Consider the following 56,111-nt stretch of genomic DNA (forward strand, 5'->3'; position numbering starts at 1 on the left):
CCATCCAAGCCATCGGTCGCAAGCCCCAGCGCGCCCTACCGCTGATTACATAGCGTTACAATCCACAATTAGCAGCTGACTTTGAAATCGCCCTGCGTCCGTACGGAGCTTTCATCGACAATCCGGAAGTTTCGCCCATTCTCGGAGCCCTCCCGCGAAGTTCGGGCCATCTTGCTCCGTGGCGATATTCTCTGGCCTCCCCGTGACTCCACGCTTCGCCCGTGCTTCCCGACTAATTCCAGTTATCCTCCTTCTTATAGAGAGCTCTTCCCGATGTCTCCCCGATCCCGGGAGCCCGGGAGCCGGCGGGAGGTGCAGCAGGCAGTGGCGAGGGCGCACCGGGAGCCGAGACCTTCCACCGTGGAGTTCATCGTCCTGCTCCGGGCACTCGGGATGGCGGTCGAGTCCCACGGGGTGTCCCACGCGCAGGTGGAGCGACTGCTCTGCCAGCGCATCACCGCAGGCCGCGACGCCGAGAGAGCACTCCACGAGCAGCCGCCCGCCGGGGTGGCCGAGCGCCTGCGGCAACAGGTGGCGCGCAAGAGGGCAGTGGAGGAGAGCAGGCTGGCCCGCCTCGACGCCCGCCGGGACAGAGCGGGAGGGCAGCGCATCGGCGAACTGCTCTCCGGGAAGTCCCCGCGAGGCGCGATGCCTCCCAAGCCGCGCGTCGAAGTATGCGTGGACGTGTTCCTGGAGGTCTTGGAGGAGAAGGATCCTTCCGGCCACGCCGCGGGCCGCTACGGCACCCTGGACATGTGGCTGGAGCTATGGCGTGACGCCGACCAGGGGAACATGCCGAGCCTCGGCCGGCGGGCCAGGACGGTGAGCGGCTACGTGGACATGGCCCGGCAGCAGCTGACGGCCTCGGCCCACGCGGGGACGGACCCCGCGCCCGCGGACCAGGAGACCGCGCCCCATCCCCTGCCCGTGTCCGTCGCCGGAACCGGGACCGGGACCGGGACCGTCGCAGGGACCGGGGCCGCCGCCGGGACCGGGGCCGCCGAGCCACTCGGGAACGCCGACGTGCGGCTCGGGCTCGCGCAGGAGCACGGGGACGAGCTCGCCCGGGCCAGGGCCGAACTCGCCCAGACCAAGTCCGACCTGGCCCGGACGCTGGCCGAGCAGGACCTCGCCACCAGACGCGCGAACGGCGCCGGAAACCCGGCCGGGGCGGAGCCGGCGCGGGATGGCGAACGCCACCGGGCCACCGCCGCGCGGTTCAAGGCAGTCACCCTGCCGCTCGCCATCGTCACCACAGCGCTGATCACCTGTCTCGCGACAGCCTTCGTCATGCAGGCGACCCCCGCCGGCGGGGCGCACACCCCGGACGTGGTCCTGCGGTTCAAGGATCCGTATGAGCTCACCCCCGGCCGCGAAGGCGTGCGGATCCCCCTCGGCCTGGTCTCTCCCGCGACGTCCCCGGACACCGCGGACGCGGGCGAATGGACGATCACCCTGCACCTCAGCCTGGCCTCGGAGTCCCTGGCGGACGCCTGCGTCCACGACTCCCGGCTCACGTACACGCTGATCGGCGACGGCAACCAGATCTCCTCCGGCCCGCTGTCCGCCGGGCAATCGAAGATCATCACTGCGCCCATCCCCGTCGGCGACCTCGGCACGGTATCCGACCTGCGACTCCACGTCATCGTTGCGGCAGGAGAGTTCGGCAAAAGCTGCAAGTTCGCCCTCGACCCATCGGACACCACGGCGCACCGGGTGCGCTGAGCCCAGCAAGGAGACCCATCGTGCGCCCATGGTGGTGGATCGTCGTTTCCAGCACGTTAGCGATTGTCTTGATCTCCTGCGGGCAGGCGCCCACCGCCGGCTCCAAGCCGCCCGCGCACAGCCGCTTCTACCAGAACTCCAACCTGCGCATCGGCTCACACGGCGACCAGCCCGGCATCGGCCTCTACGACTTCAAGACCAACGACTGGTCGGGCCTCGACGTCGATGTCGCCTACTACGTGATGGGCAAGCTGCGCATCACGTTCACCCGCGACAACAATCACCTCCACCCCGTGCAGACGGCGGACCGGGACGACCACCTGCTCAAGAGCATCGACAATCTGATCATCGCCAGCTACTCCATCACCGACGGCCGGATCAACAAGGGGATCACCTTCTCGATCCCGTACCTGCTCAGCTTCCAGGACATCCTGATCCGGGAAAGCGACAAGAACAAGATCAAGTCCGTCGAGGATCTGCGCGCCCGCGACGTCTGCACCACGTCCCCGGCCAGCACGCCCTACCAGCATCTTGATGCGCTCAACAAGAAGTTCAGCCCCAAGATGATCCTCGACCCCCAGGCCAGCATCGCGCTGTGCGTCGACAGGCTGCTCGCCGGCGCCACCGACGCCGTCGTCACCGACAACGCGATCCTCTACGGCCACGAGGCCGCCAATTCCGGCTTGTACCTGGTGAACACCAAGGTCTGGGACAGGCCCGAGCAATACGGCATCGGCATGATCGCCAAGACCCCCACTGACGCCACGGAGATCAACAACGCGATCAGAGACATGATCAAAGACGGCACCTGGGCCAAGTCGATCGTCGCCAACTTCTGCCCCAAGAACACTCCGCCCGACCACCCCTGCGACCTGGCGCAGACCTTTCTCCGCAACCCTCCCACCGGCTGAATCGGCTAGCTGTCCCCTGACCCGTTCAGAGCCTCCTGGAGCTTCGCGGCGGCCTTCACGGCGGCGGTCCTGGTGAGCCCGGGCTCGAACCGGCCGTAGAAGCCGCTGTGCTCCAGGAGGACCATGGTGTTCTCGTCCCTGATGATCACTATGTCGACCGCCATCGTCGGCCCGATGCTCTCGGACGGGTTCATTGAGCGGAACTTGATCCCGTATGTCCCAGAGCCGAGCTTGCCAACCGACAGCCTGCCAATCGTGTCCGTGACTCCCTTTCTACGGGCCTTGACGTGGCCGCAGTCACGGACCATGACCTTGGCCGCCCGCTCCAGCCCGGAGACCCGGGCGGCGGACCCGCTGACGACGAACTGGCTGACCCCTTCCGTCACACCGTCCCGCATCAGCCAGGTCGCGGTCTTGCTCCGGTAGAGCGGGACCAGCCCCTTGATCGCCTTGGCGCACGCCTTCGTGTGGGCGGCCTGGGGGTCCAGCGGGTCCCTGTTCCGGGTCGATCTCGGCAGCGAATATCACCAGCCCCCGAGTTCGTCCGCCGGCTCTCATTGGGGTGGCCGGTGGGCTCAATCCAGCTCCGCCAGGAACGCCTCGACTGCGCCGGCGTCGGGCACCCCCAGGTCGGCGTACAGGTCCCGCGCCTGTTTGGCGTGATCGCGAGCCGCATCGACGCCGCCACGATCGCGATGGACGTGTGCCAGCCCCTCGTGGGCGCGCGCCTCCTCGGGCCGATTGCCCAGCTCGCACGCGATGACGAGGGCGTCGCGGTGATGCGCCAGGGCCTGGCCGGGATCACCGAGAGATCGGGCGGCCTCCCCCAGTCCGTTGAGCGGCGCGGCTTCGTCGCTCCGGCTGCCCAGCTCGCGATAGAGCTCCAGCGCGCGACGGTGATGGTCGCGGGCTTGCTCGTGCTGCCCCTGCCGTTGGTAGACCTGGCCGAGGAGGTCCAGCCCGCGGGCCTCACCGTTCCGGCTGCCCAGTTGACGATGCAGCTCCAGGGCTCGGCGATGATGGTCGAGGGCTTCCGCGTATCGTCCCTGCCGATCGTGGCTGATGCCGAGATTGCTCAGCGCGTACGCTTCCCCGACGCGGTTGCCGATCTCCCGGCTCAGACCGAGCGTGTGCTCCAGATGGTGGTCCGCCCGCTCGTACTCGTGCTGCCGCAAATACACATTGCCGAGGGTGTTGTGTGCCCGTGACTCGCCGAGCCGGTCGCCGACCTCGCGGCACAGGTCCAAGGCCCGGCCGCAGATCTCGTACGACGCCTCGTACCGGCCTTGCCGCCAGTGAACCCAGGCCAGATCGAGCAGCGCCGCCGCTTCGGCGGCCTTGTCACCCCGGCGGCGGGCGGCCTCCAGCGCCTTCGTGTGCAGAGTGATCGCGTCGGCGTGACGGGCATGACCGTCAAGGTAGGGATGCAAGATGGTGGCCAGTTGGCCGGCGTGGACCGGCCAGTCGCCGTCGGCCGCATGGCCGCCCGCGGCGACGAGGTTGGCGCGCTCGGCCTCCAGCCAGGCGGCCGCTTCGACGGCATCCCGGAACGGCACGGTCTCCGTACCGGGGATGGAGGACCTGCGGAGCTTGCCGAACGGATAGAGAAGCTGGATCGCCGCGACCGTCGTGCCCCGGTAATGGTCGAGCAGGCGGGTCAGGGCGTCGTGCCGGGCCTCGGCGGTCTCTTCGGCGGACGCGGTGGCGCGCGCGTGTTCGCGAAGCAGGTCATGGAAGGTATAGCGACCAGGCTCATGCTGCGCCAGGACATGGGCGTCCAGCAGATCCTCCAGCAGCATCTCGGCGTCGGCGGCGGGGACGCCGGCCAGCGCGGCGGCGGCATGGGCATCGGTATCGCGCCCGGGGTGCATGCCCAGCAACCGGAACATGCGTTGCCGCTCGGCCTCCAACTGCTGGTACGACAGCGTGAACGCGGCCGCGACGCCCCTGTCCGAGGTGGACAGTTCGGCCAGCCGGCGACGCTCGTCGCGCAACCGGCCAGCCAGATACTCGACGGTCCAACGCGGGCGATGATGCAGCCTCGCGGCGGCGATCCGGACGGCAAGCGGCAGAAACCCGCACAGTTGCAGCACGTCGAGGACGGCGCCCGGTTCGGCCTTCGCCCGTTCTCCCACGATCGAGGCGAACAGCCGCTCCCCGTCCCTGGCCTGCAGTACGTCCATGGACAACGCGCGGGCGCCGTCGAGGTCGACCAGCCGGTGGCGGCTGGTGATCAGGATGAGGCTGTCGGAGGCGCCGGGCAGCAGGGGTTTGACGTGGTCGGTGTCAGCGGCGTTGTCCAGCACGATCACCACCCGGCGCTCGGCGAGCTCGGCCCGCCACAGGGCGGCGCGTGCGGTGACCGAGGCCGGGATGCGTTCGGCCGGCACCCCGAGCTGGCGCGTCAGGGTTTCCAGCGCGGCGCCGGGCTCGATCGGCTCGTGGCCCGCGGTGTGCGCCTGCAGGTCGACGAACAGCTGTCCATCGGGGTACCGGTCGGCGAGCCGATGCGCGGCGTGGATCGCCAGCGCGGTCTTCCCGATGCCCGCCATCCCGTCGATGGTCAAGATCGTCAACCCGGCCCCGAGTCCGGCGATCTGGTCGAGCTCGATGGCCCGCCCGGCGAAGTCCGGGATGTCGTACGGCACGAAGTTCGCCCGCCGCTCGGGTTCGCGTACCGCGGCTTCCGGCGGCTGGACCTGCAGGTCCGGATCGTCACGGAGGATGGCCTGCTCGATCGCCACGAACGCCCGGCCGGGATCCAGCCCCTGCTGCTCCACCAGCGACTCGCGGAACGCCCTGGCCACCGACAACGCGTCGGCCTGCCGTCCCGCGCGATGCAGGGCGAGCATCAGCTGACCCGACAGGCGTTCCCGCAGAGGATGCGCCGCCACGTGCGCGGACAGCTCGTCGATCAGGTCCTCGTGCCGGCCCAGCGTCAGCTCGGCATCGGCCAGGCGCTCGATCGCGGCCAACCGCCGCTGTTCGAGCCGGCTCCGGGCACTCTCGACGTAGTCGGCGTGCACGTCCGCCAACGGCTGACCCCGCCACAGTGCCAGTGCCTCGCGTACCTGACGGGTGACGGCACCCGGATCGGTCTCCCTTTGGACAGCCGCCAGCCGGCCGGTGAACTCATCCAGATCAAGCCATTCAGGGTCGATCGTGTATCCACCCGACCGGGTCACGAGCGACTGCGCCGCCTTCGCTTCGCGGAGCACCCGGCGGATGGCGGTCACGGCGGCCTGGATCTGCGCGCGGGCGGTGTCCGGCGGCGTCACACCCCACACCGCGTCGCTCAGCTGATCGGCACTGAGGACCGTGCGGGCGTGCAGCAGCAGGTACGCCAGCACCGCACGGTGACGTGGCGCCAAACCGGTCAGCTCCCGGCCATCGGCCATGACCTGTACGGGGCCCAAGACAGCGAACCGTACGCCCAACCTCGCCTCCCTCAGGCGCGCATTAAACGCCCATAGCGGACGCATCGCGAATGTATCAACCCGGCTTCCCATGATGGGTTCACCGCACAGCAAGCCGAGAAAGGAACTCTCGATCATGGAAGCCCGCATGAAGAACCCGGCGTTCGTCCTCCCCGAGACCATGAAGGGGATCCAGGGCATCTACAAGGGCATCTACCAAGGCGGCGCGCCCCAGGAACTCCTGGAGATCGTCGCCCTGCGCGCCAGCCAGATCAACGGCTGCAGCGCCTGTGTCCACGCGCACATCCAGAACCTCAAGAAGTCCGGCGAGTCCGACGAACGCGTGGGCAGTGTAGCCGCCTGGCGCGAGGCGCCGTTCTACAGCGACATCGAACGAGCCGCGCTGGAGCTCACCGAGGCCGTCACCCGGATCGCCGACAGGTCCGCGGACGCCGTGGCGGACGACCTCTGGGACCAGGTCGCCGATCACTTCGACGAGAACCAGCTCTCCGCGATCATCCTGACGATCTCCATCACCAACTTCTTCAACCGCATCAACGCCACCATCAAGGAACCCGCCGGCGCGTCCTGGGCCTGACCAAACGTCCAGCCCCTTATTTACGGCATGTCCGTAGATAAGGGGCTGACCGCGTCCTTACGGCGCGACGAACGCCCGTGCATTGCCTGGCGCCAAATCCTTAGTTAACTTTCCTATATGAAGTCGCGTATGCTCGCCGCGCTCACGTTGACCGCGGCCACCCTCGTCGCCGCGGTCAGTCTCAGTTCGCCCGCACAAGCCGAAATACCCGGCTATGTCAAACAGGGCACCTACGGCTGGCCCGACCAATGCAACGGGATCGGCTACTCCGGCCAGACCAATCAGACCTGGCGCTTCTACTACTGCGAGACCGTCATCCCGACCAACTGGAACGCCCCCGGCCTTTACTACCTGTGGGTTCAGTACTGATCCGCGACCTGGACGAGCATCTTGCCGGTGTTCCGTCCGTGCAGCAGGCCGAGAAAGGCCTCGACCACCTGGTCGAAACCGGTGACCACCATCTGGTCCGCGACGAGGTGCCCTGACTGGATGTGCGGCACGAGCAGCGCCTCCAGCTCTCCCTGCAGGTGACCGTGATCGCGCACGGCGCCGATCGCCGCCTCGAGGTGTTCGCCGCCGACGTTCTCGACGCAGACGTCGACTCCGTCGGGAGCCACCTGGGCGAGCAGTTCGGCAACCGGCCGCTGGTGATGGTCGAAGGCGGCGTCGAATCCGAGTTCCTCGGTGAGGTGCTTCGCCTTGGCCGCCGAGCCGGTGCTGCCGATGATCCGCTTGGCGCCCAGGATGCGGGCGATCTGCCCTGCCGCGGTCCCGACACCGCCCGCGGCGCCGGAAATGAACACCGACTCCCCCCAAGTACACGAACTCGTCGCCCGTCGGCATGCCCAGGGGGCGGGCCACCAGATGGACGGCTACGGACGTGTCAGCCATGACAACCTCCTTCATGGACCGAGCGGGTCATCGCCTCGGCGAAAGTCAGGCGCGCGCGGCCTGTGGCACCGTCAACCGGCCCGTGCGCAGCAAACCGGTCGCTATCGATGCGGCTTCGCGTACTTCCGTGGTCAACCACAGCCGCCGATCACGGAACCGGTCCGCGGGCACGGACACGGTGAACGCGCCGAACGGTGAGCCGGAAGCGTCGAAGAACGGTGCGGCCACGCAGGACACACCTTCACAGAATTCCTCCAGGTCCAGCGCGTATCCCTGCTTGCGTACGCGCGCCAGCTCGGCGACGAACCTGTCGTAGTCGGTGATCGTGTGCGAGGTGACCGGCGCGAGTTCCACCCCTTCGAACATCGCGGCCACCTGCTCGTGGGGCAGGAAGGCGAGCACGGCTTTGCAGGAGGCGCGCGCGTGCATGTGGCCGGTGTAACCGACGTCGAGATTGCCCACGCTCACCGCATGCAGGCCGGACAGGTAGTGCTGCAGAGTGAGCGTGCCGTGATACCAGCCGGACAGGTAGGACGTCTCCTGGGTCTTGTTGTGCAGTCTGGTGAGGATCGCGGCCAGCTCGGGCGACGGCCCTGACCGCTGCTGGAGGTGCCGGCTCAACGAGGCCGCACGCGGGCCCACGTCATAGCGTCCGCCGGGCAGCCGGACCACATGTCCGGTGGCCAGCAGTGTGCGGAGCAGGTGGTAGCACGTGCCGATCTTGATGTCGAGCCTGCGGCTCAGTACCTTCGCCGTCGCCGTGCCGTCGGCCGTGGCCACGGCTTCGAGCAGCGTCAAACCGCGCTCCAACGTGTGCAGTACGGTCTGCGTGTTCGTATCGGGCATCAGCCACCTTCTTCCGGCTTCCGGCGACCGCCACTGTGCGGCTTGAGCTCAGCTTTGTGCACAAGAATGAAGTGATTTTTCGATTATCTGAAATCCCGCCGACGGACGGCTGAAGACATCGACCGCGGTCTCCTAACGTGTGCCTGCGATCCGTACGAAGGAGTAACCGATGATCCGCCGCTGGAACCCGGTCAATCTCGCACCGCCGATCGGCCAGTACAGCCATCTGGCCGCCGTACCGGCCGACCATGAGCTGGTGTTCATCTCCGGCCAGGTCGGTGTGCTGGAAGACGGCGCTCTGTCCGGCCCTGACGCGGAGTCTCAGACGCGGCAGGCCCTGGCCAACATCGAGCGGCTGCTGAAGTCCATGGACGCGGGGCCTGAGCAACTGGTGAAGCTGCTGACACTGGTCTCGGGCACCGAGCACCTCGAGGGATACCGTGCCGCCAGAGAGGACGTGTTCGCCAGGTGGTACCCGGAGGGTGACTGGCCCGCCCACTCACTCGCGGTGGTGGCCGCGCTGGCCGCTCCTGAGCTGACGGTCGAGATCGAAGGCATGGCCGCGGTGCCGCGCCGGTGATCTCCCGCCCGCTCACCTCGGCCCGGTTCCGGGAGCTCTTCCCCGCACTCCGTTCGACGGTCTGGCTCGACACCCCCGGCGCCCCACCTGGCGTGCGGCCGGTGGTGGAGGCGATGCGGGAGACGCTGGCGGCCTGGTCGTCAGGCGAGTTCGACTGGCTCGAGTGGGACGCGGCCGCTGAGCAGGCTCGCGTCCTGTTCGCGCGGCTGACGGGTGTGGCTCCCGGCACGGTGTCGACGCTGGGCTCGCTCGGTGAAGCCGCGGCCATGGTGGCGGCGTCGCTGCCGCCGGGCCGGATAGTGGTTCCCGCCGAAGAGTTCCAGAGCAACCTGTTCCCCTGGTTCGCGCGGCACGAGGTGGTCACCGTACCGGCTCGGGGCGGCACGACGCGGGTGGAGGACCTGATCAGGGCGCTGGACGAGCGCGTCTCTCTCCTCGCGGTGAGCGAGGTGACCAGCCGGGAGGGGCAGCGGCTGGACCTCGCGGCCTTGCGAGCCGCGACCGACCGGGTGGGCGCGCGGCTGTTCGTCAACCTGACCCAGTCACTGGGTGTGCTGCGTTTCGACGCGGCCAGGATCCGTCCCGACTACTTCGCCGTGCACGGCTACAAATGGCTGCTGTGCCCGCGAGGCGCCGCCTGGCTCGTCACCAGGCCCGACCGCCTCAGCGAACTGAAGCCCCTCGTGCCGGGATGGAAGTCGACGAACCCGCCGTACCAGTATTTCGGGGGTCCCGCGAACCTCGCGCAGGATGCCAGGAGAGGCGATGCCTCACCGGCCTGGTTCTCCTGGATCGGCGCCAAGGCCGCACTCGAACTGCTCACCTCGCTCGACGCCGATCAGGTCGAACGGCACTGCCTCGGACTCGCGGGGCAGCTGACCGACCAGGCGCGGGCGATCGGCCTGCGGAGGGTGACGGACGGCCCGGGATCCCACATCGTCGTACTCCATACCGACAAGGCCGACCGCGTCGCCCTGCGGCTGCGCGAGCACGGAGTGCGAGCCACCGCCCTGAGCGACCGGATCCGCTTCGGCTTCCACTACTTCAACGAAGAGCCGGACGTCGTCGCGACCATGCGGGCCCTGGACGGAGGGCGGTGATTCAAGAACTGGTGGGAGTGGCCGTGAAGTACGGGGAGACGACCAGCTTGTCCGGCACCTCCAACAGCCTGCGCGTCAGCTTGCCGTCGAACCCCATGACGCGGACCTCGTTGTCGGTCGCGTTGTCCTGCTCCCAGCAGTAGAGCCGCGACTCGTCGTACCAGCCGAGCACCTTGTCGCAGTCGGAGGAGAACTTGCGGACCTGTTTTCCGGTGCCGGCGTCCCAGAGACAGTGATCGCCGTCGCCACCGCCCGGGCAGTCGGTCACGAACGTCTTCCCTGAGGGCGAGAAGATGTCGCGGGTCCCGGACGCCAGCGGCCCGACACCCGGCATGTCCCGCGTGGGCTTGCCGGAGACGTCGAAGAAGCGCAGCCCCTCGTCCTTGCCATAGACGATGACCACGCCTTCTTCTCTGCCGTCCCAGCCGAAGTCGCTGTCCCGGATCGAGTCGTCGGCCACCTTGATCACACTGACCTTGCTCTCGGCCACGTTGATGATCGCGAAACCCACCGTGATCCAGGTGTCCTTGCCTTCCTTGTTCTCGATCTTCTTGTTGACGTTGAGCAGGACCTTCGAGTTGTCCTTCGACCAGGAACGGAGAGCGGTGTCCAGCGGCTTGCGCACGGTCCTGACCCGGAAGCTGGAGCCCGCCGGCCTGTCGGTGAGCAGGATCGAGTCATAGCCGTCCGAGGTATATCCGTACGGCCTTCCCGCGAGATAACGGCCGTTGGGCGAGACCAGCGACTCCACGTTGCCCGGATACTTGTCGAACGTGCCCCGCAGCGATTGCCGGGCATAGTCGATGTCGTCATCATTTTTCGGGTCCTCGACCTCGTACGCCGTCAGCGTGACCGGGTCGGACGGGTGCTCATAGAGCGTGATCGCGCCGCCGGGCAGCAGGGTCTTGACGGGAGTGGCCGGGGTCGCCCCCTTCGACGATGTGGCCACGAGTTCCGGCGGGGGCGTGGGCTTCCGCAGCCACCCGGGCACGACCAGCCCGGCCGCCACGGCGATCGCCGTGATCAGCGCCCCCACGCCGATGAGGATCGGCTTGCGCGACAGCCTGGTGCGGTCCGCCTGCGGAGCAGCCTGTCTGGTTCCCTCCACGAGGGGGTCGGAGTCGGGCTCCGCGTTCCGCAGCAGGCGCAGGATCACCTGCTTGGCCGTCAGCCGCTGCGCCGGGTCCTTGGCGAGGCACTGCCGCACCAGGTCATGTAGCCGTCCATCGAGCGAGCCCAGATCGGGCGGGTCCCTGAGCACCCTGCTCATCACGGCGTGCGTCCCGTCGCTGCCGAACGGCGCTCGCCCGCACGACGCGAAGACCATCGTGGCGGCCCAGGAGAACAGGTCGGTCGCGGGTCCGAGCCCCTGCCCCGTGATCTGCTCGGGCGACATGTAGGCAGGCGTCCCGATCTGCGTGCTACTCGTCATCGTGGCCGGGCTCAGCGTGCGCGCGATGCCGAAGTCGATCACGCGCGGCCCACCGGCGCCCATGATGACGTTTCCGGGTTTGAAATCCCGGTGCACCACGTCGGCCTCGTGGATCGCGGCGAGCGCGGTGGCGGTGCCGATGGCGAGCCGCTCCAGGTCCCCGCCGGTGAGCGGGCCGTCGTCCCTGACGATCCGCTCCAGAGAGCGGCCCTCGACGTACTCGCTCATGATGTACGGCCGGCCCTGCTCAACCCCTGTGCTGAGCACGGTGGCGGTGCAGAACGGCGCCACCCGCCGGGCGACCTCCGCCTCGCGCAGGAAGCGCTCGACGCTGTCCTCGTCGTCGGACTGCTCATGCCGCAGCCACTTGATCGCCACGCGCGCACCCATGGGGGTCCCGGCAAGGTAGACGACACCCTGCCCGCCTTCGCCCAACCTGCCGAGGAGCTCCAGGCCACCCAGTTTCTGGGGATCCCCGGGCCTGAGCGGCGTGAAGTTTGGCATGCGGTAATTGTGATGCTACAGAATGGATCTACCACAAGCTTACCAAGCAGTAACTCTTCCGGAACATCCTTCTGTCAAGGCGACCGGGACCCCTCCCGAGAGTCGGCGGCTACCGTGACGCCCGGAGGCGTGTGGAGAGGATCGGCGACGATGCGCAGACCCCTGAGCAAAGTGGACATCCTGCCGAAGGAGTTCGGAACCCTCACCGACGGCCTTCCTCCGGCTGCGCCCGGCACACTGTACGTCCGAGGAACCAACGGCGGGATACGCGTCGCACCGGACGCCGGGCTCGATGTGGTGTTCGGGCGTTGCGAGCCGGATGTCCACGTCTGCGTCGGCCCGAACGACCCGTACGTCAGCCGGCAGCACGGATTCATCACCCACCAGCACGCGCAATGGATCCTGTACAACCTCGGCAACCTGCCCATCCGCCTTCCAGGAGCGCGACTGGTGCTCACCGGACACCGGGCGACGTTGCCGGTGGCGCACACGCCGCTGTTCATCGTCGGCCCCGAGCAAGAGCACCTGCTCGAAGTACGGGTCGTCATGACACCACCGAGCCCGGCCACGGAGAACCGCCATGAGAGCGACACCCGCGACCCGCCCAAGTGGCGCCTGAGCCCCGTCGAACGCCTGGTCCTGGTCTGCCTGGGCCAGCGGTACCTGCGGCCCGAGCCCTGGCCGCAGCCGCTGACCTGGGCACAGATCGCCGACGAGCTCGGTCGCCTCAGGCCCGGAGAGGGGTGGACCGGGAAACGAGCCGCCCACATCGTCTCCCAGACGCGCAAGCGGCTCAGCCCCGAGGTGCCCGGACTCTTGGAGGAGGAGATCCCGGCGCCGCTCGGCAACACGCTCAACCACAACCTGATCACAGCGCTGCTGGCCACCGCCACGATCGGCTCATCAGACCTCCGGCTGCTCGACGAACCACGCCAGGCCTGACGGCGGCCCCCGCCCCACCCGCTGACCACGTCTGACCCGCGGCCGAGAAGCTCAACGCCCCCGCGCCCATCATGGGCGCGGGGGCATCTGTGGTCCGGTCAGCAGGTCATCGACAGCGCGGGGCCACCTCGTGGACGTACCGGTGAACGATCCGCGTGCCGAACTTCTTCGCGGCGCGAGCGCGATTCTCGACCTCGAACCGATGGCCGCCCCGGTAGAGGCGATGACGACCCATCAGCCATCTCCAGGACCGGAGAGCCGCTCATCTGAGAGGGGCGAAGAAGGAGCGCAGGTCCTCCGCCATCTGTTGGGGCTCCTCATGGGCCATGAAATGGCCGCCGCGTTCCGGCGTGTGCCAGTGACGCAGGTCACGGCACACCCGCTCGACCATGCTCCTGGGCAGGTTCACGAAGGCGGGCTCGTTGCTCAGGGTGACGGCAGCGGGCACCGTGATGGGTGGGACGGGCTTGTTCATCGGGTAGTCGTAATACTGCCGGAAGGACGATCCGATGGTGCGGGTCGCCCAGTAGAGCGTGGCGACGGTCAGGAGCGTGTCCTTGTCCCAGCGGGTCTCCAGATCGCCGTCGCAGTCGCTCCAGTCGCGGTACTTGTCGATGATCCAGGCCAGCAGCCCCGCCGGCGAGTCGATGAGGGCGGCGGCGATCGTGTCCGGCCGCGTCCACATGATCTCGCTGTAGCCCTGGTCCTTCTCGTCGTAGGCGCTTAGGGCGTCGAGGAACGCCTGCTCCTCGGCCGTCGCCGGCTGCTCGCCGAAGTCGGACATCACCACGGCCGAGGTGACGTGCACTCCGGCGACCTCGCCGGGATACAGGGCGCCGAGCCACTGAGTCACCCCGCCGCCGATGTCGCCGCCGAAGGCACCGAAGCGCGCGTACCCAAGGGTTTCGGTCATGAGGGCGTGCCAGATCTCCGCCACGCGCCTGCGGGTGTACCCGCCCTCGGGCAACGCCGAGTACAGAAAACCGGGCAGCGAAGGGATGACCACGTCGAAGGCATCGGCCGGGTCACCGCCGTACCGTGCCGGGTCGGTCAGCCGGCCGGCGAGCGGCAGCATCTCCACGAAGCTGCTCGGCCAGCCGTGAGTGAGGATCAGCGGCAGAGGCGCGGGCGCGCCCTCCGCGCGCCGTCCCCGCACGTGGACGAAGTGCACCGAGCCGCCGCCGACCTCGGCGACGAACTGCGGATGGGTGTTGAGCGCCGCCTCGGCGCGGCGCCAGTCGAATCCGTCCGCCCAGTAGGCGACCAGTTCGCGCAGGTAATCGGGATCGGTCCCCGCAGCCCAGTAGACACTGTCGGACGGCGTGGTGAAGAGGGTACGGGCGAGCCTGACTCGCAGGTCGTGCAGAACGTCATCGGACACGAAGATCCGGAAAGGGTTGACTGTCATGTTCCTTCGCTCAGGAGTGGTCGAGTGACGGACACTCCTGGGCCACGGTCAGACGAGCGCGACGGCCAGGAGTGCCCGGACGGGCTGATACGTGGTCATCGGGCACACCTCCTCATATCGGGAAGACCGACGGCAACATACCACCACGGCCGCCGTCAGCGCGATATGCGCGAGGAGACGCCGGCCAGGACAACGCCGCTCGCCGCCCGGGTCGACCGGCCGCCGGCGGCGATGAGGCCTTCCAGCACACGCTTGCGGCTCGCCTCGATCTGATCGACCACGATCTGGCGGGCTCGCGACGCGTCACGCGCGAGGAGGGCGTCGTGGAGATCGTGATGCTCGTGCATCATCTCCGAGGCGTGATCGCGGTCGCCGAGGCTGACGAAGAACAGGCGCTGCATCTCCTCCAGCAACACCTGCAGGGTGTTGGCGAGCCGTTCGTTGCCGCTGGCGCGGGCGATGCGTACGTGGAATTCCCGGTTGTCCTGAAGGAACTGCTGGTAGCTGCGGGTGTCGTCGTGTGTGTAGGTTTCGTGCGCGAGTTCGTGCAGGGCTTCGAGCTCCGCCTGCGGAGCGCGCATGGCGGCCAGTTCGACCGCGGCCGGTTCCAGCAGCAGCCGCATCTCGAACAGATCCTGGACGCTGGCCAGTGTCACGACCGTGACGCGGTAGCCCTGTCGTGGAAGTACCTCGACGAATCCTTGCTGGACGAGCCGGCGCAGCGCCTCGCGCACCGGCGAGCGGCCGAAACCGGTGCTCTCGGTGAGGGCGGCCTCGTGCAACTCGGCGCCGGGCGCGAGCTGGCCGGTGAGGATGAGGTGTTTGACATGCTCGTACGCGTTGTCGGTCGCGCTGCGAGCCCTAGCCGTTGTCATGCCTGCCACATGACGATGATACGTCTAGTGATACATCACAAACCGGCACTGATCATGCCGGGGTCAGAGCGTCCGGCGGCCATGGCGCCAGCGAGCGGCTCGGTGCGAGGAAGCCGACATCACGGGCGGTTCGCCCGTCGATGACCAGGTCCGCGATGATGTCTCCGAACACGGGGGCGAACTTGAAGCCGGAGCCGGAAAATCCGCAGGCCAGGATGATCCTGGACGAGTCGGGTGCCGGTCCGAGCAGGGGCTGGCCGTCCGTGGTGTAACCCTCCAGGCCGACCGTGGTGGTCACCGGGTCGGGATGCAGGCCGGGGAAGAACTCGGCGACGGTTTCTCGGAGGCGGCGTAGCAGCTCGGGGCCGACGGTCAGAGGCGGGTTCTCGGTGTCGTACACGATGGGGTGGCCGGCGGTGTAGATGCCGATCTTCACGGTGGCGCCGTCGACGGTGGGAAATCCGTAGGCGTTGACGTCTCCGACGCGTTCGAAGACGCCGCAGACGTCCGGCCGATACTGGTCGATGTTCTCGGGCACGTACCAGGCCTGCACCACCCGCCGCGGAAGCACGGTCGTGCCCGCCAAGGGGACCACGTCGCGGGCGCGGGCCCCCGGGGCGAGGACGACATGCCCGTAGCGCCGCGTCCCATGCGCCGTACGCAGGACGACGCCGTCGCCGTCCGGTTCGACGGCCAGGACGCGGGTGTGGTCGAACAGGGTCGCGCCGAGTGTCCTGGCCTGTCGTGCCGCCGTGACCACCGACAGCTCCGGCCGGAGGAATCCCGCGTGCGGGTCGGTGATGCCGGCGTCGGCCGGGCACACGCGGTGCTGCGGATATCGGGTGCTGAGTTCCGCGCTGTCCAGCCATTCGTGGTCGAGTCCGGCCGACAGCGCCGACTTGTGCGCGGCCAGGAGCGCGGGTGCGTCCGACGGGCCGAGGATGACGCCACCGACGCTGTGCAGGAGATGGCGGCCTGTCGTCCGCTCCAAAGCACGCCAGAGGCCGAGTGCTTCCAGCGCGAGCGGGGTCATGCGCGGTTCGCGCTGGCTCTGCACCGAGAACCGCCGCGTTTGCCCTGAGGAGGCCCCGCGGTCGTGGCCGATGCCGAACCGTTCGTAGCCGGTGACCGAGTGTCCGCGCTCGGCCAGCCGCCAGGCGGCCATCGCCCCGATGGCGCCCAGGCCGACGACCGCCACGTCGGCGTCGTAGCCGCTCACGCGCTCACCGTCGCGGAATCTTGGAGTTGCCCGGCGAGCACGCCGGCCGCGTACTCGATCTCCTCGGCGGTGATCACGAATGGCGGGCAGATGTGCAGGGTGTTGCCGGCGAGCAGGCGGGTCAGCACTCCGTTCTCCCGGGCGCCGAGCACGACCTTGGTGGCGTCCACCTCGGGCTTCAGCTGGACACCGGCCATCAGCCCGACCGCGCGCACCTCCTGGACCGAGGGCGAGTCCGCGAGCGGTGCCAGGGCTTGAGCCAGCACGGGTGCCAGCTCGGCGACCCTGGCCACGAGCTGCTCCTCCTCAAGAATGTCCAGGTTTTCCAGGGCGACCGCGCAGGCGGTGGCGTGGCCCGAGTAGGTGAGTCCGTGCCGGAAGATCGGGGCCTCGGCGCCGGTGAAGAACGGTTCGGCCACGTGCGGCGCGATTCCGACGGCGCCGAGCGGAAGGTAGCCGGAGGTGATCCCCTTGGCCAGGATGATCATGTCGGGTTCGATGTCCCAGCGCTGACACGCGAACCACTCGCCGGTACGGCCGAAACCGGTGATCACTTCGTCGGCGATGAAGAGGATGTCGTTCTGACGGGCCAGTTCGCGCAGCCCGGACAGGTAACCTTCCGGCGGCGCGTACACCCCGCCGGTGCCGATGACCGGCTCGGCGACGATCGCGGCGATGGCGTCGGCACCGATCCGCTCGATCACGGCGGCCGTCTCCGCCAGATCGCTTCGTGGTACGCGGGCGGTCTCCGGGATGAGCGACTCGGTGCCATAGCCGTCGCGGTTGAAATCCAGTCCGGCGATCGAGGTCCCGAATCCGTGCAGCCCGTGATAGGCCCCCTCACGGCTGAGGATCACCTTCTTGTCCGGCCTCCCGGCCACCTGCCAGTATCGCCGGGCCAGTTTGCAGGCGGTGTCGACGGAGTCCGAGCCCCCAGAGGTGAGAAAGATCCTGGGATCCTCGATGGGCAGCAGGCCCGCCAGCCGTTCTGCCAGGTCCAGGGCTGGACGGTTGGCGTGCGCGCCGAACAGATGGTAGGTCTCCAGGGTGCGGATCTGCGCCGCGGCCGCATCGGCGATCCGGGTGCGCCCGTGTCCGATGTTGGTGTACCAGAGCCCGGCCGGCAGGTCGAGCAGCCGCTGCCCGTCCTCGGTGGTCACCCAGGCGCCGTCGCCGGAGGCGATCACCAGACGGTCACGGCTGGCAGCGGGCATATGTGTCTGCGGATGCCACAACGGGCTACGCGTACTCATCCCTTCGCTCCTCACGGGAATCAGGCGGCGGCGAACTCGTCCACGGCGGCCGCGTGGATGTGCAACATCCGGGCGAGCAGGCCGTCACCGCGAGAGAACGTCAACGGCGAAGCGCCGCCGGTGCCGTTGAAGAAGGCCGCCCCCTGGTCCGGCGACTTGTCGGTCTTGTCATCGGGGTACAGCGGGTTGACGGTGTTCTCGATCTTGGGCCACAGGGCACGGGCGGCCTCGGTGGATTCGAAGTCGAGCAGCAGCACCAACGTACCCGGCAGCAGCTCGCCGGCGCACTCCTTGAGCACCGACCCGCCCAGATAACCGGGGTGGCCGTCCAGGGAGCGCAGAAACTCCCCGAGGTAATCCTGTGCCTGCTCGGCCTTTCCCGGCTCCGAAACGAAGATGAAGACGTCGCGTCGCTTGGTCATGATCGTGTGTTCCTCTCAGTACGTGCGGGTTCGATGTCGTGGGTGATCACGGGAATCTCCATGAACAGCGCTCGGGACACGCCGGCCGTGTCGTCCTCGACCACCACCGCGCCCATGGACAGCCAGAACGGCAGCGCGCCGGGCGAGTGCGGGAAGGTGTGCAGCGCGATGGTCTGGTAGTGCCCTTCACACCGCGCCCGGTCGAGCACCTGATGGATCAGGACGCGGGCGACGCCGCGGCGGCGGTGCTCCCGCGGGACGTAGACGCGGACGAGTTGACCGGTATGGCCGTCTCGGTACCTTTCGACGAGGTGCGGCGGGCTGAGATCTTCCTTGAGCGCGCCCCCGCGGATGCCGGCGGTCCCGAGGAGGACACCGGTCTCCGCATCGTGCGCGACCAACATGAACGGCCCGTCCGGTGCGAGGTACCACGCAGTCATGTCATCGATGTCGGCATGGACAAGGGGGTCGTAGGGATCGCGGAAGTCCTCGGCGACGATGCGCAGCATGAGGGTGCGCGCGCTGGGGATGTCCTCTGCGGTCAGCTCCCGGACGTGGAATCCGGCATCGGCCATGGCGGAGCTCCAGTTCTGGTGGTGGGAGAGTGAGCCGGCGAAGCGCTACAGACTCGCGGCCTGCTTCGCCCGGTAGGCCGCGCGCGCTTCGGCGCTGGCGTGGTGACCGGAGAGTTCGTGCAGGTCCTCCGGTCTCTTTCCGTCGACGACCGGGTGCAGGTGCACCACGACCGATTCCAGGTGTGGATGGGCGTGCAGCAGTGCGTGCTCGACCTGGTCGGCGACGCGGTGTCCGTCCACGACCGTGAGGGTGACCGCGACGGCGATGTCGGCGTCGGCTTCCATGCGGTGCCCGCTCCAGCGGGCCCTGACCCGGTCCACCGCCACGACGCCCTCGACCGAGGCGGCGGTCGTGGTCATCGCCTCGATGACGCCGGGTTCGATGCCGTCCATCAGCCGGCGGAACACCGTCCGCATGGAACTGATCAGAATTCCCATGATCACCACACCGATGAGCAGTCCGACGATCGCGTCCGCCCGCTCGAGGCCGAACCACACGCCGACCACGCCGACCACCACGGCGATCGAGGTGAGCCCGTCCGCCCGAGCATGCTGCCCCTCGGCGATCAAGGCGGCGGACCCGATCTTACGGCCGGTGCGGATGCGATAGACGGCCACGATCTCGTTGCCGGCCGCGCCCACGATTCCGGCGGCGAACACCCAGCCCAGGTTGGTCAAGGGATGCGGGTTGATCAGCGCGTCGATCGACTCCCAGATGATCAGCCCCACCGAGGCGGCGATCACCAGGGAGATCAGCACCCCGGCCAGGTCCTCGGCGCGCCGGTAGCCGTAGCTGTAGCGGTTGCTCGCGACGCGGCGCCCGATCCGGAAGGCGATGACCAGCGGAATCGTGGTGACCGCATGTCCGAGGTTGTGCAACGTGTCGGCCAGGAGAGCGATCGAGCCGGAGATCGCCACGATGGCCATCTGCAGGATCGCGGTGGTCATCATCCCGGCCAGGCCGATCCACGCGGTGCGAATGCCCTCACCGCTCGTCTCTTCGGCCGACTGGATGGCTTCATTGGCGTCGTGAGAATGAGGCACCACGAAGTGCTTCAGTTTGGCCAACAGGCCTCCGCCGCGGTGCCCGTCATCGTGTTCGTGCCCGTGCCCGTGGCCATGTCCATGTCCGTGGCCATGCCCGTGCTGTTCCTCGTGATCGTTTTCCGGGGCCGGATGTTCGTTGCTCATCTTGATCAAACTTTCCCGTCGTCCTCGTGATATTTCACGTGAAACATTACGATGCGCTCCTCCTCTCGTCAATGGGTCCGCTGAGGACCGGGGATGGCACGTAAACATGTTGTTAACGACGGCTCGCGAATGTGTCGGGACGTGTCTACCGGTGTCGCACATCGAGCTTCTCCCAGCGGGGACCTGGGGATTCATTGCAAGAACCAGATCACCTGCCGAGTACGTTGTCAACAATCAATGCGAAAGGGAGGGTTGTTGACAACGCTGGGAGGGCTGGCAGATGATATGCGACATCGTTCGGGAAACGGGGCGCCCCGTTTCCCGACTGAGACTCCCAGATGGTCAGCAATCCGCGGCGATGCGGGCTGATCGCGCCTTCACGATCACTGGTGCACCACGACGCGGTTCTCGTACCAGCCTCACCGGAGCATTGCGGCTCCGAACTCGTTACCCGCCCTTACCTTTCTCCAGGCGGATGCCATGACACGATCACTCCCCCTTCGCACCCCAGCCCTGATCTGCTCGGCTCTGCTCACGCTGACCGCGTGCGGCACTTTCGGAAACAACGACTCCACGGCCGCCGCGGACCAGAACGTGGTGATCAGCCTCCAGTTCTCCCCACGCTCCAGCTACGCCCTCGAAACCGACGACGCCCTGGTGCTCAGCCAGATCGGTTGCCTGGAAACCCTGCTCACCTATGACAACAAGGCCGGCGCGCTCAAGCCGCTGCTGGCCACGAAGTGGACGCAGAGCACCCCCACCACGTGGGATTTCACCCTGCGCGAGAACGTCAAGTTCCAGGACGGCACCGGTCTGACGGCCGACGCCGTCGTTCAGGCACTGAAGCACGTGCTCGCGGTCGAGGCGCCGCCGCGGGCCTTCAACAAGACGGTCGTCTCGTCGGTCGCCGCACTCGACGGCTCGACCGTCCGGATCACCACCCCCAAACCGAGCGCTCTGCTGCCGTTCCGGCTGGCCAGCGCCAACACCGGCATTCTGGCGCCGGCCGCCTACACCTCCTCGGGCATCAAGCCCATCGGGCACTGCACCGGGCCCTACAAGCCGACTTCTGAGGCCACCGGCCAGTCGATCTCGATGGAGCGCAACACCACCTACTGGGGTGGGCAGGTCCCGCTGGCCAAGGTCGAGGCCAGGTTCATCGCCGAAGGCGCGACCCGGGCGACCCAGGTCCAGACCGGAGAATCCCAGATCGCGCTGGGCATCCCGGCCACCAGTGTGGCCGCGCTGAAGGGCGACAAGGATCTCGTGGTCAGCGAGACGTTCACGCCGCGCACGACCGGGCTGTACTTCAACAACTCACGTGCGCCGTTCGACAAGGCGGCGCTGCGCAAGGCCGTACAGGCCGCCCTCGACCTCGACGCCATCGCCAAGAGCGTCTACAACGGCGGCGCCCAACCCGCGATCGGCCCGTTCTCGCCCACCGAGCCGTGGGCGCCCAAGGGCATGCAGCCCGTGGCGCAGAACCTCGACCAGGCCAAGGCCCTGCTCGCCGAGGCCGGGTACGCCCCCGGCAAGCTCAAGCTGACGCTGCTGGCCTACACCGAACGACCCGAGTTCGCCGACCTGGCCACCGTGATCCAGGCCAACCTCAAGGCGATCGGCATCGAGGTCAAGGTGAAGAGCAGTGACTACGCCGGGATCGAACCCCAGCTCATGTCCGGCGACTACGACCTCACTCTGCTGTCGCGCAACCATCTGGTCGACATCGCCGACCCCAACGGCTTCCTGTCCTCGGACTACACCTGCGACGGCGGCTTCAACATCAGCCACTTCTGCGACCCGGCCATCGACAAGAAGATCGCCTCGGCGAACGCCATGACCGACGCCACCGAGCGCAACGCCGTCTACGCCGACGTCGCGCGCTACCTCGAAGAGAACGCGGTCACCGTCTTCCAGGTGCACGAGCAGACACATGCCGCGTACCGCAGCGGTGTGAAGGGTTTCACCGACGACCCGCTCGCCCGCTACGCGATCACCACCGCGGTGACCGTCGCCAAGCAGTAACGGAGGGAATACATGGACTTGCTGGGCTTCACCCCGAAATACATAACTTTCGACTGCTACGGAACGCTGACCAACTTCCAGATGACGCCGGCGGTGCTGCCGCTGCTCGAGGACCGCGTCGCACCTGAGGATGTCCCCACCTTCCTGAAGGACTTCCGCGCCTACCGGATGGACGAGGTGCTCGGGCCGTTCAAGCTCTACCCCCAGGTCCTGCGGGATTCCTGGCAGCGGGCCTGCAACCGGTGGCGTATCCAGTTCCGGCAGTCCGACGCGGACACGATCGTCGCCGCGGCCGGCTCGTGGGGGCCGCACCCCGATGTGCCGGAAGCACTGGGCAAGCTCGCGTCGGCCTACCCGCTGGTCATCCTGTCCAACGCCACCGACGGCATGCTGGAGAACAACGTCAGGCAGCTCGGCGCGCCCTTCCACCGGGTGTTCACCGCCGAGCAGGCCCGTGCGTACAAACCGCGATACGCGGCATTCGAGTACATGCTCGACCAACTGAACGTGGAACCGCAGGAGATCCTGCACGTGTCCTCGCACATCTGGTACGACCTCATCCCGGCACACGAGCTGCGGATCAAGCACAAGGTCTACGTCAATCGCGGCTACGACCCGTCCGTCCCCTTCTACGAATACGCCGAGACCTCCGATCTCACCGGCGTCCCGCCGCTGCTCGGCATATAGCCCAACGACTGGGAGGACACGTGAAGCTCGTTTCCTACTGGCTGGACACCGCCAAGCCGGCCGGCGACTTCCGCCGCACCGAACTACCGGCACGCGCGGACGTCGTCGTCGTGGGCGCAGGTCTCACCGGCCTGTCGACCGCCTTGCATCTGGCCCGCCAGGGCGCGCAGGTTGCGCTGCTGGAGGCGCACACAGTCGGCTGGGGCGCCTCCGGCCGCAACGGCGGAATGGCCACCCCAGGACTGGCGATCTCCTTCGGCGCCGGGGTGAAACGCTACGGAACGGAGCGCGCCACCGCGATGTTCCGCAGCTACAACGACGCGATCGACACACTCGAAGACGTCGTGACAAGTGAGGGAATCGACTGCTCCTTCAGCCGGACCGGGCGGCTGACGCTGGCCAGCAAACCCGCGCACTACGAGAGTTTCCGCGCCTCGGCCGCGCTGATGCACGAGCTGGCCGGGCAGGATGTGCGGCTCGTACCGCCCGCGCGTATCCGTGAGGAGATCGGCAGTGACCACTACCACGGCGCGATGGTCGATCCCCTCGGCGCGGGCGTCCACGTGGGACAGCTGACGGCCGGACTCGCGGCGGCCGTGTCGACGAACGGCGTGTCCATTCACGAGGAGTGCCGGGTCACCGGGCTGACCCGGCGCTCCGGCTACCAGCACGACGTGCACACCGAACTCGGCACCGTACGCGGCGACCAGGTGGTGATCGCCACCAGCGGCTACACCGGCGGCCTGACCCCGTGGCTACGCCGGCGGATCGTGCCGATCGGCAGCTTCATCATCGTCACCGAACCGCTCGACGACGCCGTCGTGGACGAACTGCTGCCGCACCGGCGCGTCGCCTCCGACAGCAAGAACCTGATCTACTATTTCCGGATCACTCCTGACAACCGGCTGCTCTTCGGCGGACGCGCCCGGTTCGCGCTGTCGGCTCCCGCTTCCGACATCAAGAGCGGGCGAATCCTGCGACGCGCGATGACGACCGTCTTCCCGCAACTGGCCGGCGCTCGTGTCGACTACTGCTGGGGCGGCCTCGTGGACATGTCGATGGACCAGATGGTGCACGCCGGGGAACGCGACGGCCTGTTCTACTCCGTCGGCTACAGCGGCCACGGCGTGCAGATGGCCACGCACATGGGCAAAGTACTGGCCCAGGTGCTGGGCGGTGAACCGGCCGCCAACCCGTGGCACGACCTCCCGTTCCGCGCCGTTCCCGGACACTTCGGCCCGCCGTGGTTCCTGCCGCCGGTCGGCGCCTACTTCAAGTTCCTCGACCTCGTCCGCTGACCAACCTCCATCGGGGACGGCTATGGAAAGGGCAGGCATACGATGTTCTTCTTGATCAGACGGCTGGCCGTACTCATCGGCACGCTGGTGATCGCGTCGTTCGTGGTCTTCCTGATCCCCTATCTCACGCCGGGCGATCCGGTACGGAAGATCCTTCGCGGCCGGGTGAGCGACCTCAACGTCGACCCGGTCACGCTGGAGAACCTGCGACTCTCGTACGGCCTCGACCGGCCGCTGCTGACGCAGTTCTGGGATTGGCTCGTCAAGGCGCTGCAAGGAGATCTCGGCCTGTCCTACACCAGACGTTCCCCGGTCACCGAGATGATCGGCAGCGCGCTGGGGGTGACGACCGTTCTCGCCATCACGTCGCTCCTGATCGCGCTGGTGGCCGCGCTGTTGTTCGGCTCGCTGGCCGCGGTCAAGCGTGGCAAACCCACCGACACCGCCATCACCTCGATCACCCAGGGGTTCGTCGCGATCCCGGAGTACTGGCTGGCGCCGGTGCTGATCCTGGTCTTCGCGCTCCAGCTCGGCGCGCTGCCGTCGGCGGGGTGGCGGGGTCCGGAGTCGATGATCCTGCCCTGCCTCACTCTCGCGCTGCGCCCGATGAGCTACTTCACTCAGGTGACCAGGGCATCGATGATCGACGTGCTGGAATCGCCCCACATCACCGCCGCGCGGGCGCGCGGACTGACGTTCGGCGCGACGATGATCCGGCATGGCGTACGCAACGCGCTGCTGCCGGTGATCACCTTGTTCTCGGTGTGGCTGGCGGGCCTGCTCGGCGGCTCGGTGGTGGTCGAGGTGATCTTCTCGATCCCCGGCATGGGCCGCTTGCTGTACGAGTCGGTCATCAACAACGACGTTCCCACCATTCAGGCCGGAGTCATCAGCCTGGTCGGGTTGGCCGTCCTCATCACGACGCTGACCGATATGGGGTACACACTCATCAATCCCACGGTGAGGGCCGCGCATGTCTCTGCTTGACGATCATCTCACCAGCAAGGCGCCGAACGACGCCCCGGCGACCGGTGTGGGGCGCGGCCGGGCCGGCCTGCGGACCTGGCCACCCAGTCTCCTTGTCGGAGCCACGCTCTTCGGGCTCATCCTGATCACGCTCATCCTGACCCCGTGGATCATGCCGCACGACCCCGCGGCCCAGAACCTGGCCGACCGGCTGGCGCCGAGCGGTGCCACGCATCTGCTCGGCAGCGACCACCTCGGAAGGGACGTGCTGAGCCGGCTGATGGACGGTGGCCGGTTCTCGGTGTCGATCGCCGCCATCACTCTGCTGATCTGCGCGGTGAGCGGCACCCTGGTCGGCATCATCTGCGCGCGGCGGGGCGGTAAGTTCGACGAGTTCGTCATGCGGCTCACCGATGTGCTGCTGGCCTTTCCCGAGATCATCGTCGCGCTGTTCCTCGTGGCCATCCTGGGCACGAACTACGGCACCCTGATCCTGGCCCTGGTCATCGGCGGCTGGACCCCGTTCGCCCGGCTGGCCCGCAGTGTCGCCTTGGAGATCGGCTCCCACGACTACATCGAAGCCGCGCGGGCGCTGGGCTGCTCCTCGTCGTTCATCATGTTCCGGCACATCCTGCCGAACGCGCTGAGCCCGCTGCTGGCGCACGCCGCGGTCCGGTTCGGGCACAAACTGATCACCGTGGGCGCCCTGTCCTACCTCGGTCTCGGCATCCAGCCACCGGACGCGGACTGGGGATCCATGCTCGCGAACGCGCAGCCGTACCTGACGAAGACGCCAGGCTTGATCATCTACCCTGGCCTGGCCATCTTCGTGACGGCGTTGAGCGTCACACTCATCGGCCAAGGCCTGAACGCCAGGAGGAACCAGCGTGGGTGAAGAGGCCGCAACACCAAAGATCGCGAAGGAGCAATCGTGAGCCAGCCAACCGACAGGCACGACAGCGTTGCGCTCGCGGCGCCCCGGAAGGGGGGATCGTGAGCGAACCCAGACGCAGAGCCGAACCGCACGTTCCCAAGCGCACCCTCTCCGCGGTGGTGACGTCCCAGATCAGGGAACGGATCATCAGCGGCGGGTACCCTCCCGGCAGTCAGATGAACGAAGTGGAGATCGCCGCGGGATTCGCCACCAGCCGTGGCCCGGTCCGCGAGGCGCTGCAACGACTGGCGCAGGAGGGGTTGCTGGTCGCCTCGCCGCACAAGGGCATCACGGTCCGGGTCCTGACCGACGACGACCTGGAGGACCTCTATTTCGCGCGGGCGGCCATCGAACGCGCGGCGATGGAGCGGCTGACCGCCCGGGGCACACCGGCGGCGCTGATCGCCACCCTCGAACAGGCGGTGCGGCTCCTGGCGCTGGCCGTCGCGCGCCAGGACTGGCAGAAGGTCTCCGCGGCCGACCTCGGCTTCCACCAGGCCATCGTGGACGCCGCCCGGAGTGAGCGGCTGTCGGCGATGTACGCCTCACTGGCCGACCAGACCCGGCTCGGACTGAACCTGCTCGTGGCCACCTACAAGGGCCGTACGGATCTGGTCGAGGAGCACGAGCAGTTGCTCAAGCTGCTCACCTCCGGCGATCACGCCGCCTTGTTCGACGCGCTCAACCGGCATTTCGGCGACGCGATGATCACGCTGCGGGACCATCGCGACAACAGCCCGGCCCCCCGGGTCTGACCCCACCACGCGAAGGAGAACCTCGTGGCGGAACTGCTCACTGTCGAGAACCTCGCCGTCCACGCCGACTCCCGTCCGGCGGAGAAGATCGTCGACGGCGTATCACTGACCATGGGCGAAAGCGAGGTCCTCGCCCTCGTCGGCGAATCGGGCTCCGGCAAGAGCCTGACCGCGATGTCACTGGTGCGCCTGCTGCCCCGGCCGCTCACCGCCGGCGCCGACCTGGTGGCCCTCGACGGCGTCGACCTCCTGCGCGCGACCGATCGGAAGATGGACCAGATCCGCGGCGGGCGCATCGGCATGCTGTTCCAGCAGCCCAAGCACATGCTCGACCCGACCTCCACGGTGGGCGCCCAGGTCGCCGAACCACTACGCCGATTCCGTGGCATGAATCGGGCCGCGGCCCGCCAGGCGACCATCGAACTGCTGCGGGACGTCGGTGTCCCCGAGCCGGAGCGGCGCGCCCGCTCCTACGCCCACCAGCTCTCCGGTGGCCTCGCACAGCGGGTGATGATCGCCGCCGCTCTGGCCGGGCATCCCCGCCTGCTCATCGCCGACGAGCCGACCACCGCGCTGGACGTCACCGTGGAGGCACAGATCCTGCGGCTGCTCGCCGCCAAGAAGGCCGAGCGCGGCATGTCGATCCTGTTCATCTCGCACGACCTCGGGGTGGTCTCCTCGATCGCCGACCGGATCGCGGTCATGTACGCCGGCCGTATCGTCGAGCAGGGACCGGCCGGCGAGGTTCTCACCGCACCGCAGCACCCCTACACCCGCGCGCTGATCGAGTGTTCCCTGCTGCGGCCCGGCCCCTCGGGTGAGCTGTGCTCCATCCCCGGTCATGCCGACTCGGCCCTGCGGATCTCCTCCGGCTGCCGGTTCCGTCCCCGCTGCACCGCCACCCACGACGCCCACATCGAGCACCAGTGCGCCGCCGCCGAGCCGGCCCTGGCGGCACAGAGTCATGCCACGAGGTGCTGGATCGGCATGCCCACCCAGGTCAAGGAGCCCGCATGAGCAGCCAGTTGCTGGTCGTCGACGACGCGGTCAAACATTTCCCCCTCCCCCGCCGGGGCCTGCGCCGCCGCGAGCACGTGCACTCCCTCGACGGGATCACCCTCCGCGTCAACTCCGGCGAGGTGTTCGGGCTGGTGGGCGAGTCGGGCTCCGGCAAGAGCACCCTGGCCAGGGTCATCCTCGGTCTGACCCCCACGACCTCCGGGCAGGTGTCGATCGACGGCCTCGGCCCGCGACCGCCACGCAAGCAGCTCGCCCGTACCGCCCAACTGATCTTCCAGGATCCGCATGCCGCGATGGACCCCCGCATGACACTCGGTGTCAGCCTGACGGCCGTACTCGCGCAGCATCGCATCGGCAGCAAGGAAGAACGCGCGCAAGCGGTCTCCCACGCGCTCGCGGAGGTCGGGCTCGACGACACCTACCTGCACCGCTATCCGGGCGAATGCTCCGGCGGACAGCTGCAACGGGTGGTCATCGCCCGCGCGCTGCTGCTCAGACCGAAATTGCTGATCTGCGACGAACCGACCTCCGCGCTCGACGCCTCCGTACAGGCGCGGATTCTCAACCTGCTGCGCAGGCTCCAGGGCGAACACGGGCTCGCCATGATCGTGATCTCGCATGACCTACGGGTGGTGCGTTACCTCGGCGACCGTGTCGCGGTGATGTACCTGGGGCAGATCGTGGAGATCGCCGATCGCGACGATATCTACGAGCGCTCGTGCCACCCCTACACCCTCGCGCTGCTCGCCGCCGGAGCCGCGACGACCACCGGTAAACAGCTCCCGGCCACCGTCACCGGCGAGCCGCCCTCACCCATCCACCCGCCCAGCGGATGCCGCTTCCACCCTCGATGCCCACTGGCGACACCCGAATGCCGGTCGGCGGCACCAGAACTGCGGGAGATCACCCCGGGACACCAGGTGCGGTGCCACCACTGGGAAACAGCGCGAACAACACTGGCGAGCGAGGAGTCCCCCAACCGATGAGCCCGCAGGTTTCGCACAGCAGACAGGTGTGGCAGCCACCGGCCGGCGGCTTCTGGGAAGGTGCCTGGCGCGACGGTGATCAGCGGATGTCCGTGCACGACCCGGAAGACGGGGCGTATGTGGGGACCGTGATGGACGCCACGAACACCGAGGTCCGGCGCGCCGTCGCCTATGTGGCCCAAGGCCGTCGCCGTCTGGCCTGGCCGCTCTGGGAACGACGTGCCGCCATCGAGGGTACGGCGGCCGCCCTCGCCGCGTCGGCGGACCGGTTCGCCACGATCATCGCCACCGAGGGCTGCAAGACCATCACCGAAGCCCGCGCCGAAGTCGGGCGCGCCATCGAAACGCTCCGGCTCACCAGCCAGGCCGCGGCGGCGCTCACCGGTCGCACCGTCCCGTTCGACAACACCCCACGCGGCCTGGGATGGACCGGCTGGTACACCCGCGAACCTGTCGGTGTCGTCGCCACGATCACCCCGTTCAACGACCCGCTCAACCTGGTCGCGCACAAGCTCGGACCGGCTCTTCTCGCCGGCAACGCCGTGGTGCTCAAGCCCGCCCCGGCGACACCGCTGACCGCGCTCGCACTCGTCGAGCTGTTCCTGGACAACGGCGTACCCGGCGAATATCTGGCCGTCGTACCCGGTGTCAACGCCGGGCAGGCGCTGGTGGCCGACCCGCTGGTGGACGTGGTGTCCTTCACGGGCGGGCCGCGTACCGCCGACAGCATCGCGCGAGGAGGACCCGCCCGCAAACTCATCATGGAACTCGGCGGCAACAATGCCCTGATCGCCTGTGCGGACGCCGACCCGGCCGCCGTCGCCGCCGCCGTCGTCGACGGCGCGTTCGGGGTCGCGGGCCAGAACTGCCTTTCGGTACAGCGGGTCTTCGTCGAAGAGGACCTTTACCCCGAAGTGCTGGAGAGGGTCGTACGCGCCACCGCCGCCCTCGTCGTCGGCACCAAGCACGACCCGGCCACCGACGTCGGCCCGCTGGTCACCGAGGCCGAAGCCCAGCGCGTCGCCGCATGGATCGATGAGGCCATCGCCGCCGGAGCGACCCTCCACACCGGCGGCGCCCGCAAGGGGAGCTTCGTGACACCCGCGGTGCTCACCGACGTGCCGGCCGACGCACGCATCCGCGTCGACGAGGTCTTCGGCCCAGCGGTGCTGATCGATCCGTTCTCCGATCTGCGAGAGGCCATCGTCTCGGCGAACGCCGTCGACACCGGCCTGCAAGCCGGGGTGTTCACCCACGACGTGGACCGGGCATTGGCCATCGCGGACGCGCTCACCGCCGGCGCCGTGCTGATCAACTCCAGCTCGGACTTCCGGATCGACGCCATGCCCTTCGGCGGCTTCAAACGATCCGGCATCGGACGCGAAGGCATCGAATCCGTCATCGACCAACTGACCGAACCGAAGATCGTCGCGATCAACAGAGGCCGCCGTGGTTCACCCGATGCGCTGGCGGGCTCGTCTCAGTGAACCGTGAAGCCCTCCTGACCAGGCTGTCGATCACTATGTTCCGCCCCTGAGGCTAACCCGTCGCGCCATAAGGTCGCGTCACGGCGACTACGTTCACGAGCCGTTCCAGGCTGCTTCGGCGTCGTACGGCAGTGGGTCACCGAATGCCGCTTCGGCATACTGGAGCGCCGCGATCCTTCCCGCCTGCTTGACCGGATCATGGGTGGCGAAGGGGCCACGCGACGCCGGCGCTGAGCGTGCGCCGGATGGCATGGGAGAGGGAGAAGTTCAGGGTCGTTCACCGTCAGGCCGAGGTCGCGGGCCAGCAGCAACTCTGGTAGCGTCACGCGCGGCCTGCGCGAGGGAAAGCGGTACATTTTGACGATCAACGGCGAGCCGCTCGCCGAAGTGAAGCCGATCAAGCGCCGCCGGTTCGTTCCTACGGCTGAGGCACAGGCCGTCTTCGCCACCGCCCCGGCCATTGACTGGGACGAGGTACGGGTTGATCTGGATACGATGATCGATGACGAGCTACGCGATCCGTTCGACGGGACCGGCCTGTGATCCGGCATGAGCGAGGCGTTCTCGACACGAACATCGCGGTGAGCCCCACTGTCTTTGGTGTTCTGGCCGAAGATGATTCCCTCCGGCTCCCCCCGAGGAACTCTCCGCCATACCGGCGGGCACGGCGGATCAGGTCGTCGGTTCCGGCGCTGATGTCGAACTCGCCCTCGATGCTCGTGTAGTACTTGGTAACGGCCGCGATCACGGAATCCGGAACCTGCGTACCTCCGGGCCCGTCCAGGTAGACCAGCGGCTGCGGCGCGACGGACTCCATCGAGCGTTGCCTTGATCGTCGTCGTTCACGTCGCAGGGATAGCGGCCACGACGTCGATCTCCACCAAGAAGTTGCCGAGGAAGGACCCGACGGTGGTGCGTACCGGGTAGGGGGAGCTGAAGTACTCCCCATAGACGGCGTTGAAACCTGAGCGATCACGCTCCGGTTCGTGGAGGTGCACTGTCGCCTTCACGACGTCGGTCAAAGCGAGTCCGCCGGCGGCCAGGACGGCCTTCAGGTTCTCGATGGTCTGCCGGGTCTGTTCCTCGATCGTCGTGCCGATCGCTTCTCCGGTCACGGGATGGTGAGGGGTTTGACCAGCCGTGTACACGAATCCGTTGACGGCGATGGCCTGGGAGTAGGGACCTGCCGGGCGCGGAGCGAGGTCGGTGCTGATTGTCTGGATCGACATGTGGAGCCTTCGGCGTCGTGGGTGGGTGTCCGTTGAACTGGCTAGAGCACCTTGGACAAGAAGGCTTGAGTCCGTTCATGCTGAGGGCGGTCGAGCACTTGGCTGGGTGGGCCGCTCTCGACGACGACGCCGTCATCCATGAACACCACCTGGTCACAGACCTGCTTGGCGAAGCCCAGCTCGTGGGTGACCACGACCATGGTCATACCGGCCTCGGCGAGGTCGCGCATCACGTCGAGGACCTCCCCCACCAGCTCGGGGTCCAGAGCCGAGGTGGGCTCGTCGAACAGCATGAGATTCGGCTTCATGGCCAGTGCCCGGGCGATGGCGATCCGTTGCTGCTGGCCACCGGAAAGCTCTTGGGGGTACGCGTCGCCGCGGTGCCCGAGCCCCACCCTGTCCAAAAGCGTCTGAGCCTCGGCGGTGATCTCCTTGCGGGGACGACGCTGCACCTGAATCGGCGCCTCTACGACGTTCGCGAGCACAGTCATGTGCGGGAACAGGTTGAAGCGCTGGAAGACCATGCCGACGCCGAGTCTCGCCTTCGCGGTCTCGCGCTCCTTCTTCTCGTAGAGCTTCCCGTTGCGCTCGGTGTAGCCAACGAGCTGCCCGTCGACGTAGAGCCGCCCGGCATCGACCTTCTCCAGGTGATTGATGCACCGCAGGAAGGTCGTCTTGCCGGAACCCGACGGCCCGATCAGACAGGTAACTGAACCTTTGGCCACTTCGAGGTTGATGCCCTTGAGGATCTCCGTGGAGCCCAGGTTCTTACGAACGTTCTGGGCTGCCACCATCGCGGTGCTCATGATGCCGTCCTCGTCTTGTGGCGGACCCGCCGCGGTGGTGTGTCGAATCCGCGGCCGTAGCGGCGCTCGATCTTGTTCTGGAAGAAGGACAAGATCGTCGTCATGAGCAGGTACCAGAGACTGGCGACGATGAGCAGCGCGATCGTCTGATAGTTCGCCGCGTAGATGATCTGCGCGGAGTAGAGCAGGTCGGAGATCGCGAGCACGCTGACCAGCGAGGTGCCCTTGAGCATCGAGATGACTTGATTGCCCGTCGGGGGTAGCACGACCCGCATCGCCTGGGGTAGCACGATGCGCCGCATCAGTTTGCCGCCGCTCATCCCCAGAGCTCGTGCGGCTTCGGTCTGACCGCGGTCGACCGATCCGATTCCACCTCGGATGATCTCCGCCATGTACGCGGCCTCGTTGAGTGAGAGGCCTAGGAGGGCCGCCCCGAGCGGGGTGATGAGCTGGTTGGCTGAGGCGATCTCGATCGAAGGCCCTCCGAAGGGGACTCCCATGCTGATGGTGGGGTACAGCGCGGCGATGTTGTACCAGAAGATCAGTTGCACCAACAGCGGTGTACCGCGGAAGAACCAGATGTAGCCGCGACTCAGCGTGCTGACGATGGGGTTGGCTGAGAGACGCATGATCGCCAGGACCGTGCCCAGGAGGATGCCGGCTGTCATGGAGATCAAGGTCAGCAGGAGCGTGAGGCCGGCTCCGGCCAGAATCTGATCGTTGAACAGGTAGGAGCGAACGACCCCCCATCGGTAGTTCTCGTTGGTCGCCACGCTGAAGGCGACAGCCGCTGCCACGACAAGCAGCGCGATTGCCACGGCCAGCCGGACGTGGTGCTTGAGCGGCACCACCGTGGTCGCCTCGTCCGTGGCACCAGGAACTGCCGCATCAGGAGTGACCGTTCCTGGGGACCCGGACTGTTTCCGCATATCAGGCACCACTACTGAGCAAAGTTGACGCGAGCGTCAGTGATTGCCGCGCTTTCGATGCCGTACGTGCTGAGCACCTTTGCATATCCCTCGCTCTTGATCACGGCGGCCACGGCAGGACCGACCGCGTCGATCAGGCCCGAGGACTTCGGCATGCCCACACCGACGGGGTCCACGCCGTAGTTGGCGACCACCTCGATCTGCGGGTTCTGCGTCGCCGCGTAGCCCATGATCGGCGAGTCTGCCAGCACCGCATCGAGTCGTCCGCTCGTGAGGGCAGAGATGGCCTGACGAGTGTCCTGGTACTGGTACGTGGCGATGTCCTTCTCGCCCTTGCCGGCGCACTCCTTGTTGTACTTGGGAACGTGGGTCGTCAGCTGGTAGGAAGCGGTAAGGAAACCGACCCGCTTCCCGCACAAGCCGTGCTCGTCCTTGATTCCGACCGGATTGCCCTTCCCGACAGCGATGGAGTTGCCGATGGAGAGGTAGTCGACGAAGTTGAGGACCTTCATCCGCTCCGCGGTGGGGGTCATCGACGAGACCGTCATGTCGTATCGGCCTGCCGCGAGCCCCGGAATGATGGAGTCGAAGTTGGCCACCTCGATCTGTACATCCACGCCGAGCGCGTCACCGATGAGGCGAGCGATGTCGGGGTTGATCCCCGTCATCTCCTTCGTACCCTCCTTGTAGTACTGCGTGGGAGGCTCGTTGGTGGGGATGGCTACCCGAAGGACCTTGCTGGACTTGATCGAGCCGGGCAGCAGTCCCGCAGCCTTCGAGTCGGCAGCCATGGACGGCGCCGACGCCGGCGCCGACGATTTGTTGTCGGTACCTGAACCACAGGCTGCGAGCAAGGCGAGGAGGGGCAGCGCGACGGCCGTGGCCACGACGGCCCGGAGGCGACTAGGGCGCTTGATGGTGAAGAGGTTGTTCATCTGAAACTTCCATTGTACTTGGCGCTGCATGGCGGACTTAAATGTGGGTGCTTGTGGGGCGTGCCCGGGGGCCGGGTGCGTCGCTACGGTGTCGCAGCAGGTCCCTGCCTCGGGTCCGCAGTTCCTTGATGCTTGTGACGCCGAGGAGCATCATCGTTCTGGTGATTTCGGCGCGAAACAGGTTGAGGACGTGCTCCACACCGGGCTGCCCGGCGGCCGCCACGCCGTAGAGGTAGGGCCGGCCGATGGCGCAGGCATCAGCCCCGAGCGCGAGAGCCTTCACCACATCGGTGCCGCGACGAATGCCACCGTCGACGATGATTTCCACGCGGCCCGCGGCCTTGTCGACGATCTCGGGCAAGACGTCCAGCGGTGCGGCCATGTGGTCGAGCTGGCGGCCGCCATGGTTGCTCACCTGGACGGCGTCGATGCCGATTCCAGCGGCGACCAGGGCGTCATCGGCGCTGACACAGCCCTTGACGATGATGGGACCGCGCCACCGCTCGCGCAGGTCCTCGATGTCCCTCCAGTCGGTTGGCTCGTAACTGCCGGCGAGGAGTGAGCGCCACATGTCCGGCGTGCTCGTGAGCGGGCCGGTCGAGACCTCGCCGCTCAGATTGGGGAAGGCGATCGCGTCATTGGCCAAGAAGCCCAGGGCCCATCGAGGGTGCAGCGCCCCTTCGATGACGGTCTTGCCGCGGATCGACGGCGGAGCCGTGAATCCATTGCGATAGTCGCGCTCGCGGTGCCCGATCGCCCGGCAGTCCACGTTGATGATCAGACCTTCGTAGCCGGCGCTTGCCGCCCGGTCGACGAGCGCCTGGAGCAGGCCCTTGTCAGTCGTGAGGGAGAAGTTGAAGAACCGGCGCAACGAGGGCGCAGCAGCGCTGACGGCCTCCATGGGCGTGTTGCTCAGGCCCGCGAGTCCGAAGGGCAGGCCTGCCTTTTGTGCTGCCAGGGCCACTGCGATCTCGCCGTCGGGGTGAAACAGGCGAGTACCACCGGTGGGTGTGAGATACAGGGGCATGGAAGCCGGTCCACCGAGCAACGAGCTGCTGACGTCGAGGTTCGCAACAGAGCCCCACCTCGGGACGAACGACCAGTCGGAGTAGGCCTCCTGGTTGCGTCGCAGCGAGACCTCGTCCTCTCCCCCACCTTCCATGTAGTCGAAGATGCTCTTGGGGAGCCGGCGGGCCGCGATGCGGCGGACGTCTTCGACACTGAAGCAGCTCCTCTCGAGGCGCTCGGAAACGGATCTGGCGGGGGCCCGTACCGAGGCCAGGGTCCGCAAGTCCTTGAACTTCACGTAGCACCTCTCTGGCAAGTGTGGGGTTGGCACGCCCCAACAATGACTTTCGTCACATCCCAGGTAAATGTGAAAACGTCCAGAACCCACCCGCCTTGATTGTGCTAGCGTCCAAACCTATGGCTGACGGTGGGTCGCATCCGCGACAGTCGACGGCGGTCAGCGTGACGCACGGCTCTGACGAAGCGACATCGATCGTTCGCCTGGCCGACTGCTTGAGACTCATGCAGTCCGACCTCGTACACGCCAACCCCCGCTCGGACACCAGCGAGCGGCCCGTCACTGACGTCATGCTCTACGACCCCGTCGACGACTGGACGAGCCTGGACGGGCGCATCATCCTCGCGGTCGGCTGCACCTACGGCTCGCCGGAGTTCGACACACTCCTGCAGCGAGCTTCCGCGGGAAACGCCGCGGCCGTCGTGGTGAAGGCGTATGGCGCAAACCTCGAACTCCTGGGCTCAACCGCCGACAGGCACAGCATGGCGATGCTGGTCGCCCCCCACGACGCCGACTGGGCCCGTCTGGCCGCCCTCGCGAGATCTGCCGTCGTAGGAGCCGCAGTCGACACCGTGTCAGGGGTCCGGCTCGGTGACCTGTACGCATTCGCCAACGCCATCGCATCGATCACCGACGGCGCAGCCAGCATCGTGGACACGTTCGGCAATGTCGTCGGCTACTCGACGTTGCCCGGACAGCCGATCGACGAGCTCCGGCGCCTTACTACCCTGACCCTGCAGGAGCCCGAGCCCCCCGCATTCGACCCGGGCTTCAAAAAGGTCTACGCCTCTGACAACGCATTGGTCATGCCCTCTCCCTACGCAGGGATGGACCGACTCGCGTTGGCAGTGCGGGCAGGCGGCGAACTACTCGGGTCCATCTGGGTCATCGACCCCGGCGATGAGAAGCGGGCAGCCGCGCTGCAGGCCTTGGACAGGATGGGAGACCTGGCGGGTTTGCATATGCTCAATGCGCGTTCAGCATCCGACTTTGGTCAACGGCGTAGCAGCGATCTGATCCGCACGCTCGTGGACGATCCGCCCAGCGCTCCCTTCGCAGCCGCCCAACTGGGGCTGGATGTCGCCCACGAGATCGCGGTCGCCGCATTCAGCATCGTTCGGCCCGAGCGCGGAAACCTCGACGCGGTTCGGGAGCTCCGACGTCTGCTGCATCTGATCACGACCATCTGCAATATCCAGTTCGGAACAAGCCACAGCGCGGTCATCGACTCGGTGGTCTACGCCTTGCTGCCCGCCGACGGCGCGAACCCCAGAGCAACGCAACGGCGGGTGATCGAGGAGATCTGCACCTACGCGAACACCATCACCACGTGTCCCCTCATCGCCTCCGTTGGCAGCATCGCGCCGAAGATCGAGCAGGTGGCGCAGTCCAAGGACGAGGCATTGGAGACGCTGCACTACTTGGGCAAGCTGCACAGGAGTGGCGCATGGCCTGACACCCAACACATCTCCGGGATGTACGAAGATCACCGGGTCCCGCTCAGCCTGTTGAAGATCGGCCACTTCGTCGCCGACGCCGGCCTGCACTTCGACGACGGAATCGACCGTCTCAGACGACATGACCAGGAGCACGGCACTGACTACCTGCCGACGCTGCTCGCGTACTTCGTCCACAACACGAACATCTCCGCGATGGCTGCGAGCCTGCAAGTGCACAACAACACCGTGCGCTACCGGATGACGCGACTGGCAGAGGAGTTCGAACTGGATCTGGAGGATCCGAACTCAAGACTCTGGGCGTGGCTGCGCTTGTCCATCTCTGAGCTGTCCGGCCCTTCCTAGCCAGGGCGAACGGACGACAGCGCAAATCTCGAAAGGGGTCACCCCGGCCAACTGCGGCAGCAAAAGCGACCCGCCGATCACGGAAAGTGGGCCAGACCCACTTTTCATGGCCACGGACATCACCCGTCGTCGACAGGTCCGACAGGCCAGAGGCGGTATCACTTGGTGGAGCCGCTTACCGCCCACTCGAACACCGCGCTACAGGGGAAGACCTGAGCCGGGTGCTGAATTCTCCGGCCGATCAGCGAGCGGTGGGTCAGTCGAGCGCCCGGACTACCGATCCAGCGCGAGATATCCGTGGCATCCTTCAAGCGTTGAGGACGGTGATCCCATGACCATGGTGAAGACCCCGATCGAGATCGACCAGGAGGCCCTGGCGACAGCCGCCGAAGTTCTCGGCACCAAGACGAAGAAGGACACGGTCAACGCAGCCCTCCGCGAGGTGGGGCAGCGCCTGGTACGACTGCGAGCCCTGGCCGCACTTGGCGAGATGGCCGACCGCGGAGACTTCGATGAGTTCGTCGGCAACAAGGCGACTTACCGCCGGTGACACCAGCGTTGTACCTTATCGACGCTTCTGGCGTGTTCCGGATCTTGCAGGAACCCAAGCTGCGGCAGGCGTGGTCTGACCAGCTTGCCGCCGGTGTCATCGCGACCTGCCCGATCGACGAATTGGAGTCTCTCTTTTCCGCGAGATCGCTTGCGGATCGTCTGGAGAAAGTGCGTCTGCTCCATGACCTGTTCGGTTGGGTGCCGATGAGTGAACACGCCTGGCAGCGCGCGGCCGAGGTTCAGCAGCTACTCACCGAGGCTGGACAGCACAGGTCAGCCGGACCGGCCGACCTGCTCATTGCCGCCACCGCAGAGCGGGAAAACCTCACGGTGCTGTGCGACGACCGCGACTTCATGACCATAGCCGTCCTGACGAGGCAGTCCATCAAGCTGGTCACCGATGTCTGACGCTCTGGAAAGCCGACGGTAGGTACTACAGAGCAGGCGGTACGAAGCCGAGCTCGCGTCGATGCGTCCACCCGCTTCTGAAGCCAACACCATGGATGTGCAACGCCCACGCCTTTGCCGCCAGTGGCCGCTGTGGCGTGAAACCGAGGCGATGTTGAGAGCGCTGTTGAAGGGCACGTGCACTGAGAGGGCATGGGCTGGAGAAGCGAACTTCTCCTTGCAAGGAGAAGGATGCCGACAAAGACCAGATCCAGCGCTGCGTCTGACAGCCTGCAGGCCTCCGGGTGAGGAACGGCAACAGACAGGCAGGCTCGCCAAGCCGGCTCGGTTTGATCGTCTACGCTCACCTGCACTCCAACAGCCGACCATCGTGATCTTCTAGCGGATGCCAAAATGATCGAAGCACCGGTCGACCAGGCCCTCCGTTGGTTCGAGTGGTCAACGGAAACGCGTGGGCGAAGCCCACGCCCAAATAAGGCGTCCGGAGCGAAGCGGAGGCCCTCCAGGGGTCGGGGCCTGCCCCGGCTGGAAGCAACGCCTGAGGTCCTCTAACGCGAAGCGCCCCTATGAAGCCCCTTTGCAGAAAGCGAAACGGCGGCACTCGTACGAGTGCCGCCGCATCATTCACAGTGGAGGTGGCGGGAATCGAACCCGCCCTTCCATGGCCTCTGACCTGCGGTTTTACCCATAGTGCCAGTTAAGCCCGGACTAGACCAGACGGAACGGTACGCAAAAGAACCCCTTATACCCGCCCGTGCCCCCACGGGGGGCACCGATGATCATGAAGGGCAGAGTCGGCCAAGCCACCCATCGGACTGTGACACTAACTCTGGCCGGATGGCATGGTCCGCAACGTGACCAGAACGCACAGCGCGGCACAAAGGCCCCCTCGCCGCCTCCGCAAGCCGCTGCCGAACGCCAACGAACAGCCCACGATGACAATCCCCGAGGCGGGAACGTTCCTTGGCCTTGCACGGGGCACTGCCTACGAGGCAGCCGCCAAGGGAGAGATCCCCACACTGGAGTTCGGCCGGCGCAAAGTCGTCCCCACCGCGAAGCTCCGCGAGATGCTCGGACTCGGCAACCCGGCGGCGTGACCCAGCGGACTGGAACAGTGGCCGGCCTCGCCGAGGCCGGCCGCCGATCATCTGCCCTCGTAGTCCGCGATGGCGTCCAGGACCGCCTCGTGGGTGGCCTTGCCTGCGTTAGTCGTCGGGATCCGCCAGCGGTATGAGCCTGTCGAGTCTGACCATTCGAGGATCCCGCCCGTCGCGGGCACGTCGAACGCCTCGTAGACCACCTTGGACATGGTCGGCTGGACAGTCACCCACGCGCCCTGCGCCCGCCCCACCCACGGTGCGCGGCTGGCCTTGCCAGATGAGGTCGTGAAGACGCGCGCGCCCTGCTTGATGCGCCACTGGCTCCCGTAGGGGAGCGGCATCTGGTCCGCCTTGGACGCCGCGGCCACCCGGATGGCGATAGCCACGAAGTACTTGTTGCGCGGTTTCGTCGCAGGCTCCCAGGTCGGCTGGTGGTAATAGACGCCGACAGGGGAGATCCTCAGCGGATTCCCCTTTTCACCCTTGATCCGGACGGCTTGGCCGAACGCGAGCAGCTTCGGCGTGGCTGCGGCGGCCGATTCCTGCGCCAGAGGGGCCCGCGGTGCGGTGCTCGCTTCTGCGGGCGCGGCGAGGCAGGCCAGGGCGAGTAACGCAGCGGGTAGTACGGCGACGCGATGCGGCATGCATCCTCCCGGTTTCGATCGTCCACCCCCCGAGCTTGATCACCTTAGCGGCGCTATCAAGGCGTGAGGAGGGGTGGCGAAGAACCACCGCTTGATCGGAGCGAGACGTAAGCGGCGCTCCATTCGTACCTTCCTGGCTCACCCGAGGCAGAAGCCCGATCATTACCGTGTAGACAGCATTAAAGATTTAGTAGTAATCTTTACTCTGCATTCGGTAAGTGAGCGGCACTGCCCGAACGGCAAACCGGAAGGACACCCATGCCCAACACCAGAGAGGAGCAGCGAGAACGTCGCCAGCCCGCATACGTCGGGCTGATCACGCTCATCGCTGAAATGCGCCCCGACTGGGACATCGACCAGATCACCGCCGAACTGGTCGGCTGCCCCTGGAGCGAGCACCTCATCCTCGCCGCCGCCCGCGCCACCCGACCGGACGACGAGACCGAGCTCCGCGTCGCCGACGAGGTCATCAAGGTCAAATCCCAGGCCGTCGCGGTCACCCAGGAGCAGCTCGACGCCTACGCCAACAGCGTCCGCCGCCGCCTCCACCGCAACCGCGAGGCCAGCGATGCGTGACCACGCCGAGACGTGCCAGCAGCTCCTCACCCCCGTGATGCGGGAACTCGCAGCCGAGATCATCTGCTCCGTCCGCGACCACGGGCCCGCGATCACCGCCCAACGGATCGCCGACATCCCCTCCGACATAAGGCTCACCCTCACCGTGCTGCTCGCCGCGCTCGTCCCCGACGACCAGGCGCTCGAGATCGGCGCCCTGAACCGCTACGAGCCCGGCACCGTGCTCGACCCGGTCGCCCAGATCCAGGAAGTCATCGAGGCGCGCCTCGCCCTTGAAGGGATGCCGTCGCGCCACTCGAACAAGTACCGGGAACCGGTCACCCCCGAGCAGGCCGCGATCAACCAGGCCATCCTCGTCCGGGAGACCGCCGAATTCGACCGTCGCACCACCCGGACGGCCCACACAGCCCGGGATGCCGCATGATCCCCGGCACCCTCACCGAATTCCAGCCGCCCGCCAACCCCGCCCTCCCCCAAGGCGGGCCTCACTGGCGCGGCTGCGAACGCCTCCACAGCGCGTGCGCCTACCAGCTCGGCAAGCAGCACGCCGAGCACACCCTGCTTCGCCAGGTCGCCGACCTCATCGCCGACCTGGCCCGCCCCGACGACCCAGCCGCCCGGACGTTCGCGCTGCACGAGGCCCACGCCGCCGTGCGCCGACGTGCCGGCCTGCCCCCGCTCACCTACCCGGAAGAGGACGACACCCCTATGCGCCACACCCCCCGTTACCAGGCCGAGCTCGCCGCAGAGCTGGAGCGCCTCCGGGCCGACGAGGAAGCCGAGCGAGTGGAAGAGGCGTTCGACCGCGAAGCCCTGTATGGCGCCTGCGCAGACGAGGCCGAATTCGGATGCTGACCATCGCCGACCTGATCGCCGAGTCAGGATTTCCCGCCACCACCCCGGTCAAGTCGCTGCCAGGGCTGACGTGGCACGTCACCCGGCCTCTGGAGCAGGCGAAGCCGTCGATCACCACTATTGGCGACCTCACGACCTACACGGATGCCGAATTGCTCGCCATCCCGCTGTTCGGTGCCGAACGCCTGAAGAAGTTGCGCGCAGCCCTGTCCTGACATCCGCACTTGGCTACGCCCCCTGAGAACTCGAAGCGAGGAGTTTCCCATGCCTAAGACCACGAGCACGTTCCGCGAGGAGCTCGAGACCGAAACCGGCTTCCGGTGGAAGCCTTGGCGCTGGTTCTTCGCCATCGTCGGCATCTGCTTGGTCGTCTTCCTGACGATCCAGGTGGTCGGCTGGATCACGCAGCCAGCCCGCACCGCCGCCGGGGTGCGCGAGCGGGTCGGCAACGCCGACAACGCGCTGTTCCAGTACGAAAAGTTCCACGACGCATGCGGCGCCATCGTCGCCTGGGACAAGCAGTACGAGACCGCGCGGGCCTCCGCCGAGCGGCACGACAAGCGCACCCAGGGCAAGCCCGACCCTCTCGGCCGCAACGCCGACGAGTCCAACCGGCTCCACCAGGTCGCGGACGGCATCCTCCTCACTCGGCAGAAGGCCGCCGAGCAGTACAACGCCGACTCCCGCAAGTGGACGCAGGACCTGTTTAAGAGCAAGTCCTTGCCGTTCCGCATCGGCGACGCCACGCCCGACTGCGACGCCTGATCACCTTTCCCCCTTCAACCACAGGAGACGACCATGAAGACGACCCTCAAGACCATCACGGCGGCGGCCCTGGCGCTCGTCCTGCTCACCGGCTGCACCGGGGCGACCGAGGACCAGAAGAAGAAGCGGGAGAACTTCGAGGCGGCGCAGACCGCCGTCCCCTTCCCCGAAGATGTCGTCACCAAGAACCCGACCGAGCGGATGAACGTCCGCGAGAAGCTCATCCGCGACAGCGACCCCAACCGCCTGTCCTACATCTACTTGTTGTCCATGGACGGCAAGGTGGTCGCCCACTTCGTCGCCAAGGGCAAGGTGTCGTCCGCCGACTCCCAGCTCCTGCCTGACTACGAGTACCGCGACCTGTGCGGCACGTCGTCCTGCTGGAACGTCGTGAACGCCGCAGGTGACGACGCCACCTACGGGAACCGGGAGCCGGGGATCTTCTTCTTCACCCCTGAAGGAATGTTGGTGACCTACACGGGCGACTACCTCCAGTTCGACCGCCCCATGAAGATCAACACCCCGATCTCCCTCGTCGCCGAGATCAAGTAGCCCATCCGGTGGGGTGCGAACCGCACGGCTCGCGCCCCACTCTCCCCTCCCCACCGAGGAGCTCTCCCCGATGTACGAGACCCGCGCCTACGACAACGAGGCCGGCGACCCGGTCGTGGTTATCGTGGCCACCGGCACCCACGACGTGGCCAGACTAGTCAACCTGCTCCAGGGCGGCAGCCCGCCCAGCGAGCAGCGCGACCTGGCCGACCAGATCACCCGCCAGGTACGCCGCCGTGGCGGCGGCCGCGACGCCCTCCGGCTGCTCGCCGAGCACGGCGGCCCCGACCTGCTCACCGCCGTGGGCGACTCCCCCCTCTTGTTCGACGTCGCCGCCGACGTGCCCGCTATCCCTGAGACCGGCCCCGCCTCCGCCGTCGAACTGGCCAAGTCGTACGCCGCCCGGTGCGGCTACGCCATGCGATACGCGCACGAGACCTTCCCCAAGTCCGGTCACCCTGACCGTTCGGCCGCGCTGCGCCGCGCCCGCGACCACTTCAACATCGCCCAGTACATGTACGGCGTCGTCTACCTCCTGCGCGAGCTCATCACGCACGCCCCCGGCCAGGCGGACGAGATCGCCGCTCGGCTGTGGGACGACTGGATCGACGGCGGCGGCAGCGAGCGGCTCTCCGACTGGCTCGGCGCGTGGAGCATCGACATCGACAAGTCCATCACCCAGGCGATCGACGACGCCCGCGCCGCCAACTCCAACCTACTCAACGCAGACGAGATCGCCATCCGGCAGGAGCTCGCCGCGCAGGACGCTAAGTGGGGCGTCCAGAATCACCCGGTCTTCGACCACCGCGACATCGACGTGGTCGTCCGCAACGAGTACGCGTTCCGTGCCACCCGCTGGCAGCAGATCAACGCCGAGCGCGCCGCGCACAGCGCCGACCGCAGCAGGTGCCGGGATGCCTCCGTCCCGCACGCGCACACCGCGTGGGACGGCATCCTCCTCGAAGAGGTTTACGAGGCGCTTGCCGAGCCCGACCCCGACAAGATGGCCGCCGAACTGCTCCAGGTGGCCGCCGTTGCCGTGCAGTGGCGGCGCGCCCTCCTCCGCAGCCCAGCCCTCAGCTCTGCGATCACCGCTGGGAAAGACGCGTGATGGCCGGCACCTGCACCCGCCACCCGGACGCGCCGCGCATCGGCGACATGTGCGGGCTGTGCACCATCTACCCCGAGACCGTGCCCGCCCAGCCTCGCTACGCGGACCGCAAGTGGGCGCCGTCCGCCAACCTCGCCGAGCCCTTGTCCTGGCGCAGGCCGTACCGTGTCGAGGTCGTCGAGGACCTGTTCGTGCCGGAGCTGTCAGACGCGTGGATTGCTGCGGTGTGGATGGCGATGTTCGGGGTCGGCGGCGACATCCGCGGTGACCTCTACAACCGCTTGAACAGGCCCGTACAGACGTTCCTGGTTCGCACTGACCACCCCGGCCGGATGCGCGATTGGACGAACGCCTGGGCCAACCAGCAGCGCCGCGTCGCCATGGTCAAGGCCGCCATTCAGCAGGGCTGGTGCGACCAGGAGGACCTGGACCAGGCGCCGTGGATGGCCGACCACCTGGCCAGCGTGTGGCTCGGTGTCACCGTCACCGGCCAGTACACGGCCGAGGAGCGCATCCCCGACCTGCTGGAGGCCCGCGCCGCCGGCCGATTCCTGCTGTGCTCCCCGCTGCTCGAACCACTCGACCTGCACCCATACCTGGCCGGCACCCTCCCCGTCACCCACCCGCACCACGACGCCCCAGACGGCGCGGTCGTGCACGGCATGGAGCGCCACGGCGACCAGTGGATCCGCCGCAACCTGATCGGCTGGGTCATCGCCGCCGGCGAGACGGGCCCGCGCGCCAAACCCACCCACCCGACGTGGCTCACCGACCTGGCCGCCGCCTGCGACGAGCATCAGGTGCCGTTCATGTTCACCGGCTGGGGAGCGTGGGCACCCGCCCCGTGGAAAGTGTCGATCGACGTCGAACCGGCCGAGACTCTGGAGCAGCGCAAGCGGCAGGCCGAGCAGTTCGGTACCACACACTCGATGAGCAGCGAAGCACACCGGTACGGGCACGAGATGTACCAGCCGCCGCACAAGACGTGGTCCCTCGAACGCTCCGATGCGGAGGAGTGGCCGGGCAGGCAGGCGCCGATGCGGTTCCACCGCTCCCGCGCCGCCGCTGGATGGCTGCTCAACGGCCGCGCCCGGGACGACATCCCCGCTGGCTGCCGGTAACCCCCGATCCCGCCCGGGGCGGCGCAGTGCGCAAGGCCCGCCGCCCCGGGCGCTCCAACTCCTGGAGGACACCATGTCGCTGCTCGACGCCATGAACGACCGCCTCGACCGCTTGGACGGGGCCACGAAGAAGAAGCTGATCCAGACAGTGAAGGAGAAGGACCTTCGCGATAAGCACATCGTGCCGCTCGCCAAGATCCTCGGGTACCTCGTTTACTGGACCCACAACAGCGAGCACTCCCCGGCAGGCTTCCCGGACCTGTTCCTAGTCCACCCCGTCACCGGAGCTGTCATCATCCGCGAACTGAAGAGGCGGCGCAGCAATGCGAAGCAGTACCGGCCGACCGAAGCCCAGCAGGAGTGGCTTACCGGGTTAGGCGTGGCTGGGCTCGACGCCAAGGTGTGGACGAACGACGACTGGTTCTCAGGCCTGATCCGCGAAGAGCTCCTCCGCGGTGCCGGCCGCGCAGCATGATCGGGGTCAACGTCACACCGTTTTGCCGTTGACGCCCTGGGACACATCACAGAACTCAAGGTAATCTTTGAACAGCGGGTAGCAACGACCCGCGTGCCCACCAGCCGACACCTGAAGGAGGGCACCCCCGACAACCGCGAGGATATGGCGATGAGCACCGACCCCACCTCCACCCTGACTCTGGACGAACTGCGGGCCATGCCGGCAGGACCGGACCGCATCCGCGCGGCCGCCGGCCTCGCCGCGGCCGCGAACGCCGACGCGAAGGATGCCCGCGAACTCCTCGGGAAGGCCGTTTGGACGCTCCACTACCGGCACAAGGCCAAGGGGTGGAGCAAGCAGAAGGCGTCCAAGGGCACCGGCGTCGGTGCGACCTCCCTGTTCCCGACCGGCACCCCCGTTGCGCCGAGCGAAGAGGACATCCTCGAGCAGCTCCCCGGCTGGGACGCGGGCACCGCGCTCACCGAGAGGGACCAGGCCGCGGCCGACCTGAAGAGGCACCGAGCGCTCGCCGAGGGCGCCCGGGAGATCCGACGACAGGACATTGCCGCCCTTTACGAAGGTCGTCTCGACGGCAAGCAGTGGGAGATCGCCGAGATCGGCGCCGAGTACAAGCTCGACCTGACCATGGTGTCGGGCGACATCAAGGCGCAGGGTGTCACCCTGCGCCCGTCGCAGCGGCGCAAGGTGGCCAGCGAAAGCAGCGAGCAGCCGACCGAGCTGGGCCCGATCGCCAGGATGCTCGGCATATCCCGCCTGTACCTCCAGGCGAGGATCCGCTACTGGAGCAAGCCGGAGCAGGCGAAGAAGTCGGGCGCGTTCCCCGCGGACGCGGACGCTGGCGACGGCAAGTACTGGCCAGACAAGGTAAAGGTGTGGTTCGACAGCCTCCCCGCGATGGCGGCCGCGCCCACCGGGCTCAGCCTCCACCGCGCCGCCGCACAGGTGGGTGAGCCGTACCCGACCGTCAAGGGTGCGATCATGCGCGCCGCCGACGCCGGCACCCTTCCGCCCGACATCGTCTATGGCAGCGGCGCCGTCAACGAGCAGTTGTTCGTAGCGTGGTGGCGGAAACGGAAGGAGAGCCTGTCCGCCGGCACCACCCTCACCGACGCCGCGGGCAAGGTCGGTGTGAACGAGAAGACGTTCCGGACGGCGGTGCACGAGGCTGAGGCGGCGGGCGAACTCCCGAAGGGGGCGAAGGTCAGCGACCGCCGCTACGACGAGGATGCTCTGCTCGCGTGGTGGCAGGAGAAGACCTCCCCGGAGGCGGTGGCGAGCGCGGGAACCACCATGAAGGACCTCGCGGAGACCGCCGGGCTGAAGGTGGACCAGGTGCGCTACCAGGTGCGGAAGGCCGAGGAGGCGGGCAGCCTGCCCGAAGGGGTGCGGCTGGAGAGCGGCCGCTTCAACAAGAAGGCGGGCTTGGCCTGGCTGAAGTCCCTCGGGCTGTAAGTCGCGCTACTACTCGCGGGATACGGCGGCGATGCCGTTCGGGTTGGTAGCGCGGACGCTAGTGGCGATGCCAGTGAATGTGTTGCAAGCGATGCCACTTTGAATACACGCCTACTGATCGGACGCGAACGCTACGCTGAGACTCGGGTCCTATCGCAGGATCCAGTGCGTAGGTGCCCCCGCCGTAGCTTCGCCGGCGTTGACGGGGGTCACCGTTCGAGCGGGCTCAGGTGGCCGTTGGGCTACCTGAGCCTGTTGACCAGCCAGTCAACGAGGATGAGCCCGGCCCGCATCGCGAGCTGTGCCCATTCCAACCGCTTGGACTGGTCTTTCTTCTGCCGCCTGCGCATGTTGTCCCTTTCCGGTTGATGGAGTGCCGGGTTCGGCGCCATCGGAGCAGCCGACCCCCCGATTGACTGCTGCCAGGACCGCGTGCGCTGCGGACATGCAAGAGCTTAAACCTGTGACCATGCGGCTGGGGGGCACATGCGCTTTATAGAAACCGCCCCCGCAGTTGGCTGCGTTGGAGGGGTGCGGAGGGGCGCGGACGGGCGCGGAATCTCGCGGCTTGGCTCAGGGGTTTCCACAGACCAACCGCCAGTGTGACATGCGCCACAGTTGGATAGTCGGTGGCGCGCGCGTCGCTCGGGCTGAGACGCTAATCGCGCTGCTCCGGCACCGTGTCCGTCGTGGAGTACGCGGCGATGTTCCAGCGGGCGGAGACATGCCCGCTCTGCACGCGGGTCATCCTGCTTTACGCGCGTGACGACCAGGAGGCGGCCGCAGCGCTGGCTCTGCACCTCCGGTACGGGTGCGACGGATGACGGCGCTGGCCGTCCCCCTTCCCCACAACCTTCCCCGCGGCGATTCCCGCATCGCGTCCAGGATGCTGTCGGACCTGATGGCACTGCCGCCAGCGGTGCGGCGCCGCACTCTCGGCATGCTCGCCCGGCCCGACCTGGTCCAGGTCCTGGCCGTGGCCGGGCGGGAGCTCGGCACCCCGTACGGGGTGTGGCTCGGGGACCCGGTCGGCTTCGTCGAGCAGGTCCTCGGGGAGGCGCTCTGGAGCAAGCAGCGGGCCATCCTCCAGGCGATCACGACGCACAAAAACGTGGCTGTACCTGCGGGCTTTGGCCTGGGCAAGACGCACATCTGCGCGCGGGCAGTCGCCTACTGGGCGTGCGTCTACCCGGTCGGCACCGCATTGTCGATCACCACGGCGACCCGCATGCGGCAGGTGCACCGGCAGATGTGGCCGCACATCCGGCACGCGGTCGCGCACGGCGCGCTCCCGGGCTCGTGCGACCAGGTGCAGTGGAAGATGACCGACGCCAAGGGCGTGGACGTCGTGGTCTCGTACGGGTTCACCGCGACCGAGCACGACGAATCCGGCATGCAGGGCATCCACGAGTCCAATTTGCTGCTCATCGTGGATGAGGCGGGCGGTATCGGCCCCGTCATCGGCCGCTCCACCCGTAACCTGCTGACCGGCAGCAACGCCCGGATGATCGCCATCGGCAACCCGCCCACCGATACCGAACGGTCGTGGTTCGAAAAGCTCTGCAACGACGGCTACAGCGACCGCTATCCGCAGACGACCACCATCAAGCTCGCCGCGACCGACTCGCCGGCCGTGACCGGCGAGCGCACCGCAGACAAGGTGTGCGCCTGCCTGGCCGGCGACCCGGGCCACATGGTGTCCTCCCACCTGGTCAACGCCGAGTGGATCGAGGAGGCGATCCGCGATCACGGCGAGAAGTCGCCGTACGTGATCGCCAAGGTGCACGCGCGCTTCCCGAAGGGCGCGAAGGACCAGATCATCCCGAGCGATTGGGTGGACGCGGCCGCCGAGCAGGAGGAGCCGGAAGGGCCCGGCTGGGCCCGCCTGTGCGACCTGGGGCTGCCGGACGAGACCGACGAGTGGATGGTGCGGCTCGGCGGCTGGGTGCGGCTCGGCTGCGACATTGCGGCCGATGGAGGGGATGAGTTCGTCATCTCGCGTCTGGTGGAGGACCTGGCGACGATCGAACACACCAGCTCCGGAGCGGACAACAGCGACGCGGTCACCGTGGCGAACCGGATCCTGGAGGAGATCCAGCGCGCCGAACTGCTGCGCCGTCGTCTCGGCACCAGGGCCAAGGTACGCGTAAAGATCGACACGATCGGCGTCGGGTGGGGTGTCGTCGGGCTCCTTCAGCGGTGGGGCAAGGAGAAGAAGCACCAAGCGGAGATCGTGCCCGTCAACGTGGCCGAGGGGACGGACCGGCCGGCGGAATCGGAGGTGCTGCGGCCGTACCGGAAGCGGGACGAGCTGTGGATCGCCGGCCGGACACTGCTCCGGCCGAACGCCGAAGGGGTGACGCGGCTACGGCTGCGCGTCAGCAGCCGCACGCGGGGGCAGCTCAGCGCACCGAAGAAGTTCGACAACTCGGCGGGGTTCACGTACGTGGAGTCGAAGAAGGACATGCTCAAGCGCGGCGTGAGCAGTCCCGACCAGGCCGAGGCTGTGCTGCTGGCTCCGTACGAGCCGGCGGTGAAGCAGGCGAAGAAGCGCGGCCGCCTCATCTCCGGTTGACGGAGCGTGACAGCCGAATGTGGACGATAGGGACTCTTGGGAACTTGGATCGGTTCACATGGTTTACGGATCGTTACAAAGATTCTGTCCGGAACGGCGGAAAATAAGGCGATCCGAAAGATCATCTGACCATTTACGTGACCTGCCACCGATAGCTAAGGTCTCTCCGCTGGCTACTGCCACATGTGCCACCAGTATCACATCAGTAACCGGGGGATCGACCTGTCGGAACCTATACCCGCCGACAGGCTGTTAGGGCATCCCCAGAAAGCCAAGGGGGTTGATAGATCGCATGACCACCGAAGTCTCCGAGACAACCCAGGACGAGACAACCAGTTCAACCAGTGACGGCACTCATGAGTTCGTCGCCGGGGTCACTGTGCCAGTCTCCTCGGAGCAGGCTCGCCGCATAGAGACGAGCCGCCGCAGCCTCATGATCTCTGAGAAGACGTGGACCGTCGCCCAAGACGTCTACTGCGACCACTGCAAGCTGCGGTGGGCCGACGCCATCACCGTGCCGTGCCCCGGACCGCACACTGAACACCTCCTGGGCGGCAACGGGCCTGCCGTCCGGGCCAAGCGGAAGCGCCCCGCACCGGGGTCCACCGCTGCCGAGGTCGCCATGCGACAGCGCTCCAGCCTCGGAGACATGTACGGCTAAACAGGCCGTCTAGCTGGAGCCGTACACAAACCACAGCCTCCTCCTAGCCTGCCCGGCGACCATCGTCGTCCCGGGCAGGCAGGAGAACAGGTTGAACGCTCAAGACCCGCATCCGCGCGAGGAGCGTCTGCGCCGCGACCTGATCGCCCTGCTCCTCATCGTCGCCGGCATCGCCGGGACGCTGGCCGTCGCCTGGAGCGTCCACCCGCTGCTGTTCTGGGCCGGTCTGTCCGCCGCCGCGCTCACCGGCGGCGTACTGCTCGGCAGTGGGAAGTAGGAGGCGCCGTGGCCTTCCTTCCCGCGTTGCGCGGCGCCCTCGGGCTGGAACGGAAGTCGGCTCCGCTGGAGACGAAATCCTTCGAGCTCGACGCCCACACCTCCTGGTCGGGCATGCTCGCCCGGCTGCGCGACCCGCGCCGCTCCTGGCCCGTCGAACGCGCCGTGCTGGAGGGGATGGAGCGCGTCGTCTGGGTGTTCAAGAGCGTGAACGCCATCGCCGGACACGCCAGCCGGTTGCCGATCGAGCGGGTGCTCATCAAGGACGACGGCGAGCGCGAGGTTATCGCGGACGACCCCCTCGCCCGGCTGCTCAACGCGGGCGTCGCCAACCAGTTGGAGAAGGGCCCGCAGCTACGGAAGCGACTGTCCGGCCAGGTGCTGCTGTCCCCGGCCGGGACGTTCGTCGAGATGACCACCAGCCGGCGCGGCCACCCGATCGGTGCGGACCTGCTGCCGCCCGGCCGTACCCGCCCGGTGCCCGGGTTCGGCGGCAACCTCTTGTCGCACTTCGAGACGATCAGCCCGGACGGTCGGCGCCGCGGGATCGACCCTGAGAAAGTCATCTGGTTCAGAGATCCCCACCCCTTGGACCCGTTCCGCGGCATCACGCCCATGGAGGCCGCTGGGCTCAGCGTGGACTTGGACTTCCTCGCCCGCCTCTACAACGCCACATTCCTGCGCAACGACGGCCGGCCGGGCGGCGTGATCGGCATTGACGGCGAAGTCGATGACGACGAGATGGAGCGTATTCAGGGGATCTTCGGCAAGGGCGCGCACGAGGCCGGCAAGCTGACCGTGCTCCAGGGCGACCTGTCGTTCATCGACTTGGCCGCCAAGCCTCGCGACATGGCCTACGCCGACCTGGCCCGCATCTCCAAGGAGGAGATCCTCGCCGCGTTCGGCGTCCCGGAGAGCATCCTCGGGAACGCGTCCGGCCGGACCTTCGACAACGCGGCCCAGGAAGAACACCAGTTCTGGACGCACACGATGCTGCCCCACCTGTCGCTGCTGGCGACCGGGTGGGACACCGACCACGAAGACGGCGCGGTCTACGAGTTCAACACCGACTCCGTTGAGGTGCTCCAGCGGGCGAAGACGCAGCGGCGAGAGGAGGCGCGCGAGGAGGTCGCGGCCGGGCTGATCTCGCTGGACGAGTACCGGGCCATCGCCGGGTACGACCCCGTGGACCTGCCGCACACCAGGGCGCTGTACGTAGCGCAGGGCAAGACGCCGATCCCGACTCGTCAGGCGGATGCGGTCGCGCTCGGCATCGCCCCGCCGGAGGACCCGGCGGCCGCGGTGGACGACGCGGCCGCGGAGGGCGAGCTCGGCGGGCAGCCGCCGGCCGGAGACGCTGTCCCCGCAGCGGGAGACGACGACGGCGCCGAGGAGAACGCGCTGTCGCGCCTGCGGAACCTGTTCAGCGAGACCAGCGACGACGAGGAGAGCGCCGAGACGGACGAGGCAGGCCCCGATGCTGGCGAGAACGCGGCCGCCGAGGACGAGCCCGAAGACGATGTCGCCCAGGAGGAGGAGCGCCCGCGTGGGCGGCAGACCAAGGGCTCCCCGGGGGCCGGCCCTGCCACCGAGCTGGTGGAGACGCTGTACCAGCTCGGCGGGCGGTTCGTTGGCCGGACGGTGGCCAGGCTGGAGTCACCGAAGCACCGCAAGGGCACCCGTCACTTCGTCGCCGAGTACAAGGTGGACACCCGCGTCGGCGCGAACGCGTTGGACGTGGCGCGCATCATGCCAGCGGAGGCGTGGCAGGCCGAGGCCGAGCAGGTGGTCCTGCCAGCGCTCGCGGCGGCCGCGGTCACGGGCGGGGGCGGCATGGATGCGCACGACACCGCGATGACGGCCGCCGTGGCGGTCGGTGAGGAGTTCGGCCGGGTGGTGGAGACCATTCGCGGCGCGGTGGAGGAACTGGACCAGGCGGGCGCGCCGATGGAGGAGATCGTCCAGGCGGTGCGCGAGGTGGACCTGACGGATTGGGCGGCCGCCATTACCGCCGAATTGCCGATATAGACACCATTAAAGAAGACTGCTAATGTTGTGGATGTTCGACCGGCGGCGAGCGGCGTTGCTGGTGGAGCCCGGAAGGAACCCCATGCACAACGGCAAGATCGCCGACGTCATCCCCATCACGTCCGCCGACGTCGCACGCCAGGACTTCGGCACCTTCACCGCCCAGGACGGCAGCACCATCCAGGTCGTGCACAAGGCCGACAAGGTGAAGTTCAGGGTGCAGAGCAGGGTCATGGTCGGCGGCAACCTGGTGGACGTCGTTCTCTACCTCGACTACGACGCCGAGACCGCCCTCGCGTTCCAGATCGCAACCGGTCTGGCAGCTATCGGCGCCAAGAGCCACGAGACGTTCATCGACGAGCCTGAGGGCGTGTGATGAACGAGAAGCGCCTCACCTGGAGCGGCAACGACCGAGACGGCTGGACCGGCTACTTCTGGTCGTCTCACCTCTCCTGGCAGTTCCAGATCGTCCCCATCGTGGGTGGCGCGGCCTACCGGCTCGACAATCCCCTCCCGAACCCGGGCTACCGGGCCGACCGGGAGCCGTACTTCAAGACCTCGGACGAGGCGAAGGAGCGCGCCGACCGGCTGCTGAGGGAGTTCGAGATCCCCGCCGCGATCCTGGTCAACCGGAGCTACCGGCACCAGTACGCAGACAGCGCCACGGAGTACACCTTCGCCAACATGCTTTTCACCCACGCCTGTGACGGGCCCTGCGACCCCCGCCAGGACGGTCACCACTACGAGCCCGAGTCCATCACCATGCGGCTCGTCGGCAGCGACACGTGGATCATCACCCGGCCCGGCGGACGGCACGCCAACCACTCGCAGGAGTGGACCCTCCCCGACTCCCTTCCCGGCGCCGCGTTCCGGTTCACCGAGGACGAGGCGTTCGGCATGGTCCAGTGCCTCGACGAGAACCGGGACTGAGCCTTCCCCTTCATCCGTCTCGCCCCGGCATCGGGGCGAGACGTTAGCTCACCTCTTCAGGTTCCGTGTGCCGTCCGAGCGGCGGGCGGCACACGGAACCCACCGGAAGGAACACCATGGCCAGCAACATCACACTGCGTGGCGTAGCCGATGAGAAGCGGGCAATCCGTATGCAGGCCAGACGGGTGATGAGCCGCTACGCGTACCGCGACCCTGACCCGGCAATGGAGGCCGACCGGCGCACGTCGATGAACGACGCGCGCACCGCGCTGTGCCTGGCGCTGGGCATCGCCGAGAAGGACATTGACCCGGCCAGCGGGCACGACTACTCGGCGGAGGCGTACGAGAGGGTGCGCGACTCCTGGCGGTATCACGCCAGCCATCACGGGCTCTCACGCTTCTACGACGGCCCCGCCTACCGGCAAGTGATCGACGACTGGCGGGCCCGGCGACCTGACCTCGTGGCCGATGACTGGGTTGGCCCGCTGGAGGGTTGGGCGCGGGATTAGTCAGCGCCAAGCGCTCAGGCGCCGCACCGGACCAGCCTCACCCCCCTCCACCCCCGGAACTAGCCGGGGTCCCCTCTTCGGTCTCGCCCGCATCAGGGCGAGACGTTAGCTCACCTCTTCAGGTTCCGTGTGCCGTCCGAGCGGCGGGCGGCCACGGAACCCACCGGAAGGAACACCCCAGCATGACCAGCACCACGGGCGTCTTCGTGTTCGTCGTCCACCTCGACTGGGGCTCACTCAGCGACGCTGAGCCCGTCATCATGGTGGCCCCCGACGAGTCGAACGCGTACCTGCGCACCACCCGCTTCATCGTCCGCAACGCCCGGCCGTGGCTCGACGAGGACGTCCAGGAGGCGTACGACGGCTTCCTGTCCGACTACCCGTACGACCCCGACGCCGCCACCCCCGAGCAGGCTAAGGCGTGGGTGAGCGCCTACACGGACTCCGACCTGTACCCGCTGATCACGGTCGAAGAGGTCCAGGTCCTGCCGTGAAGGTGATCCTCTCGTACGGGCTCGGCGTGGACAGCACCGCGATCCTGGTGCGCTGGCTCACCGCGCTCATCTCCAGGACCTTCAACCTGAAGGATCTGATCGTCGTCATCGCACAAACCGGCGACGAGCACTTAGAGACTGGCTACCTGGTCGAAAAGTACGTCTTCCCGCTGCTGCGCAAGCACGGCATCCGCACCATCCAGGTCGCGCGCGCCAGCAACAGTCAGCGGGACGGCATCGTCATCTTGGACGACACCACCGCGCCCACCATCTGCTACATCCAGGGCGCCTACCGGCTGTCGGACGAGATGGTCGAGGTCGCGACGGTCCCCCAGACCGGCGGCATCCGCAAATGCAGCCTGAAGGCCAAGGGGTGGCCGCTGGACGTGCTGATCGCCCAGCTCACCGGCGGCGAAGAGTTCGTCCACGTGGTCGGATTCGAGACCGACGAGCTCACCCGCATGATGCGCGACATGCCGCTCGGGCTGCCCGGCCGGATCCCGTACTACCCGCTGATCGAGTGGGGATGGGACCGCGCCGAGTGCGAGCGGTACCTGTGGGAGCAGTTCATGGTCAAGTGGCCCAAGAGCGCATGCGTCTTCTGCCCGTACGCGCTGGCCAGCGTCGCCGGGCTCGCCCGGACCCTCCCTCGGTACGTCGCCTCCCCGTACGAGGCGTTCAAGGCGCTCACGATGGAGTACCTCGCCGTCGCCGCCAACCCCCGCCAGGGGCTGATCGGCGGGCGACAGCTCTACGACGCGCTGCTCGACGTCGAGGGCGGGCCCGCCCTGCTGGCCGACTTCCAGGAGCACCTGAACTGTATGCCGTGGGCCATCTACGACGTGCGGCGCGCGTTCCGCGCCAAGTCCGACGACATGATGAAGGCCGCCAACGCCGCCCGCTCCATGACCATGGTGGCCCACGGCGACAGGTGGGACATGGTCGATCTGCTCGACTACATGGCCAACCACCACGCCCCACGAGCTTGGCGGTACGACACCGGCCGCCACCACCGGGTGTGGATCCACGAACGCAACCTGTACTACCCGTGCCCCGAGCAGGCGTTCGTCACCGCCCCGGCGCTCGCCACCGACAAGACCAATAAGACCTTCGCCGAGGCATGGGAGGCGGCACTGAAGGGACCCTCCCAACTCTCCGTCGTCTGACCCCACCAGCAGCTTCCCGCCCGAGCGGCGGGCGGGAAGCCCCACCGGAAGGAACCCCGCATGGCCGACGTACCCGCCAAGGTCTGGTTCGCCTCCATCACCTGGAGCGATGGACGGCGCTTCCAGTACTGCACCGACACGCCCGGCCTGGCCTACAAGCGGGCAGCCGAGACGCTACGCGACCTGATCACCGACGCGACCGCCGTCTACATCCCGCACCGCTACACCGACTTCCTCGAAGACAACCCGTACGACCCGGCCACCGCGACCGACGAGCAGGCTCAGGAATGGGTGGACCTGTTCGACGAGCAGCTCATGCCGGACGAACAGCTCGAGGCCGAGGTGCAGGAGTTCGACGTCCAGCGCACCGCCTAACCCCCACCGGTGGCGGCCCGCCCGAGCGGCGGGCTGGCCGCCACCTTCCACCGGAAGGAAACCCCACCATGGCGAAGAAGCCCCCCACCACCCCCGTTCCAGCCAACCCACCCCGCCACGAACCCACCTGGTACGACAGGACCGGCCGCTTGAGCGTGCCGTGCGCTGAAGGCCGCTGCGGCGGCTGTCAGCACCCCACCTGCTCGTGTGAACACCACCGCACCGGCCGCCGCTGACCTTCTGACGCTCAACCACTCCCGGGGCGGCGACGCTTTCCGGCGCCGCCCCGGCCCTCTCGCACGCCCGAAAGCGCCATCATGCTCATCTGCGACGACACACGGGACCTGCACTTCTATCTCGGCACCCACCGCGCCAGTTGGCTCACCACCGCGCCGATAGACGTGAGCCTGTTCATCTCCCACCGGGTACT

At 67.5% G+C, this 56,111-nt stretch carries 61 protein-coding genes (1 of these 61 running past the window's edge); 43 read left to right on the top strand and 18 right to left on the bottom strand.

What is annotated here, in order from left to right; genetic code table 11:
• Positions 1–360 precede the first annotated feature (360 nt).
• On the top strand, positions 361–1,725 hold the full coding sequence (locus tag AB0F17_RS42520; protein WP_358035351.1) for a hypothetical protein: 1,365 nt from the start codon (positions 361–363) through the stop codon (positions 1,723–1,725).
• A gap of 20 nt (positions 1,726–1,745) precedes the next feature.
• On the top strand, positions 1,746–2,636 hold the full coding sequence (locus AB0F17_RS42525) for a transporter substrate-binding domain-containing protein (RefSeq protein WP_358035353.1): 891 nt from the start codon (positions 1,746–1,748) through the stop codon (positions 2,634–2,636).
• Positions 2,637–2,641: 5 nt separating this feature from the next.
• Here the strand turns inward: AB0F17_RS42525 and AB0F17_RS42530 are convergent, their stop codons facing one another.
• Together AB0F17_RS42530 and AB0F17_RS42535 are read right to left on the bottom strand one after the other, a co-directional pair.
• A complete protein-coding gene (locus tag AB0F17_RS42530) occupies positions 2,642–3,022 on the bottom strand; it encodes a hypothetical protein (protein WP_358035354.1) in 381 nt (126 codons plus the stop codon).
• A gap of 189 nt (positions 3,023–3,211) precedes the next feature.
• On the bottom strand, positions 3,212–6,052 hold the full coding sequence (locus tag AB0F17_RS42535) for a tetratricopeptide repeat protein (protein ID WP_358035356.1): 2,841 nt from the start codon (positions 6,050–6,052) through the stop codon (positions 3,212–3,214).
• A gap of 136 nt (positions 6,053–6,188) precedes the next feature.
• Here AB0F17_RS42535 and AB0F17_RS42540 point away from each other — a divergent pair, with 136 nt between their 5' ends.
• Together AB0F17_RS42540 and AB0F17_RS42545 are read left to right on the top strand one after the other, a co-directional pair.
• Positions 6,189–6,650 carry a carboxymuconolactone decarboxylase family protein gene (locus tag AB0F17_RS42540; protein ID WP_358035358.1) on the top strand — a complete coding sequence of 154 codons (462 nt, stop codon included), beginning with the start codon at positions 6,189–6,191 and terminating at the stop codon, positions 6,648–6,650.
• A gap of 117 nt (positions 6,651–6,767) precedes the next feature.
• Positions 6,768–7,019, top strand: coding sequence for a hypothetical protein (locus AB0F17_RS42545; RefSeq protein WP_358035360.1), 252 nt, complete (start codon positions 6,768–6,770; stop codon positions 7,017–7,019).
• Here the strand turns inward: AB0F17_RS42545 and AB0F17_RS42550 are convergent.
• Positions 7,010–7,453 carry a zinc-binding dehydrogenase gene (locus AB0F17_RS42550; RefSeq protein ID WP_358035362.1) on the bottom strand — a complete coding sequence of 148 codons (444 nt, stop codon included), beginning with the start codon at positions 7,451–7,453 and terminating at the stop codon, positions 7,010–7,012. The two genes, AB0F17_RS42545 and AB0F17_RS42550, sit on opposite strands and share 10 nt — an antisense overlap.
• A 133-nt stretch (positions 7,454–7,586) precedes the next feature.
• Positions 7,587–8,387: an IclR family transcriptional regulator gene (locus tag AB0F17_RS42555; protein WP_358035364.1), complete on the bottom strand. Its 801-nt coding sequence runs from the start codon at positions 8,385–8,387 to the stop codon at positions 7,587–7,589.
• A gap of 169 nt (positions 8,388–8,556) precedes the next feature.
• Here AB0F17_RS42555 and AB0F17_RS42560 point away from each other — a divergent pair, with 169 nt between their 5' ends.
• Both AB0F17_RS42560 and AB0F17_RS42565 read left to right on the top strand, forming a co-directional pair.
• A complete protein-coding gene (locus AB0F17_RS42560) occupies positions 8,557–8,967 on the top strand; it encodes a RidA family protein (RefSeq protein ID WP_358035367.1) in 411 nt (136 codons plus the stop codon).
• Positions 8,964–10,067 carry an aminotransferase class V-fold PLP-dependent enzyme gene (locus tag AB0F17_RS42565; RefSeq protein WP_358035369.1) on the top strand — a complete coding sequence of 368 codons (1,104 nt, stop codon included), beginning with the start codon at positions 8,964–8,966 and terminating at the stop codon, positions 10,065–10,067. The genes AB0F17_RS42560 and AB0F17_RS42565 overlap by 4 nt, the downstream gene beginning before the upstream one ends.
• A gap of 1 nt (position 10,068) precedes the next feature.
• On the opposite strand, the gene AB0F17_RS42570 is transcribed toward AB0F17_RS42565, so the two are convergent.
• Positions 10,069–12,003, bottom strand: coding sequence for a WD40 repeat domain-containing serine/threonine protein kinase (locus tag AB0F17_RS42570; RefSeq protein ID WP_358035372.1), 1,935 nt, complete (start codon positions 12,001–12,003; stop codon positions 10,069–10,071).
• A gap of 150 nt (positions 12,004–12,153) precedes the next feature.
• Between AB0F17_RS42570 and AB0F17_RS42575 the strand changes: the two genes are divergently transcribed.
• Complete coding sequence (locus tag AB0F17_RS42575; RefSeq protein WP_358035375.1) at positions 12,154–12,945, top strand: FHA domain-containing protein; 792 nt, start codon at positions 12,154–12,156, stop codon at positions 12,943–12,945.
• Positions 12,946–13,207: 262 nt separating this feature from the next.
• On the opposite strand, the gene AB0F17_RS42580 is transcribed toward AB0F17_RS42575, so the two are convergent.
• The 7 genes from AB0F17_RS42580 to AB0F17_RS42610 form a co-directional block, all read right to left on the bottom strand.
• The gene (locus AB0F17_RS42580; RefSeq protein ID WP_358035378.1) at positions 13,208–14,353 is read right to left on the bottom strand and encodes an epoxide hydrolase family protein; all 1,146 of its coding nucleotides are present in this window, start codon (positions 14,351–14,353) and stop codon (positions 13,208–13,210) included.
• Positions 14,354–14,508: 155 nt separating this feature from the next.
• A complete protein-coding gene (locus AB0F17_RS42585) occupies positions 14,509–15,228 on the bottom strand; it encodes a GntR family transcriptional regulator (protein ID WP_358035381.1) in 720 nt (239 codons plus the stop codon).
• Positions 15,229–15,280: 52 nt separating this feature from the next.
• A complete protein-coding gene (gene solA / locus AB0F17_RS42590; protein ID WP_358035384.1) occupies positions 15,281–16,447 on the bottom strand; it encodes an N-methyl-L-tryptophan oxidase in 1,167 nt (388 codons plus the stop codon).
• Positions 16,444–17,700 (bottom strand): aspartate aminotransferase family protein, encoded by a 1,257-nt coding sequence (locus AB0F17_RS42595; protein WP_358035387.1) that lies wholly within the window; start codon positions 17,698–17,700, stop codon positions 16,444–16,446. Before AB0F17_RS42595 ends, solA begins: the two co-directional genes overlap by 4 nt.
• A gap of 20 nt (positions 17,701–17,720) precedes the next feature.
• Entirely contained in the window at positions 17,721–18,122 is a 402-nt protein-coding gene (locus tag AB0F17_RS42600) for a hypothetical protein (RefSeq protein WP_358035390.1), read from the bottom strand.
• Positions 18,119–18,697, bottom strand: a complete 579-nt coding sequence (locus tag AB0F17_RS42605; RefSeq protein ID WP_358035393.1) for a GNAT family N-acetyltransferase — start codon at positions 18,695–18,697, stop codon at positions 18,119–18,121. The genes AB0F17_RS42600 and AB0F17_RS42605 overlap by 4 nt, the downstream gene beginning before the upstream one ends.
• Positions 18,698–18,742: 45 nt before the next feature.
• On the bottom strand, positions 18,743–19,765 hold the full coding sequence (locus AB0F17_RS42610; RefSeq protein WP_358035395.1) for a cation diffusion facilitator family transporter: 1,023 nt from the start codon (positions 19,763–19,765) through the stop codon (positions 18,743–18,745).
• A gap of 603 nt (positions 19,766–20,368) precedes the next feature.
• Here AB0F17_RS42610 and AB0F17_RS42615 point away from each other — a divergent pair.
• The 10 genes from AB0F17_RS42615 (at position 20,369) to AB0F17_RS42660 (ending at position 30,589) form a co-directional block, all read left to right on the top strand.
• Complete coding sequence (locus AB0F17_RS42615; RefSeq protein WP_358035398.1) at positions 20,369–21,913, top strand: ABC transporter substrate-binding protein; 1,545 nt, start codon at positions 20,369–20,371, stop codon at positions 21,911–21,913.
• A 12-nt stretch (positions 21,914–21,925) separates the two neighbouring features.
• The gene (locus AB0F17_RS42620; protein ID WP_358035401.1) at positions 21,926–22,600 is read left to right on the top strand and encodes a haloacid dehalogenase type II; all 675 of its coding nucleotides are present in this window, start codon (positions 21,926–21,928) and stop codon (positions 22,598–22,600) included.
• Between the two features lie 20 nt (positions 22,601–22,620).
• Positions 22,621–23,898: an FAD-binding oxidoreductase gene (locus tag AB0F17_RS42625; protein ID WP_358035403.1), complete on the top strand. Its 1,278-nt coding sequence runs from the start codon at positions 22,621–22,623 to the stop codon at positions 23,896–23,898.
• A 51-nt stretch (positions 23,899–23,949) separates the two neighbouring features.
• Positions 23,950–24,885, top strand: coding sequence for an ABC transporter permease (locus AB0F17_RS42630; RefSeq protein WP_358035406.1), 936 nt, complete (start codon positions 23,950–23,952; stop codon positions 24,883–24,885).
• The gene (locus tag AB0F17_RS42635) at positions 24,872–25,759 is read left to right on the top strand and encodes an ABC transporter permease (RefSeq protein WP_358035408.1); all 888 of its coding nucleotides are present in this window, start codon (positions 24,872–24,874) and stop codon (positions 25,757–25,759) included. Before AB0F17_RS42630 ends, AB0F17_RS42635 begins: the two co-directional genes overlap by 14 nt.
• A gap of 98 nt (positions 25,760–25,857) precedes the next feature.
• Positions 25,858–26,553 carry a GntR family transcriptional regulator gene (locus tag AB0F17_RS42640; protein ID WP_358035411.1) on the top strand — a complete coding sequence of 232 codons (696 nt, stop codon included), beginning with the start codon at positions 25,858–25,860 and terminating at the stop codon, positions 26,551–26,553.
• A gap of 24 nt (positions 26,554–26,577) precedes the next feature.
• A complete protein-coding gene (locus AB0F17_RS42645) occupies positions 26,578–27,570 on the top strand; it encodes an ABC transporter ATP-binding protein (RefSeq protein WP_358035414.1) in 993 nt (330 codons plus the stop codon).
• Positions 27,567–28,559 (top strand): ABC transporter ATP-binding protein, encoded by a 993-nt coding sequence (locus AB0F17_RS42650; protein WP_358035417.1) that lies wholly within the window; start codon positions 27,567–27,569, stop codon positions 28,557–28,559. The genes AB0F17_RS42645 and AB0F17_RS42650 overlap by 4 nt, the downstream gene beginning before the upstream one ends.
• A complete protein-coding gene (locus tag AB0F17_RS42655; protein ID WP_358035419.1) occupies positions 28,556–30,046 on the top strand; it encodes an aldehyde dehydrogenase family protein in 1,491 nt (496 codons plus the stop codon). Before AB0F17_RS42650 ends, AB0F17_RS42655 begins: the two co-directional genes overlap by 4 nt.
• 357 nt (positions 30,047–30,403) lie before the next feature.
• On the top strand, positions 30,404–30,589 hold the full coding sequence (locus AB0F17_RS42660; RefSeq protein ID WP_358035422.1) for a hypothetical protein: 186 nt from the start codon (positions 30,404–30,406) through the stop codon (positions 30,587–30,589).
• Between the two features lie 299 nt (positions 30,590–30,888).
• Here AB0F17_RS42660 and AB0F17_RS42665 read toward each other — a convergent pair whose 3' ends face one another.
• From AB0F17_RS42665 to AB0F17_RS42685, 5 genes are read right to left on the bottom strand one after another with little or no spacing between them, the layout of a single operon-like run.
• Entirely contained in the window at positions 30,889–31,275 is a 387-nt protein-coding gene (locus AB0F17_RS42665; RefSeq protein WP_358035425.1) for a Rid family detoxifying hydrolase, read from the bottom strand.
• Positions 31,276–31,316: 41 nt separating this feature from the next.
• Positions 31,317–32,081 carry an amino acid ABC transporter ATP-binding protein gene (locus AB0F17_RS42670; protein ID WP_358035428.1) on the bottom strand — a complete coding sequence of 255 codons (765 nt, stop codon included), beginning with the start codon at positions 32,079–32,081 and terminating at the stop codon, positions 31,317–31,319.
• On the bottom strand, positions 32,078–33,010 hold the full coding sequence (locus AB0F17_RS42675; RefSeq protein WP_358035432.1) for an amino acid ABC transporter permease: 933 nt from the start codon (positions 33,008–33,010) through the stop codon (positions 32,078–32,080). The genes AB0F17_RS42670 and AB0F17_RS42675 overlap by 4 nt, the downstream gene beginning before the upstream one ends.
• Before the next feature lie 11 nt (positions 33,011–33,021).
• Entirely contained in the window at positions 33,022–33,945 is a 924-nt protein-coding gene (locus AB0F17_RS42680) for an ABC transporter substrate-binding protein (protein WP_358035435.1), read from the bottom strand.
• A 37-nt stretch (positions 33,946–33,982) separates the two neighbouring features.
• On the bottom strand, positions 33,983–35,251 hold the full coding sequence (locus AB0F17_RS42685; protein WP_358035437.1) for an alpha-hydroxy acid oxidase: 1,269 nt from the start codon (positions 35,249–35,251) through the stop codon (positions 33,983–33,985).
• 119 nt (positions 35,252–35,370) lie between these two features.
• Between AB0F17_RS42685 and AB0F17_RS42690 the strand changes: the two genes are divergently transcribed.
• From AB0F17_RS42690 to AB0F17_RS42705, 4 genes are all read left to right on the top strand, one after another.
• On the top strand, positions 35,371–37,053 hold the full coding sequence (locus AB0F17_RS42690; RefSeq protein WP_358035439.1) for a helix-turn-helix domain-containing protein: 1,683 nt from the start codon (positions 35,371–35,373) through the stop codon (positions 37,051–37,053).
• A 331-nt stretch (positions 37,054–37,384) separates the two neighbouring features.
• The gene (locus tag AB0F17_RS42695) at positions 37,385–37,603 is read left to right on the top strand and encodes a type II toxin-antitoxin system VapB family antitoxin (protein WP_250904750.1); all 219 of its coding nucleotides are present in this window, start codon (positions 37,385–37,387) and stop codon (positions 37,601–37,603) included.
• Positions 37,604–37,635: 32 nt separating this feature from the next.
• On the top strand, positions 37,636–38,013 hold the full coding sequence (locus AB0F17_RS42700; protein ID WP_358035442.1) for a PIN domain nuclease: 378 nt from the start codon (positions 37,636–37,638) through the stop codon (positions 38,011–38,013).
• 854 nt (positions 38,014–38,867) lie between these two features.
• Entirely contained in the window at positions 38,868–39,110 is a 243-nt protein-coding gene (locus tag AB0F17_RS42705) for a helix-turn-helix domain-containing protein (RefSeq protein WP_358035445.1), read from the top strand.
• Between the two features lie 47 nt (positions 39,111–39,157).
• On the opposite strand, the gene AB0F17_RS42710 is transcribed toward AB0F17_RS42705, so the two are convergent.
• Complete coding sequence (locus tag AB0F17_RS42710) at positions 39,158–39,757, bottom strand: hypothetical protein (RefSeq protein ID WP_358035447.1); 600 nt, start codon at positions 39,755–39,757, stop codon at positions 39,158–39,160.
• 258 nt (positions 39,758–40,015) lie between these two features.
• Between AB0F17_RS42710 and AB0F17_RS42715 the strand changes: the two genes are divergently transcribed.
• The 22 genes from AB0F17_RS42715 to AB0F17_RS42820 form a co-directional block, all read left to right on the top strand.
• Complete coding sequence (locus AB0F17_RS42715; protein WP_358035450.1) at positions 40,016–40,333, top strand: hypothetical protein; 318 nt, start codon at positions 40,016–40,018, stop codon at positions 40,331–40,333.
• The gene (locus tag AB0F17_RS42720) at positions 40,326–40,757 is read left to right on the top strand and encodes a hypothetical protein (protein WP_358035453.1); all 432 of its coding nucleotides are present in this window, start codon (positions 40,326–40,328) and stop codon (positions 40,755–40,757) included. The genes AB0F17_RS42715 and AB0F17_RS42720 overlap by 8 nt, the downstream gene beginning before the upstream one ends.
• On the top strand, positions 40,754–41,188 hold the full coding sequence (locus tag AB0F17_RS42725) for a hypothetical protein (protein WP_358035456.1): 435 nt from the start codon (positions 40,754–40,756) through the stop codon (positions 41,186–41,188). The genes AB0F17_RS42720 and AB0F17_RS42725 overlap by 4 nt, the downstream gene beginning before the upstream one ends.
• The gene (locus tag AB0F17_RS42730) at positions 41,182–41,403 is read left to right on the top strand and encodes a hypothetical protein (RefSeq protein ID WP_358035459.1); all 222 of its coding nucleotides are present in this window, start codon (positions 41,182–41,184) and stop codon (positions 41,401–41,403) included. Before AB0F17_RS42725 ends, AB0F17_RS42730 begins: the two co-directional genes overlap by 7 nt.
• Positions 41,404–41,452: 49 nt before the next feature.
• On the top strand, positions 41,453–41,953 hold the full coding sequence (locus tag AB0F17_RS42735; RefSeq protein WP_358035461.1) for a hypothetical protein: 501 nt from the start codon (positions 41,453–41,455) through the stop codon (positions 41,951–41,953).
• Positions 41,954–41,986: 33 nt separating this feature from the next.
• Entirely contained in the window at positions 41,987–42,505 is a 519-nt protein-coding gene (locus AB0F17_RS42740; protein WP_358035464.1) for a hypothetical protein, read from the top strand.
• A 70-nt stretch (positions 42,506–42,575) separates the two neighbouring features.
• A complete protein-coding gene (locus tag AB0F17_RS42745) occupies positions 42,576–43,616 on the top strand; it encodes a hypothetical protein (protein WP_358035466.1) in 1,041 nt (346 codons plus the stop codon).
• Positions 43,616–44,737 carry a DUF5131 family protein gene (locus AB0F17_RS42750; protein WP_358035469.1) on the top strand — a complete coding sequence of 374 codons (1,122 nt, stop codon included), beginning with the start codon at positions 43,616–43,618 and terminating at the stop codon, positions 44,735–44,737. The genes AB0F17_RS42745 and AB0F17_RS42750 overlap by 1 nt, the downstream gene beginning before the upstream one ends.
• A gap of 73 nt (positions 44,738–44,810) precedes the next feature.
• Positions 44,811–45,212: a hypothetical protein gene (locus AB0F17_RS42755; protein WP_358035472.1), complete on the top strand. Its 402-nt coding sequence runs from the start codon at positions 44,811–44,813 to the stop codon at positions 45,210–45,212.
• Positions 45,213–45,305: 93 nt separating this feature from the next.
• Positions 45,306–46,667, top strand: a complete 1,362-nt coding sequence (locus AB0F17_RS42760) for a hypothetical protein (protein WP_358035474.1) — start codon at positions 45,306–45,308, stop codon at positions 46,665–46,667.
• Positions 46,668–47,356: 689 nt separating this feature from the next.
• On the top strand, positions 47,357–47,491 hold the full coding sequence (locus AB0F17_RS42765) for a hypothetical protein (protein WP_358035477.1): 135 nt from the start codon (positions 47,357–47,359) through the stop codon (positions 47,489–47,491).
• Positions 47,488–49,242, top strand: coding sequence for a hypothetical protein (locus AB0F17_RS42770; RefSeq protein ID WP_358035480.1), 1,755 nt, complete (start codon positions 47,488–47,490; stop codon positions 49,240–49,242). Before AB0F17_RS42765 ends, AB0F17_RS42770 begins: the two co-directional genes overlap by 4 nt.
• 433 nt (positions 49,243–49,675) lie before the next feature.
• Positions 49,676–49,903, top strand: a complete 228-nt coding sequence (locus tag AB0F17_RS42775) for a hypothetical protein (protein ID WP_358035482.1) — start codon at positions 49,676–49,678, stop codon at positions 49,901–49,903.
• A gap of 91 nt (positions 49,904–49,994) precedes the next feature.
• A complete protein-coding gene (locus AB0F17_RS42780; protein WP_358035485.1) occupies positions 49,995–50,180 on the top strand; it encodes a hypothetical protein in 186 nt (61 codons plus the stop codon).
• A gap of 8 nt (positions 50,181–50,188) precedes the next feature.
• Entirely contained in the window at positions 50,189–52,207 is a 2,019-nt protein-coding gene (locus tag AB0F17_RS42785; RefSeq protein ID WP_358035488.1) for a phage portal protein, read from the top strand.
• A gap of 22 nt (positions 52,208–52,229) precedes the next feature.
• Positions 52,230–52,583 (top strand): hypothetical protein, encoded by a 354-nt coding sequence (locus tag AB0F17_RS42790; protein ID WP_358035491.1) that lies wholly within the window; start codon positions 52,230–52,232, stop codon positions 52,581–52,583.
• Positions 52,583–53,137 (top strand): hypothetical protein, encoded by a 555-nt coding sequence (locus AB0F17_RS42795; RefSeq protein WP_358035494.1) that lies wholly within the window; start codon positions 52,583–52,585, stop codon positions 53,135–53,137. The genes AB0F17_RS42790 and AB0F17_RS42795 overlap by 1 nt, the downstream gene beginning before the upstream one ends.
• Before the next feature lie 116 nt (positions 53,138–53,253).
• Entirely contained in the window at positions 53,254–53,646 is a 393-nt protein-coding gene (locus AB0F17_RS42800) for a hypothetical protein (RefSeq protein ID WP_358035497.1), read from the top strand.
• 182 nt (positions 53,647–53,828) lie between these two features.
• Positions 53,829–54,140, top strand: a complete 312-nt coding sequence (locus AB0F17_RS42805; RefSeq protein ID WP_358035500.1) for a hypothetical protein — start codon at positions 53,829–53,831, stop codon at positions 54,138–54,140.
• Positions 54,137–55,306 (top strand): hypothetical protein, encoded by a 1,170-nt coding sequence (locus AB0F17_RS42810; RefSeq protein WP_358035502.1) that lies wholly within the window; start codon positions 54,137–54,139, stop codon positions 55,304–55,306. The genes AB0F17_RS42805 and AB0F17_RS42810 overlap by 4 nt, the downstream gene beginning before the upstream one ends.
• Positions 55,307–55,366: 60 nt before the next feature.
• Positions 55,367–55,681 carry a hypothetical protein gene (locus AB0F17_RS42815; protein WP_358035505.1) on the top strand — a complete coding sequence of 105 codons (315 nt, stop codon included), beginning with the start codon at positions 55,367–55,369 and terminating at the stop codon, positions 55,679–55,681.
• Positions 55,682–55,998: 317 nt separating this feature from the next.
• Positions 55,999–56,111, top strand: the start of a protein-coding gene (locus tag AB0F17_RS42820) for a hypothetical protein (RefSeq protein WP_358035507.1). It continues 856 nt past the right edge of the window; 113 of the gene's 969 nt are visible here — the first part of the coding sequence; it begins with the start codon at positions 55,999–56,001; the stop codon falls past the right edge of the window.

Origin of the sequence: Nonomuraea sp. NPDC026600, from assembly GCF_040638335.1 — a bacterium.
Taxonomy (GTDB): domain Bacteria; phylum Actinomycetota; class Actinomycetes; order Streptosporangiales; family Streptosporangiaceae; genus Nonomuraea.

Bases quoted from the DNA above. Each gene is read 5' to 3' on its own strand.
- AB0F17_RS42720 (WP_358035453.1), top strand. From the start codon at position 40,326: ATGCGTGACCACGCCGAGACGTGCCAGCAGCTCCTCACCCCCGTGATG.
- AB0F17_RS42670 (WP_358035428.1), bottom strand. From the start codon at position 32,081: ATGAGCACCGCGATGGTGGCAGCCCAGAACGTTCGTAAGAACCTGGGC.
- AB0F17_RS42750 (WP_358035469.1), top strand. From the start codon at position 43,616: ATGGCCGGCACCTGCACCCGCCACCCGGACGCGCCGCGCATCGGCGAC.
- AB0F17_RS42615 (WP_358035398.1), top strand. From the start codon at position 20,369: ATGACACGATCACTCCCCCTTCGCACCCCAGCCCTGATCTGCTCGGCT.
- AB0F17_RS42545 (WP_358035360.1), top strand. From the start codon at position 6,768: ATGAAGTCGCGTATGCTCGCCGCGCTCACGTTGACCGCGGCCACCCTC.
- AB0F17_RS42650 (WP_358035417.1), top strand. From the start codon at position 27,567: ATGAGCAGCCAGTTGCTGGTCGTCGACGACGCGGTCAAACATTTCCCC.
- AB0F17_RS42755 (WP_358035472.1), top strand. From the start codon at position 44,811: ATGTCGCTGCTCGACGCCATGAACGACCGCCTCGACCGCTTGGACGGG.
- AB0F17_RS42710 (WP_358035447.1), bottom strand. From the start codon at position 39,757: ATGCCGCATCGCGTCGCCGTACTACCCGCTGCGTTACTCGCCCTGGCC.
- AB0F17_RS42560 (WP_358035367.1), top strand. From the start codon at position 8,557: ATGATCCGCCGCTGGAACCCGGTCAATCTCGCACCGCCGATCGGCCAG.
- AB0F17_RS42730 (WP_358035459.1), top strand. From the start codon at position 41,182: ATGCTGACCATCGCCGACCTGATCGCCGAGTCAGGATTTCCCGCCACC.
- AB0F17_RS42745 (WP_358035466.1), top strand. From the start codon at position 42,576: ATGTACGAGACCCGCGCCTACGACAACGAGGCCGGCGACCCGGTCGTG.
- AB0F17_RS42790 (WP_358035491.1), top strand. From the start codon at position 52,230: ATGTTGTGGATGTTCGACCGGCGGCGAGCGGCGTTGCTGGTGGAGCCC.
- AB0F17_RS42665 (WP_358035425.1), bottom strand. From the start codon at position 31,275: ATGTCGATCCAGACAATCAGCACCGACCTCGCTCCGCGCCCGGCAGGT.
- AB0F17_RS42570 (WP_358035372.1), bottom strand. From the start codon at position 12,003: ATGCCAAACTTCACGCCGCTCAGGCCCGGGGATCCCCAGAAACTGGGT.
- AB0F17_RS42725 (WP_358035456.1), top strand. From the start codon at position 40,754: ATGATCCCCGGCACCCTCACCGAATTCCAGCCGCCCGCCAACCCCGCC.
- AB0F17_RS42805 (WP_358035500.1), top strand. From the start codon at position 53,829: ATGACCAGCACCACGGGCGTCTTCGTGTTCGTCGTCCACCTCGACTGG.
- AB0F17_RS42580 (WP_358035378.1), bottom strand. From the start codon at position 14,353: ATGACAGTCAACCCTTTCCGGATCTTCGTGTCCGATGACGTTCTGCAC.
- AB0F17_RS42595 (WP_358035387.1), bottom strand. From the start codon at position 17,700: ATGAGTACGCGTAGCCCGTTGTGGCATCCGCAGACACATATGCCCGCT.
- AB0F17_RS42675 (WP_358035432.1), bottom strand. From the start codon at position 33,010: ATGCGGAAACAGTCCGGGTCCCCAGGAACGGTCACTCCTGATGCGGCA.
- AB0F17_RS42740 (WP_358035464.1), top strand. From the start codon at position 41,987: ATGAAGACGACCCTCAAGACCATCACGGCGGCGGCCCTGGCGCTCGTC.
- AB0F17_RS42770 (WP_358035480.1), top strand. From the start codon at position 47,488: ATGACGGCGCTGGCCGTCCCCCTTCCCCACAACCTTCCCCGCGGCGAT.
- AB0F17_RS42620 (WP_358035401.1), top strand. From the start codon at position 21,926: ATGGACTTGCTGGGCTTCACCCCGAAATACATAACTTTCGACTGCTAC.
- AB0F17_RS42715 (WP_358035450.1), top strand. From the start codon at position 40,016: ATGCCCAACACCAGAGAGGAGCAGCGAGAACGTCGCCAGCCCGCATAC.
- AB0F17_RS42655 (WP_358035419.1), top strand. From the start codon at position 28,556: ATGAGCCCGCAGGTTTCGCACAGCAGACAGGTGTGGCAGCCACCGGCC.
- AB0F17_RS42605 (WP_358035393.1), bottom strand. From the start codon at position 18,697: ATGGCCGATGCCGGATTCCACGTCCGGGAGCTGACCGCAGAGGACATC.
- AB0F17_RS42775 (WP_358035482.1), top strand. From the start codon at position 49,676: ATGATCTCTGAGAAGACGTGGACCGTCGCCCAAGACGTCTACTGCGAC.
- AB0F17_RS42795 (WP_358035494.1), top strand. From the start codon at position 52,583: ATGAACGAGAAGCGCCTCACCTGGAGCGGCAACGACCGAGACGGCTGG.
- AB0F17_RS42680 (WP_358035435.1), bottom strand. From the start codon at position 33,945: ATGAACAACCTCTTCACCATCAAGCGCCCTAGTCGCCTCCGGGCCGTC.
- AB0F17_RS42585 (WP_358035381.1), bottom strand. From the start codon at position 15,228: ATGACAACGGCTAGGGCTCGCAGCGCGACCGACAACGCGTACGAGCAT.
- AB0F17_RS42555 (WP_358035364.1), bottom strand. From the start codon at position 8,387: ATGCCCGATACGAACACGCAGACCGTACTGCACACGTTGGAGCGCGGT.
- AB0F17_RS42690 (WP_358035439.1), top strand. From the start codon at position 35,371: ATGGCTGACGGTGGGTCGCATCCGCGACAGTCGACGGCGGTCAGCGTG.
- AB0F17_RS42815 (WP_358035505.1), top strand. From the start codon at position 55,367: ATGGCCGACGTACCCGCCAAGGTCTGGTTCGCCTCCATCACCTGGAGC.
- AB0F17_RS42635 (WP_358035408.1), top strand. From the start codon at position 24,872: ATGTCTCTGCTTGACGATCATCTCACCAGCAAGGCGCCGAACGACGCC.
- AB0F17_RS42800 (WP_358035497.1), top strand. From the start codon at position 53,254: ATGGCCAGCAACATCACACTGCGTGGCGTAGCCGATGAGAAGCGGGCA.
- AB0F17_RS42540 (WP_358035358.1), top strand. From the start codon at position 6,189: ATGGAAGCCCGCATGAAGAACCCGGCGTTCGTCCTCCCCGAGACCATG.
- AB0F17_RS42575 (WP_358035375.1), top strand. From the start codon at position 12,154: ATGCGCAGACCCCTGAGCAAAGTGGACATCCTGCCGAAGGAGTTCGGA.
- AB0F17_RS42695 (WP_250904750.1), top strand. From the start codon at position 37,385: ATGACCATGGTGAAGACCCCGATCGAGATCGACCAGGAGGCCCTGGCG.
- AB0F17_RS42735 (WP_358035461.1), top strand. From the start codon at position 41,453: ATGCCTAAGACCACGAGCACGTTCCGCGAGGAGCTCGAGACCGAAACC.
- AB0F17_RS42600 (WP_358035390.1), bottom strand. From the start codon at position 18,122: ATGACCAAGCGACGCGACGTCTTCATCTTCGTTTCGGAGCCGGGAAAG.